The sequence below is a fragment of the uncultured Zoogloea sp. genome (assembly GCF_937894855.1).
Classification (GTDB): Bacteria; Pseudomonadota; Gammaproteobacteria; order Burkholderiales; family Rhodocyclaceae; genus Zoogloea; species Zoogloea oryzae.
The window spans coordinates 1-55,982 of the sequence record NZ_CALAYQ010000034.1 but is presented as its reverse complement, the minus strand read 5'-3'; the positions used below and the strand labels follow the sequence as shown (position 1 = coordinate 55,982).

The following is a 55,982-nucleotide window of genomic DNA, read 5'->3' as shown; positions in this document are numbered from 1 at the left end:
CGGTTGCGCTGGTGCTCGATGCCGGCGACGAGCTTGTTGCGGGCCGAGAGGCTGCTTACCAGCTTGAGCTCGACGCCGTACCAGCTGCCGTGGGCTTCGTCGTGGTTGCGTACCGACGGCGTGCCCAGAAGGGCGGGGGCCGAGTAGGTGTAGTCCGACAGGTAGGCGCGGCCGGAGAGTTCGGTGGCGGCGTCGAGGGCGCGGGTGTAGTCGACGGCGAGGTAGCTCTGGGTGTCGATGAAGGCGTGGCCGCGGTCGTTGAACTCGGCCCCGAAGGCGCCGGTGGGCACGCCCTTGGTCCGCCGGCTGGCGGCGGTGGTGAGGCGCAGGCCGTCGATGCCGACGCGGGCGAAGACGCTGCCCTGGCGGGTGTAGTCGGTGTGGGCAGTGTGGCCGTTGTGGGTGGCCGGAGTGTCGAACTCGGGGAAGTACAGCGCCGGGCCGGTGGCGTTCATCCCGGAGACCGAGGCGAGGAAGTCGGCGCCGTTGTCGAGGCGCTTGCCCACGCTGGCCCGGCCGTCGATGGTGTTGTGACTGGAGATGCGCGCGCCAAGTTCGCCCCCATCGAGCTGCGCGCCGCTGCGGGTGATGAGGTTGATCACGCCGAACACGGCGTTGCCGCCGTAGATCGACGAGCCCGGCCCGCGGATGACTTCGATGCGATCGACGATGTCCAGGTCGATGATGCCGTCGGTGCCGATGTAGGCCTGGTCGTAGATGGCGTCATTGACCCGCTGGCCATCGACCAGCAGCAGCACGCGGGTGTTGTAGTCCTGGGGGCGGGCGAAGCTGCGGGCCCCTACGTAGTCGTAGCCCCGGTCGCTATGGGTGTAGAAGCCGTGGAGGCTGCGCAGCACCTCGGCGACGGTGCGCCAGCCGTACTGGCGGATGTCGTCGCGGGTGACGACGCTGACGGCGGCGGTGGTCTCGGAGGCCTTCTGCTCGAAGCGCGAGGCGCTCACCACCGGCACGTCGATGAGCTGGTCGAGGGACAGCTCGGTCAGGTCGTCGGCGCCGTGGGCGCAGGCGGAGCAGCCCGCCAGGGCCAGCGCGATGCATTTGAGGCTGGCGTGGGGGGAGGAGGCGTTCTTCATCGGGGCTGGCGATGTGACGCAGCCCCGCTTGAGATATGGCTTCGGGGTTCAGGGCTGCGCGTGATTGGATGACGCAATCCTAACGGCCCGATGCCCGCGAACTTGAGCCGGCCGGAACGCCCGGCCGTGAGTGGTTTAACGCAGCGAGATCACCGGCCAGCCGTGATTGCCGGCGTGGGCCCGCAGGGTGTCGTCCGGGTCGACGGCCACCGGGTTGCCGACCTTGTTCATGAGCGGCAGATCGTTGTGGGAATCGCTGTAGAAGCTGCTTTTGGCGAAGCTCTCCCAGCACAGGCCGAGGCTTTCGAGCCAGGCTTCGACGCGCTCGATCTTGCCGGCCTTGAAGGCCGGGGTGCCGCGGGGCTTGCCGGTGAAGGCGCCGTCTTCCTGGGCCGGAATAGTGGCAACCAGGTGCGGGATGCCGAAGGCCCGGGCGATCGGGCCGGTGACGAAGCTGTTGGTGGCGGTGACGATGGCCACCACCGCGCCGGAATCCAGGTGCTGCTTAACCAGGGCCTGGGCCTTGGGCGTCATCATGGGGCGGACGCGGGTGTCCATGAACTCCTGGTGCCAGGCGTCGAGCTGGGCGCGGCTGTGGCGGGCCAGGGGTTTCAGCTGGAAGTCGAGGAACTCGAAGATGTCCAGCGTGCCGGCCTTGTACTGGTCGTAGAACTGCTGGTTGCGGGCTTCGTAGACTTCCTTGTCGAGCACGCCCTTGGAGATCAGGAATTGGGCCCACTCGAAATCCGAGTCGCCGGCGAGCAGGGTGTTGTCGAGATCGAAAAGTACGAGTTCCATGGTGTGCGCTTAAAGGGTCGGGTCGCGCTGCAGGACTTCCCGCAGCAGGGGCAGGGTGACGGCGCGTTTGCGTTCGAGCGAGGCGGCGTCGAGGGCGTCGAGGGTGCGCAGCAGGCTGGTGAGATCGCGCCGGCCGTGGCGCAGCAGGTATTGCACCAGCTCGGGTTCGAGGCGCAGCCCGCGGGTGGCGGCCTGGGCCTGGAGGATGGCGTTGCGGTCGTCGTCGGTGAGGCCCTTGACCTCGAAGATCAGGCTCTGGCCGATGCGGGTGCGCAGATCTTCGCGCAGCGCCAGCTGCAGCGGGGCCACCGCGCCGCTGGTGACGAGGGTCATCTTCTGGCCGCGGGCAGCGTTGAAGGCGCGGAACAGAGCGATCTGGGCGTCGGGGCCGAGGGCCTCCACGTCATCGACCGCCAGCAGCAGGCCGGGCGCTTCGGGCAGGGTGGCGCCGACATCGGCGGCCTGCAGGTAGCACGCGGGGCGGCCGGCCTGGGCGGCGGCGGTGACGACGCTCTTGAGCAGATGGCTGCGGCCGCTGCCGGCGTCGCCCCACAGGAAGAGGTGCTGGGGCACATCGGCCACGGGCACGGCTTCGTAGAGGGCGGCGAGCAGGTCGGCGTTGGCAGCGGCGACGAAATTTTCCAGCAGCGGCGGTGAGTCGGCGCGCAGGTCGAGGGTGAGTTGCTTCACGCGGATGGGGGCACGCGATTGTTGCGACGGCGCACCCGGCAGGGGCGGGCCGGCGACATTTCGGCTAAAATTCGGGTTTGTTTGCGTGGCAGGGGCCAAAACCCCGGCGCAAGGCCCGTTAATGTAGCCGGTTCCGGCGGGGTGCTCAATCCGATGAGCGTTCCCGGTGGCATCCGGACGCTTCTGAAGAGATCACAGAACCCATGAGTTCCCTTACTTATCGTGACGCCGGCGTGGACATCGATGCCGGCGATGCCCTGGTCGACCGCATCAAGCCCTTTGCCAAGCGCACCATGCGCCCGGAGGTGCTGGGCGGCATCGGCGGTTTCGGCGCCCTGTTCGAGATCTCCAAGAAGTTCAAGGAGCCGGTGCTGGTTTCCGGCACCGACGGCGTGGGCACCAAGCTCAAGCTGGCCTTCCAGCTCAACAAGCACGACACCGTCGGCCAGGATCTGGTGGCGATGAGCGTCAACGACATCCTGGTGCAGGGCGCCGAGCCGCTGTTCTTCCTCGACTACTTCGCCTGCGGCAAGCTCGATGTGGACACCGCCGCCACCGTCGTCCAGGGCATCGCCCAGGGCTGCGAGCTGTCCGGCTGTGCGCTGATCGGCGGCGAAACCGCCGAGATGCCGAGCATGTACCCCGATGGTGAATACGATCTCGCCGGCTTCGCGGTGGGCGCGGTCGACAAATGCAACCTCATCGACGGCTCCACCATCCGCCCGGGGGACGTGGTGCTGGGCCTCGCTTCCAGCGGCGCCCACTCCAACGGCTACTCCCTGATCCGCAAGGTCATCGAGATCGCCAAGCCGAACCTCGAAGGCGACTTCCACGGCCGCAAGCTGAAGGACGTCATCATGGAGCCGACCCGCATCTACGTGAAGTCGCTGCTCGCGCTGATGGAAAAGCGCGCCGGTCTCGTGAAGGGCATGGCCCACATCACCGGCGGCGGCCTGCTCGAAAACGTGCCCCGCGTGCTGGCCGACAACCTCACCGCCGTGCTGAAGAAGGACGCGTGGGAGATGCCCTACCTGTTCCAGTGGCTGCAGCACGCCGGCAACGTGGACGCCCAGGAGATGTACCGGGTGTTCAACTGCGGCGTCGGCATGGTGGTGATCGTTGCCGCTGAAGACGCCGAAATGGCCGCCGCCCAGCTGTGCTCCACCGGCGAGACGGTGTACAAGCTTGGCACCATCGAAGCCCGCGCCGAAGGCCAGGCCCAGACCGTGGTGGTGTAAGCGCCAGCGGGCTTGCCCGCACAAGGCAATGAAAAACGGGCCCGAGCGGCCCGTTTTTCATTGCTGCGCCTCCTCACTCATCTCTCCTCAATCCTCACGGCTTCACTGTTGCTTTTGAAACTTTCAGGGTTACAATTGCAACAACGCATCCCGGAGCCCATCATGAACGCCCCTCAAGCCGCCGTCACCGACGACATCGACCGCAAGGCCGTGGCAGGCATGCTGATGCAGCTCTTCGACCACTGGAAACTCAGCACCGAAGAGCAGCTCGACGCCCTCGGCTTTGCCACTTCCAATCGCGCCGTGCTGACGCGCTACCGCAAGGGCGAGGCCTTGTCGGGCAGCCGCGACACGCTGGAGCGGGCCGGCCACCTGCTGGGCATCCACAAGAACCTGCGGCTGCTCTTTCCCCATAACCGCGAGCTGGCCTATGCGTGGATGAAGACCCGCAACCGGGCCTTCGAGCACCGTTCGCCCATCGACGTGATCCGCGAGTTCGGCTTTGCCGGCCTGCTGATGGTGCTGGCCTACCTCGACCGGGCGCGTGGCCAGTGATCGACCCGATATTCGCCCAGGCGCGCCTCGCCGAAACCCACGGCGATCTGGTGCGCAACATCGTGTCGATCCGCGTCTCGCAGGATCTGTTCGACGACCTTTCCGACAACCCGGCCGACTGGCAGACGGCGATCAAGCTCGAGCTCGCCACCAAGCCGCGGATGTTCGTCTCGCCGGTGCCGGTGATCGACCGGCCCTTCGAGGACGCCCGCTGGAACGACGCCATCCACTATCCCTTCCGCCACTGGATGAAGAGCCGCTATTCCGACGGCAGCTTCGGCGTGTGGTACGGCGCCGATACGGTGGAGACCAGCGTCCACGAAACCGTGCATCACTGGCGCAGCGGGCTGCTGGACGACGCCGGCTTCACCCAGCCCGGTGTGCGCATCGACCGCAAGTGCTACCGGGTGCGCTGCGATGCGGCGCTGGTGGATCTGCGCCCCACGGCGCTGGCCTTTCCGGCGCTGGTCGATCCCGTCGATTACGGTCTGACCCACCAGGTGGGCGCGCGGCTGCACCGGGAAGGCCACCCCGGCCTCGTCACCGCCTCGGCTCGCTGCACTGGCGAGGTGTACGCGGTGCTGAACCCGGCGGTGCTGTCGGACCCGCGCCAGATGTGCTTCCTCACCTACACGACCACCGCCACCGGCATCGCGGTGGAGCGCGAGCCGGGCGGCGTGTGGATGCAGCTGTGAACCCCGGTGGGGTTTCACGGAATCTTCATTTCAATAGTTGTTGAAGCGTTGTATAGTTGCTGCATGGAAACCAGAACAGCAACCACGATCTTCGAATCCCTCTCGTCCGGCTGGCGGCTGGAAGCCTTCCGGCTGCTCGTCCGCCAGGGGCCGGAGGGCATGGTGGCGGGCGACATCGCCTCGGCGCTGGACATCTCGCCGTCCAGCCTGTCCTTCCACCTCAAGGCGCTGGCCCACGCCGGGCTAGTGTCGGTGGAGCAGGAGGGGCGCTTCCAGCGTTACCGGGCCAACATCCCGCTGATGCTCGATCTGATCGCCTATCTCACCGAAGAGTGCTGTTCCGGCCAGCCCGAAAAATGCGCCGACCTGCGGGCCGCCTCGTGCTGCCCCGAAGCCGTGCTGCCGCCCATCCCCGCCACCGACGGAAAACCCTGACCATGAACGTGCTGTTTCTGTGCACCGGCAATTCCTGCCGGTCGATCCTCGCCGAGGCCACCTTCAACCACCTGGCGCCGGCCGGCTGGCGAGCCCTGAGCGCCGGCAGCAAGCCCGCCGGCTACGTGCATCCCCGGTCGCTCGCGCTCTTGGCGCGGGAAGGCATCGCCACCGATGGCTACCACAGCAAATCGTGGGACGCGCTGCCCGTGACGCCGGACGTGGTGGTCACCGTGTGCGCCAGCGCCGCCGGCGAAACCTGCCCGGTTTATCTCGGCCCCGTGCTGCGCACCCACTGGGGCGTGGAAGATCCGGCCCACGCCACCGGTACCGACGCCGAGATCGACGCGGCCTTTGTCACCGCCTACCGCATCCTGCGCGCCCGCATCGAAGCCTTCCTGGCGCTGCCGCTGGAAACCCTCCAGCACGACCGCGCCGCGCTGAAGGCCGAGCTCGATCGCATCGGCCAGCTTTTGCCGTAATCCATATTTCAACATTATTAAGAACGTCAAAATGAAAACCCTCCAGATTTTCGATCCGGCCCTGTGTTGCAGCACCGGCGTGTGCGGTGTGGATGTGGATCAGGCCCTTGTGCAGTTCTCTGCCGATGTGGATTGGGCGCGCCAGCAGGGCGCCAGCGTCGAACGCTTCAATCTCGCCCAAGAGCCCCTGGCCTTTGCCGGCAACCCGGTGGTCAAGGGCTTCCTGGAGCGCTCCGGCGCCGAGGCGCTGCCGCTGGTGTTGCTGGATGGCGAAGTGGCGCTGGCCGGCCGCTACCCGGCCCGGGCCGAGATCGCCCGCTGGCTGGGCCTGGCCGACGTGGCGCCGGACGCGCCCAAGCCCTGCTGCAGCGGCAGCAAGTGCTGCTGAGCCCGGAGGCCGCCATGCAATTCCTCGAGGCGCTGCCGCGCTTTGTGTTCTTCACCGGCAAGGGCGGGGTGGGCAAGACCTCCATCGCCTGCGCCACCGCCATCGACCTCGCCGCCCGCGGCCGGCGCGTGCTGCTGGTGAGCACCGACCCGGCCTCCAACGTGGGGCAGGTTTTTGGCGTGGAGATCGGCAACCGGATCACGCCGATCCCCGCGGTGCCCAACCTCTCGGCCCTCGAGATCGACCCGCAGGCGGCCGCCCAGGCTTACCGCGACCGCATCGTCGGGCCGGTGCGCGGGCTCTTGCCCGACAGCGTGGTGAAGGGCATCGAGGAGCAGCTATCCGGCGCCTGCACCACCGAGATCGCCGCCTTTGACGAATTCACCGGGCTGCTGGTGGATTCCAGCCTGACCCACGACTACCAGCACATCGTCTTCGACACCGCGCCCACCGGCCACACCATCCGCCTGCTGCAGCTGCCCGGCGCGTGGAGCGGCTTTCTCGAGGCAGGGAAGGGCGACGCTTCCTGCCTCGGCCCGCTGGCCGGGCTGGAGAAGCAGCGCAGCCAGTACAAGGCGGCGGTGGATGCGCTGGCCGATGGCGCGCGCACCCGGCTGGTGCTGGTGGCCCGCGCCCAGCAGGCCACCCTGCGCGAAGTGGCGCGCACCCACGACGAGCTCGCCGCCATCGGCATCGACCGGCAGTTCCTGGTCATCAACGGCCTATTGCCGGCGGGCGAGGCGGAGGGCGACCCGCTCGCCGCCGCGATCTTCGCCCGGGAGCAGGCGGCTCTCGCCGCGATGCCCGCCGGGCTCGCCGGCCTGCCCACCGACTGGATCGCCCTCAAGCCCTTCAACCTGGTGGGGCTGGACGCGCTGCGCCAGCTCTTCGCGCCCGCGGATCGGGCTGATGACGAGGCGCCGGTGCCGCCGCCCGCCGCACCGGACATCGCCGGGCTGGTGGATGGCATCGCCGCCGACGGCCACGGGCTGGTGATGCTGATGGGCAAGGGTGGCGTCGGCAAGACGACCCTCGCCGCGGCGGTGGCGGTGGAGCTCGCCCGGCGCGGCCTGCCGGTGCATCTCACCACATCCGACCCGGCCGCCCACCTGGCCGAGACGCTGGAAGGCTCGCTGGATCAGCTCACCGTCAGCCGCATCGACCCGGCTGCCGAGACCGAACGCTACCGCCAGCATGTGCTCGACACCCAGGGCGCCAAGCTCGACGCCCAGGGCCGGGCGCTGCTGGAGGAAGACCTGCGCTCGCCCTGCACCGAGGAGATCGCCGTCTTCCAGGCCTTCTCCCGGATCATCCGCGAGGCGGGGCGCAAGTTTGTGGTGATGGACACCGCGCCCACCGGCCACACCCTGCTGCTCCTCGACGCCACCGGCGCCTATCACCGGGAGATCGTGCGCCAGATGGGCAGCGGCACCGCCCACTTCACCACGCCGATGATGCAGCTCCAGGACCCGAAGCGGACCAAGGTGCTGATCGTGACCCTGGCCGAGACCACGCCGGTGCTCGAGGCCGCCAACCTACAGGCCGACCTGCGCCGCGCCGGCATCGAGCCGTGGGCGTGGGTCATCAACAACAGCGTGGCCGCGGCCGGGCCGAGGTCGGCGCTGCTGCGTCGGCGCGCCCGCAACGAGCTGGCCGAGATCGAAAATGTGGCCACCCGCCACGCCAGCCGCTACGCCCTGGTGCCGCTGCTGCGCGACGAGCCGGTGGGCGTGGAACGTCTTTGCCAAATGGTCCGCCGGACCCAAGCCAACCAAGGAGCGTGACATGTCGGACAAGATCTACAACGTGCTTTTCCTGTGCACCGGCAATTCGGCCCGGAGCATTCTCGCCGAGGCCATCCTCAACAAGGTGGGCGAGGGGCGCTTCCGGGCCTTCAGCGCCGGCAGCCACCCGGCGGGACAGGTCAATCCGCTGGCCATCGAACTCCTGAAGCGCAACCACATGCCCACCGAGGGGCTGCGCAGCAAGAGCTGGGACGAGTTTGCCGGCCCTGATTCGCCGCATCTCGATTTCGTGTTCACCGTGTGCGACAACGCCGCCGGCGAGGTGTGCCCGGTGTGGCCCGGTCAGCCGATGACGGCCCATTGGGGGCTGGAAGACCCGGCGGCTGTCGAGGGCTCGGTCGAAGCCAGGCAGCACGCCTTCTCCCAGGCGTTGCTGATCCTCCATCGGCGCATCTCGCTGTTTGCCAGCCTGCCCATTGCCAAGCTGGACGGCATGGCGCTCAAGCACGAGCTCGACGAGATCGGCCGTGGTCATCGAGGTGAATCGTGAGTGAAGTAAGCCGCAAACTGTCTTTCCTCGACCGTTACCTGACGGTCTGGATATTTGCCGCCATGGCGCTGGGCGTGGCCTTGGGCAATCTGGTGCCGGGCATCGAAGGGGCGATCAACCACTTTCAGGTGGGCACCACCAACATCCCCATCGCCATCGGGCTGATCCTGATGATGTACCCGCCCTTTGCCAAGGTGCGCTACGAGGAGCTGCCCGACGTCTTCTGCGACCGCAAGGTGCTGGGCCTGTCGCTGGTGCAGAACTGGGTGATCGGGCCGGTGCTGATGTTTGCGCTGGCGGTGATCTTCCTGCCCGACAAGCCGGAGTACATGGTTGGGCTGATCCTCATCGGGCTGGCCCGCTGCATCGCGATGGTGATCGTGTGGAACGAGATCGCCAAGGGTTCGACCGAATACGCCGCCGGGCTGGTGGCCTTCAACTCGATCTTCCAGGTGCTGTTCTACAGCGTGTATGCGTGGTTCTTCGTGACGGTGCTGCCGCCGCTGTTCGGGCTGACCGGGGTGGTGGTGGATATCTCCATCGGCCAGATCGCCGAGAGCGTGCTGATCTACCTGGGCATCCCCTGCGTGGCCGGGGTGCTCACCCGGGTGGTGATGCTGCGCTACGTATCCAAGGAGTGGTACCACAGCCGCTTCGTGCCGAAGATCGGGCCGATCACCCTGGTGGCGCTGCTGTTCACCATCGTGGTGATGTTTGCCCTGAAGGGCCGGATGATCGTCACCATCCCGATGGATGTGGTGCGCATCGCAATCCCGCTCTTGATCTACTTCGTGGTGATGTTCTTCGCGTCGTTTGCGATGAGCCGCAAGGCCGGGGCGGGTTACGGCAAGTGCACGACGCTGTCCTTCACCGCGGCCAGCAACAACTTCGAGCTGGCGATTGCGGTGGCGGTGGCGGTGTATGGCATCGACTCGGGCGCGGCCTTCGCGGCGGTGATCGGGCCCCTGGTCGAGGTGCCGGTGATGATCGGGCTGGTCAATGTGTCGCTGTGGCTGCAGCGGCGCTGGTTCACGGCGGCAGCCTGATCGCCGCCAGGCGGCAGACGTGAAAAAGCCCCGGGGAGGTGACCCTCCCCGGGGCTTTTTGCTGCGCTGATTCAGCCGGCGATCAGGCGAAGTTCGCGGAGGCGAAATCCCAGTTGGCCAGGCTGGCCAGGAAGGTTTCGACGAACTTCGGACGCAGGTTGCGGTAGTCGATGTAGTAGGCGTGTTCCCACACGTCGATGGTCAGCAGCGGCTTGCCTTCGCCGGTCTTCAGCGGGTTGCCCGCGGCGCCGGTGTTGACGATGTCGACGCTGCCGTCAGCCTTCTTGACCAGCCAGGTCCAGCCGGAACCGAAGTTGCCCACGGCGGAAGCCTGGAAAGCCTTCTTGAACTCGTCGAAGGAGCCCCACTTGGCGTTGATGGCGTCGGCCAGCGCGCCGGTCGGAGCGCCGCCGCCGTTCGGCTTCATGCAGCTCCAGAAGAAGGTGTGGTTCCAGACCTGGGCGGCGTTGTTGTAGATGCCGCCAGCCGGGGCCTTCAGGAAGGTTTCTTCGATGGACAGGTTCTCGTACTCGGTGCCGGCGACGAGGTTGTTCAGATTGACCACGTAGGCGTTGTGGTGCTTGGCGTAGTGGTAATCGAAGGTCTCTTCGGACAGGTGCGGAACCAGCGCGTTCTTGGCGTAGGGCAGTTCGGGCAGGGTGTGAGCCATTGATGTTCTCCGGGTTTTGGTTGGGGTTTCAATTGCCCGACTATTCTAGTCGGGATTTGATTCACTGCACAATCGGACGCGGCCAGACCTCATCCGGCTGCCGCTGCACCATGCGTTATTTTGCACCGGGTTCAGCCTTTTTTGCTGTTCACCGTTGCATCGACCTCGCCGACGTGGAATTCGACCCGGATACGCGAACCGGGTTCAAGGCTCGCCGCGTCCCGCACGATCCCGCCGTCGGCGTCGCGGGTGATGCTGTAGCCGCGCGCCAGCACGCCCTTCGGATCGAGGTGGGAGAGGTGCTGGCCGAGGGCGTCGAGGCGATTCTGCTGGCGCTGGATGAGGCTGCGTCCGGCGCGCTCCAGCCGCGCAGCGAGGGTGTCGACGGTGCGCTTGCGGGCGGCCAGATCGGGCCGGCGGGCAGTGAGGTGCAACCCCAGCGCGGTGGTTCGGGCCTGGCTGGCGGCAAGCTGGCGCTGGATGCGGGCCTGCAGGCGCTGCTCCAGGTTGCCCAGGCGCAGGCGGGCCTGCTCGATGCGCTGGCGCGGGTGGGTGAGCCGCGCGGCAGCCCGGTCGAGACGCTGGGCGGCGGTCTCGAAGCGCCGCTGCATGGCGCGGCAGATGCGCATCGACAGGCGTTCCAGGTGATCCCGCAGATCCACGAAGCCCGCGCTGGTGATCTCGGCGGCGGCGGTGGGCGTGGCGGCGCGCAGGTCGGCGGCGAAGTCGGCGATGCTCACGTCGGTCTCGTGGCCGACGCCGACCACCACCGGCAGCGGGCAGGCGCGGATCGCCCGGGCCACGGCTTCGTCATTGAAGGCGGCGAGGTCTTCCAGGCTGCCGCCACCGCGCACCAGCAGCAGCACGTCGTTGCCGTCGGCTGCAGCCCGGGCGCCGGCCCGGCGGATCGCCGCGGCGATGCGGGCGGGGGCCCCGTCGCCCTGGACGAGGGTGGGATACAGGCACAGCGGCAGGTGCGGAGCGCGTCGGGCAAAGGCCGCGATCACGTCCTGCCAGGCGGCAGCCTGGGGTGAGGTGACCACCGCGACGCCGCGGGGAAAGCGGGGCAGGGGGCGCTTGATCGCCGGATCGAACAGCCCTTCGGCTTCCAGCCGCGCCTTGAGGCGGAGGAAGGCTTCATACAGGTTGCCCACGCCAGCGTGGCGCACTGACTCGACATTGAGCTGGTAGTCACCCCGGGGCTCGAAGAGGGTGACGAGGGCGCGCACTTCCACCCGCATCCCGTGCTCGAGTTTGAAAGGAAGCATCTGCGCGCGGTTGCGCCACATGGTGCAGCGCACCTGTGCGTCGGCATCCTTGAGGGTGAAGTAGAGATGGCCGGAGGCGGCGCGGGTGAGGGTGGAGATCTCACCGCCGACCCATAAAAGGGGGATGCTGCCCTCCAGCGCCTCGCGCGCGGCGCGGTTGAGCCATGAGACGGAAACGACTTCGCCGGGCTTGACTTCTGCAGAATTTCGGAGGGGGTTCATGGGCGCGGATTCTACCGGAATCCACATGTACCTCTGATCCACGTCAAAAAAAACCGGCCGCCGGGCTTGACTTGGGTTAAAAGTTGTAAGTTGTTGATTTTAAACGAAAGTGCTTGTCGCTTAATTTTTGACCCGAGTAGGAAAAAGCCTTACCCGCTGCGGGTTTAGGGTGTTCGCCGGGCAACAATCCACAAAGTTATCCACAGATTTTGTGGATTGTCCTGAGCGCGTTTCGTGTTGCTCTCCTCCCGAGGGCAGGTTACATTCTCGGGCTTCGTACGATTCGCAGGAGTCCTCGCGTGTTCGCCATTCTTCAGGCTGCCGGCTGGCCAATCTGGCCCTTGTTGTTTGCTTCCATCGTTGCCGTGGCGCTGATCATCGAGCGGCTCTTGACGCTGCGCCGCAGCAAGATTCTTCCCGATGGCCTGCTCGAAAAGGTCGTGGCTGAATTGCGTCAGACCGGCGCAACCCCCGAGATGATCAACCGCGTGGCCCTCAGTTCGCCGATGGGCCGGGTGTTCGCGGCCGGCCTGCGCAACATGCGCAGCTCCCGCGAGGTGATGAAGGAATCCATCGAAGAGGCCGGCCGCGCCGTGACTCACGATCTGGAGCGCTTCCTCACCACCCTCGGCACCATCGCCTCGATCAGCCCGCTGATGGGCCTGTTCGGCACCGTGGTCGGGATGATCGAGATCTTCGGTTCCCAGACGCCGGGCGGTTCCAACCCCCAGCAGCTGGCCCACGGCATCTCCATCGCGCTGTACAACACAGGCTTCGGTCTGGTCATCGCGATGCCGAGCATGATCTTCTGGCGCCACTTCCGTGCCACCGTCGATGGCTTCGTGATCGAGATGGAGCAGCAGGCGATCCGTCTCGTCGAAGTGGTTCACGGCGAACGTCGCTGAGGCAGATCCCATGAATTTCGGCCGTGGCCGCTCCCGCGAGGAGCCGGAGATCAACTTGATCCCCATGATCGACGTGCTGCTGGTGATCATCATCTTCCTGATGCTCACCACCACCTATTCGCGCTTTGCCGGGCTGGAGATCAACCTGCCCACGGCCGACGCCCAGGCCAGCAACGAGAAGGCCGTCGAGGTGAACGTGGCCGTCACCGCCACTGGCGAGGTTGTCATCAACAAGCGTGCCGTCAGTGGCACCGGCATACCGGCCATTGCTGCGGCGATGCAGGCGGTGGTGCCGGCCGGCGCCAAGGATCCGGTGGTCATCATCAATGCCGACGCCAAGGCGGCCCACCAGCGCGTGATCGACGTGATGCAGGCGGCCCAGCAGGCTGGCCTGGTGCACATCTCCTTCGCCACCCAGGCGGCCCAGCGCTAATCCTTTTCCGTCTCCTTTCTTCTCCATGCCACGCAGCGCCCCCGGCTTCTGGCAGCACCGCGGGGCGGCGGCATGGAGCCTGCTTCCCCTTTCACTTTTCTTTGGCCTGCTCGCCGGTGCGCGTCGCGGGCTGTTCGCCCTCGGGCTGAAAAAAGCCGAACGGCTGTCGGTGCCGGTCGTGGTGGTGGGCAACATCGCGGTAGGAGGCAGCGGCAAGACGCCGATCGCCCTGTGGCTGGCGGCCGAACTCCGCGCTCGTGGTCGGCGGCCGGGTATCGTCAGTCGCGGGTACGGCGGCACGGTCGAGGGCGTCGCAGAGGTGCCCGTGGGTGGCGACCCAACTCGCTTTGGCGACGAGCCGGTGCTGATGGCAGCGGCGTCCGGCTGCCCGGTTTTTGTCGGGCGCGATCGCCCGGCGGCGGGGCGGGCGCTGCTCGCAGTGCATCCCGATGTGGACGTGCTGATCGCCGACGACGGCCTGCAGCATTACCGGCTGGCCCGGGACGTGGAAATCGTGGTGGTGGACGAGGCAACCCTCGGCAACCGCCTGCGCCTGCCCGCCGGCCCGCTGCGCGAAGGCGTCGGGCGGCTGAGCGAGGCGACGGTCATCCTTGCCCACGGTGGGCTCTCGGCCGATCTGGCGGCAGCGGTGAAGCCGGTGCCGGTGTTTGATTTCCATCTCGTCGGCGGCGCTTTCGAGCGCGTAGGCAAACGGGCCGAGCACTGCCTGCCGGCCGATCTGAAGGGGCGGCGCGTCCACGCGATGGCCGGCATTGGGCGGCCCGAGCGCTTCTTTGCCCAGCTCGAGGCCATGGGCCTGGCCATCGAACGTCGGCCATTCGCCGATCACCACGCCTTCACTGCCGCCGATGTGGCGGTGCCGCATGGCGATGTGCTTCTGATGACCGAGAAGGATGCGGTAAAATGCGCGCCTTTCGCCCCGGCTGACAGCTGGGTGTGGCCGGTCCGGGCGCAGCTTGCGCCGGGCGCGGCAGAACTGATTGTGGAGAAGATCGATGGATCCCCGACTGCTTGAAATCCTGGTTTGCCCCATCACCAAGGGCCCGCTCGACTTCCACAAGGACAAGCAGGAGCTGTGGAGCGTCAGCGCCCGGCTGGCCTACCCCATCCGCGACGGCATCCCGGTGATGCTCGAAGAAGAAGCCCGCCCCCTGACCGAAGAAGAACTCGCCCAGGCCCGATGAGCGTCCCGTTCAAGATCGTCATCCCGGCCCGCCATTCGTCGAGCCGGCTGCCGGGCAAACCGCTGCTGGACATCGCCGGCAAGCCGATGGTCCTGCGCGTGCTCGACCGGGCCGTGCAGGCCGGTGCCGACGAAGTGTGGGTGGCCACCGATCACAGCGGCATCGCCGAGGTGGTCGAAGCGGCCGGCGGCAAGGTGATCCTCACCTCCGCCGATCATCCCTCCGGCACCGACCGCCTCGCCGAAGTTGCGACGCAACTGGGCTGGGCCGATCACACCCTTGTTGTGAATGTGCAGGGCGACGAGCCACTGATTCCGCCGCAACTCATCGCCGATGCCGCCGCCGCGCTCGCCGCCGATCCGGCCGCCGCCATCGCCACCGCCTGCCATCCCCTCGAATCCGTCGACGAGTTCTTCAACCCGAACGTCGTCAAGGTGGTGATGGGGGCCGATGGACGCGCGCTGTATTTCTCCCGGGCACCGATCCCCTGGGCGCGGGATGCCTTCGCCGCCGACCGCAGCACGCTGCCCGCCGGGTTGCCGGCTTTCCGGCACATCGGCCTGTACGCCTACCGGGCGGGTTTTCTCAAGCGCTATTCCACGCTCGCGGCTTCGCCGCTGGAGCAGTGGGAAGCCCTCGAACAGCTGCGGGCAATGGCCTACGGCTTCCCGATCCAGGTCATGGTGCTCGATCACGCGCCGCCCGCGGGCGTCGATACCGCCGACGATCTCGAGCGGGTCCGCCGCGTGTTTGACCTTACGTAAGTTTCAAGTTAAGTTCGTTGTTCCACATCGCTGCGACAATAACCAGAGGAGGGTAAGCATGCGTCTGATTCTGTTGGGACCGCCGGGAGCCGGCAAGGGCACTCAAGCCAATTACATCAAGGAAAAATTCGGTATTCCGCAGATTTCCACCGGCGACATGCTGCGTGCGGCCGTCAAGGCCGGCACCCCGCTGGGTATCGAAGCCAAGAAGGTCATGGATGCCGGCGGCCTCGTGTCCGACGACATCATCATTGGTCTGGTCAAGGATCGTCTGAAGGAGGCCGACTGCCAGTCCGGCTACATGTTCGACGGCTTCCCGCGCACCATTCCGCAGGCCGAGGCCATGAAAGCCGCTGGCGTGCCCATCGATTTCGTGCTCGAGATCGACGTGCCGGACGAGGAAATCATCGGCCGTATGTCCGGTCGCCGTGTTCACGTGGCTTCCGGCCGTACTTATCACGTCAAGTTCAACCCGCCCAAGGTTGAAGGCAAGGACGACGAAACTGGTGAGCCGCTGATCCAGCGCGACGACGACAAGGAAGAAACCGTCAAGAAGCGTCTGGACGTGTATCACTCCCAGACCAAGCCGCTGGTGGCCTACTATTCGGATTGGGCTGCGAACGGCGAGCCGAACGCTCCGCAGTATCGCAAGATCGCTGGTCTTGGCAAGGTCGAGGAAATCCGCGATCGCGCCTTTGACGCACTGAAGTAAGCGCTCCGCGCGCAGCATCAGGGCCGGCCTTCACAGCCGGCCCTTTTCATTTCTGGGCGGCGAACGTCGGTTCGCTGCACGGTGGATGCGATGACAGCAAACCCGCTTCACGGAAATCTCCTCTATGCCCAGTCGGGCGGCGTCACCGCCGTCATCAACGCGTCTGCGGCGGGCGTGATCGACGAGGCCCGATCCCACGCGGACCGCATCGGCCGCGTGCTGGCCGCGCGCAACGGCATTCTCGGCGTGCTGCGCGAGACGCTGGTGGATACCGCCGGGATCAGCGACGCGGATCTCGGGCGCCTGCGTGCCACGCCGGGCGGCGCGTTCGGTTCGTGCCGCTTCGATCTCGACCCGCTCGAGCGCAACCCGGCCCAGTACGACCGGCTGTTTGCGGTGCTGGCAGCCCACGACGTGCGCTACTTTTTGTACAACGGCGGCAACGGGTCGATGGAAACCTGCCGCCAGATCCAGACCGCCGCCGACGCCCGGGGTTATCCGCTCAGCGTGGTGGGTGTGCCCAAGACGGTGGATAACGACATCGTCGGCACCGATTGCTGCCCGGGTTTCGGCTCCGCTGCCAAGTATCTGGCCACCTCCGTCCGCGAAGTGGGGCTGGATCTCGCCGCGATGACCACCAACGACGGCCGCGCCTTCGTGCTGGAGGTGATGGGGCGCAACGCCGGCTGGCTCGCCGCGGCCTGCGCCCTGGCCGCCGAGGACGCCGACGCCGCGCCGCACCTCATCCTGCTGCCTGAGGTCGCCTTCAATGAGGCGGCCTTCCTGGCGCGGGTGAAGGCGGTGGTGGAGCGGGTCGGCGCCTGCGCGGTGGTGGTGGCGGAAGGCATCTGCGGGCCCGACGGCAAGGTGCTGGCGATGCAGGATCGCAACCAGAAGGGCTACATCCAGCTCGGCGGCGCCGGCGAGGTGGTGGCCGAGCGCATCCACGCCTGCCTTGGCTACAAAGTGCATTACGCGCTGGCGGACTACCTGCAGCGTTCGGCCCGGCATCTGGCCTCCAAGACCGACACGGCCCAGGCGGCGGCGGTGGGCAAGGCAGCGGTGCGGCGCGCGCTGGCGGGGCAGCAGGGCGTGGTGGGGATAGAACGGCTCGCCGATTCGCCCTACCGCTGGCGCACCAACCTGTCGCCCTTCGAGGCGGTGGGCAACCTGGAACGTCGGCTGCCGGCCGAGTTCATCGCGGCGGACGGCTTTGGCGTCACCGACGCCTTCCGGCGCTGGTGCCGACCGCTGATCGAAGGCGAGGACTGGCCCCGCTTTGCCGGCGGGCTGCCGGATTACCTGCGCCTCCAGTTGCCTCTGGTCCCGGCCTGCCTGCCCGCCTATGCGCCTTGATGGCGTGCTGCTGACGCTGGGCCTGGTCGCCTTGGGCGTCCGGGCCGAGCTTCCGCCGCCGCCGGAGATCGCGGCCGGTTTCGCGCTTTCACCGCCCGCCGCGGGCACGCGCTTCATGGCGGTCACCGCCAATCCCCACGCCACCGACGCCGCCGTCGCCGTCCTGCGGCAAGGCGGGTCGGCACTGGATGCGGCGATCGCCGCGCAGATGGTGCTGGGCGTGGTCGAGCCCCAGTCGTCGGGCATCGGCGGCGGTGGGCTGCTGATGCACTTCGATGCCCGCAGCCGCCGGATCGACGCTTGGGATGGACGGGAGACCGCGCCGCTGGCGGCATCCCGTTTCCCTTTCACCGATGGGTCGCGCACGCCGCTGGGCTTTCTCGATGCAGCGCGCGATCCGCGGGCCGTCGGCACGCCGGGCTTGGTGGCGATGCTCGCTGCGGCCCATGCCAAGTCTGGCCGCCTGCCCTGGGCGCGGCTGTTCGAGCCGGCGATCCGGCTGGCGGAAGTCGGCTTTGCGGTGTCGCCACGCCTGCATCGGCTGCTCGCCCACGAGGGCCGCTTTGCCGATCCGGCGCTTCAGGCCCATTTCTTTGATGCCGACGGGCAAGCGTGGCCGGTGGGTCATCGTCTGCGCAATCCGGCCCTCGCCGACAGCCTGCGGCGCATTGCGGCCGAAGGCCCGGAGGCGCTGCGTCGGGGAACTCTGGCCAAGGCGATCAGCGATGCGGTGCGGGGTGGTTTGCCGGCCGACGTGGCGGATGCGCGCGGGCTGCTCGGCCGGCGGGATCTGCTGGCGTACGCGCCGACCCGCCGGGAAGCCCTGTGCCGGCCGTTTCGTGGTTACCGCGTGTGCGGCTTTCCGCCACCGAGTTCCGGTGCGACAACGGTGCTGGCGATGCTCGGAATCTGGCGCGCATTGCCTGCGGGTGTGCCGCAGGATTCGACCGTCTTCGCCCACCACTTCGCCGAAACCGGCCGGCTGGCCTACGCCGACCGGGCGGGGTGCGTGGGCGATCCGGCGTTCCATCCGGTGCCGGTGGCGGCGCTGCTGGACGTGCGCTACCTCGCCCGGCGGGCGGCCTTGGTGGGCGAGATGGCCGGCCCGGCGCGGCGGTCGGCGGGCATCGACTGCGCAGCGCCCGGCGAGGAGGGCGAGCGGCCGTCCACGACGCATCTTTCCATCGTCGATGGGGCCGGCAACGGGGTGGCGCTCACGTCGTCCATCGAGGACGCCTTCGGCAACCGGCGGATGGCCGGTGGCTTTCTGCTCAACAACCAGCTCACGGATTTCTCGACGGACGGCGCCAACCGGCTGCAGGCGGGCAAGCGCCCGCGCAGCTCGATGGCGCCGACGCTGGTGTTCGACCGGCAGGGCCGGCTCTATGCGGTGCTTGGTTCACCGGGCGGCAGCCAGATTCCCAACTACGTGGCCCAGGCGCTGCTGGGTTTGCTGGAAGGTGGCTTGACTCCGGCACAGATCGTGAGCCAGCCGCGCCTGGGCAGCCGCAACGGCCCGACGGAAGTGGAGCGCGGCCGGATGGCGAAGGACGTGATCGACGGTTTGCGGACCCGCGGGCACATGCTGCGCGAGATGGACATGACCAGCGGCATTGCGCTGGTGGTGCGCAGTGGAAAGGGCTGGATCGGTGCGGCCGACCCGCGCCGGGAAGGGCGGGCCGGCGGAGAGTGATGCCCGTTACGCCGGGATGGCGGGGTTGAGGCTGTAGCTGACGGTGAGGCTGGCCTGGGCCAGGATGTGACCGGCGATGGCATCGCGCACCTGCTGGCCGGTGAAGATGCCCTCGACCGGCACGCGGGGGATGTCCAGGGCGAACACGGTGAACACGTAGCGGTGGCGGATGGAGTCATTCCACGGCGGGCAGGGGCCGTCGTAGCCGAAGTAGTTGCCTTTCATCTGCTCGTCGCCAGCAAACCAGCCGGTGTAGTCGTTGATGCCGTGCCGGCCGCCGCCGGGCGCGTCCGGGCCGGGCTTGCCGCGGGCGGTGACGCCGCTGGACTGGGCGCCGGCTTCGATGGACGTGGCGCCGGCGGGCAGGTCGATGAGCACCCAGTGGAAGAAGTCGACCCGGGGCAGGTCGGCCGGCACGCTGCGGCCTTCCTGGTTGACATCGTCGCCGCGGCTGGGTACGTCGGGGTCGTGGCAGATCACCGCGAAACTCTGGGTGCCGGCGGGGGCGCCGCTCCAGGCAAGCTGCGGGTTGCGGTTGGTGCTGAGGGCTACATGGCCCTCGGCTGCGGGCACGCAGAAGGCGAATTCGCCGGCGATGGGGGTGCCGTCGGTCAGGCTCTGGCTGGTCAGTTGCATGCTGATGTCTCCGGGTTGTTCTTGAAGCATTACCCGGATTTTATTTCAGCTCGCGCCGCGGCGGCGGAAGTCTTTGACCCGGAAACCGAGGGCAAACAGGGTGGCGAAATACACCAGGATGCCGCCGATCACCAGCGCCAGCAGCCGGATGGTCCGTTCGGTGCCGCGATAGCCCAGCCACACCGAATCGGCGCCCACCGCAAACCATACCGCCAGGCCCAGCACCACCAGCGCCACGCCCAGCTTGGCCGCAAACTTGCCCCAGCCGGGCTGCGGCTGGTAGATGCCGCGCTTGCGCAGCCCGTGATAGAGCATGCCGGCGTTGATGCACGAGGCGAGGCCGATGGACAGGGCCAGCCCGGCGTGCTGCAGCGGGCCGATGAACACGAGGTTCATGAGCTGGGTGACCGCCAGCGTGATGAGGCCGAACTTGACCGGCGTGCGCACGTCCTGGCGGGCGTAGAAGGCCGGCGCCAGCACCTTGACGAGGATCAGACCGGCCAGCCCGGCGCTGTAGGCGATCAGCGCGGTGCGGGTCTGGAACACATCCGACGCACCGAATGCGCCGTGGTAGAAGAGGGTGGTGATGAGCGGCACCGCCAGCAGGGCCAGGCCCAGGGCAGCCGGCAGGGTGAGCATCAGGGTGAGGCGCAGGCCCCAGTCGAGGAGCGCCGAGAACTCGGTGGGGTTCTTGTCGGCGTGCATCTTGGAGAGGCTGGGCAGCAGGATGGTGCCGAGCGCCACGCCCAGCATCCCGGCCGGGAATTCCATCAGGCGGTCGGCGTAATACAGCCACGACACGCTGCCGCTGGGCAGGAAGGACGCGAACACGGTGTTGATGAGCAGCGAGATCTGGCTCACCGACACGCCGAGGATCGCCGGCGCCATCAGCTTGAGGATGCGCCGCACGCCGGGATCGGAGAAGTCCAGCGAGAAGCGCGGCAGCATGCCGATCTGCGCCAGGGGTTTGAGCTGCAGCACCAGCTGCGCGAGCCCGCCGATGAACACCGCCCAGCCCAGCGCCATTACCGGCGGATCGAAGTAGGGTGCGGCAAACAGCGCCATGCCGATGAACGACAGGTTGAGCAGCACCGGCGTGAAGGCCGGGATCGCGAAGCGGCTCCAGGTGTTGAGCACGCCGCCGGCCAGCGCCACCAGCGACATGAAGAAGATGTACGGGAAGGTGATGCGGGTGAGCTGGACGGTGAGGTCGAACTTGGTGGCGTCGGCCGAGAAGCCCGGCGCGGTGGCGTAGATGATGAACGGGGCGAAGATCGCGCCGATGATCGAGACGATCAGCACCACCAGGCCCAGCGCGCTCGCCACGTGATTGACGAGGCGGTGGGTTTCCGTTTCGCCGCGCTTGTTCTTGTATTCGGCGAGGATGGGCACGAAGGCCTGCGAGAACGCGCCTTCGGCAAACATCCGCCGCAGCAGGTTGGGCAGGCGGAAGGCCACGAAGAAGGCGTCGGTCTCGACGCCGGCGCCAAAGGCCCGGGCGACCACGAAGTCGCGCACGAAGCCGAGGATGCGTGACAGCAGCGTCATGCCGCTGACGGTGGCGAGGGCGCGCAGGAGATTCATCGAAGCCATGAAGGGGGAGGGGCCGGGGAGCAGGTAAAAGGACGGGATGTTAGCGGCTTGTTGCGCTGTGCAGCAATGCGATTTGCCTGTCGGGCGTGGTGTCTGCCCGCCCGTTGGGTTTCTTTCGGGGCGATGGGGTAAAATGCGGGAAATTTTTTTGAGCCTGCCCCCAATGAAAACGACCTTCCTGGATTTCGAGCAGCCGATTGCCGAGCTCGAGGCGAAGATCGAAGAACTGCGCTTCGTGCAGGACGATTCGGCCGTGGATATCTCCGAAGAGATCGCCCGCCTGGAACAGAAGAACTTTGGTCTCACCAAGGACATCTACGCCAAGCTGTCGCCCTGGCAGTGCGCCCTCGTGGCCCGCCACCCGCAGCGGCCGTACACCCTGGACTACGTCGAGCACATCTTCACCGACTTCGAAGAGCTCCACGGCGACCGCAGCTTTGCCGACGACAAGGCCATCGTCGGCGGCCTGGCCCGCTTCAACGGCCAGCCGTGCATGGTCATCGGCCACCAGAAGGGCCGCGACACCAAGGAAAAGATCTTCCGCAACTTCGGCATGCCGCGCCCCGAGGGCTACCGCAAGGCCCTGCGCATGATGCGTCTGGCCGAGAAGTTCGGGCTGCCGATCTTCACCTTCGTCGACACCCCGGGCGCCTATCCCGGCATCGACGCCGAGGAGCGCGGCCAGTCCGAGGCCATCGGCCACAACCTCTACGAGATGACCAATCTCAAGGTGCCCATCATCTGCACGATCATCGGCGAAGGCGGATCCGGCGGCGCGCTGGCGATCGCCGTGGGCGATCAGCTGATGATGCTGCAGTACTCCACCTACTCGGTGATTTCGCCGGAAGGCTGCGCCTCCATTCTGTGGAAGAGCGCCGACCGTGCCCCCGATGCCGCCGAGACGATGGGCATCACCGCCGGCCGACTCAAGTCCCTGGGGCTGATCGACAAGGTGGTGAACGAACCCGTGGGCGGCGCCCACCGGGATCACCGGGCGATGGCCCAGAGCCTCAAGCGGGCGCTGCAGGATGCCCTGCGCCAGGTGTCCGACCTGTCGCCGTCCGAACTCCTCGAACGGCGTTTCGAGCGGCTGATGAGCTACGGCAAGTTCAAGGAAATTGCCGTCGACTGATCTGTCTGCCCGCGTCGCGGCGAGCTGGCAGCGCCTGCCAGCACCCGCGGGGCGCATCCGGGTCGGCCTCTCCGGCGGGCTCGATTCCACGGTTCTCCTTCATCTGCTCGCGGGTCTTCGCGGGCAGTTTCATTTCGACCTGAGCGCGACCCACGTCAGCCACGGCCTGGTGCCGGGGTCGGCGGCGTGGGGCGACCTCTGCCGTGGGCTGTGCGAGCGGCTGGACGTGCCCTTTGCCGTACACGACGTGACGGTCGATCACACCCATCCCGGTGGACTCGAAGCCGCCGCCCGCGATGCCCGCCGGGCCGTGCTGCTGGAAGGCGGCGCCGACTGGCTGGCGCTCGCCCATCATCGGGACGACCAGGCCGAGACGGTGCTCTTTCGCGCCATCCGCGGTGCCGGGGTGCGCGGCGTGGCGGGGATGCGGGCGATCCGGCCGGGTCGGGGGCAGCCCGGGCTGTGGCGACCGCTGCTGGATGTGCCCCGGTCGGTGCTCGAGGCACATGCCACGGCCCACGGTCTGGCCTGGATCGACGATCCGAGCAATGCCGACTGCCGCTTCTCGCGCAACTTCCTGCGCAACGACATCCTGCCAGCCATGAGCGCGCGCTTTCCCGGCGCGGCGGCGGGTCTGGCGCGCCTCGGCCGACTTGCCGCCGAGGCCTCGGACCTGCTGGACGAGCTGGCCGACGCTGATCTGGCTGCGCTGGCCCGGCCGGGTTCGCGGCGCTATCGGCGTGCCGGGGCCGTCGGGCTCACGTCGCCGCGGCTGCGCAATGTGCTGCGTCGGGTGCTGGCGGCGGCCGGCGCGGCGATGCCCGATGAGGACAGGCTGGTCGAGCTGGAGCGCCAGTTCCGCGCCGCTGCGGCGCCGGCCGGGCTGCGCCTGCCGCTGGGCAGCGTGGCGCTGTGCATCTACCGCGACGAATGGTGGCTGGAGGCCGTGGAGTGCCGGGATGCACCGGCAGCGCTGGTGTGGTCTGGCGAGGCGACGCTGGCCTGGGCCGGTGGCGAGGTGGCCTTCCGGCCGGCGACGGGACAAGGGCTGGCGGCGGCGCTGCTGGCCGGAGGGCCGTGCCTGCTGCGTCGGCGTGGGGGCGGCGAGCGTCTGCGTGTGCATCCTGACGGGCCGTCCCGGGCGCTGAAGAAGCTGCTGCAGGAAGCCGGCGTGCCGGGCTGGCTACGGGATGAGCTGCCGCTGCTGTGGGTAGGCGATCAACTGGCGTGGATCGCCGGGGTGGGAGTGGCTGCGCAGTTTGCATGCCCGGCGGGCGCGGCCGGGTGGGTGCCGGTGTGGTCGGGCTGGCCGGGCGAACCTGAAGTTGAACAAGTTCGAGTCTGACTTGCACGGGCTCAAGTCGAAGTTGAACGACTTCATCTCGAACTTGAACCGGTTCAACAAGAACTTGAACGGGTTCAACCCGAACTTGAACCGGCCCCAGATCGAACTTCGCCGGCCCCAGCCCGCGTAGGTCGGGTTCGCGCAGCGTAACCCAACACCACCTTCGCCACAGTACGGGCGCAGCAGCCGTAACCACCCGCCGTCAAACACGCGTCGTCCCTGGCCGAGGCGTCCTCCCGCGCGTCAAGATCCTCCTCGCGCCGGGCCAAGGCGTCCTCGTCCACCGCCGCATCGTCCATGGTGGTGCACGAGCACGATCCGGCCGTGACCAAGGACCACCAAGCCGCCGCCGATGGCGATGCGGCCGTGCACGCGCTTGATTCTGCCGCGGCCAAATACGCTTCAGTCTCGCCCGTCACGCCCTCACGCCTGAGCACGCCTATCCCGACCAATCCCGCCCCCATCCTCGTTGCTGTCGACGAGCGCTACCGCCGGGCGCTGGAAGCCGGGATCGTCGCCAACAACGCCGCCGCAGAAGCCCGCGGCGGCGCTATCGTCGCCGAAGAAGAATTCCACGCATCATGATTGAAACGAAGAACCAAGTGAAGGCCATCTACGGCGAAGACGCCAACCAGATCGCCTCCATGGGCCTGAAGAAGAAATTCGAGCGCAAGTCGCTCTCCCGAGTGAAAGCGGCGGAGGAGGGGACGGAATCAGAAGGGAAGGGTAAAGCACAAGCGCCGCCGCCGCGGGCGGCGGGGTAGCGGGCATCGCCTGCATCTCCCGCGTTCCATGCCCAGTGGATGCGGCTTGCGATGAAAGGGGATGTGGCGTTTAATTGAGCTTACATAAGCCGGCCCGGTGCTCGGACTGAAGTGCTCGACCCTGATCGGCCCCTGACCCTGATCCGGTAGATGGGGCGCCGAGGGGAGTCATCGATCCGGACGTGGGTAGAGCGCATGTCTTTGTGTGATTGAGCGCCAGTTTGGCTGCACCGCGGCGCCCTACAAGGAGGTCGCGAAGCCTACCGTGCAGGCGTTCTCACTGATAGGGCTGACCAATCTTGATCCGGCGAGACGAGCCGCGATGTGGTTACGGGGGCGATCCGCCTGCTGTGCCCGCAAAAGGGGGCTCGGCACGCGAACGCCCCCGAGAAGCGGTGGTGGAAGCAGACAAGACGGTTACCGAAGTCATCGACAAACGGATGGCGTGAAGGCGCATGCGTTGGAAACGCTATTGATCAGCGGTTTCCAACAAACTTGAAAAGATATTTCGAATCGTCAGCTTGGAGCGCGCATGGGAGGCAGATTCATTGACCGTGCCGTCGAAACATCGGCCAGTATCGGTTTGGCTTTCGGTTCCGACGACACCGCCGGAAGTGGCTGCGGGCCGTCATGGCTGCCGAGGACGCTGCGGTGATCTCCGGTTTGCTTGCGACGACTGCGGTCAAACTGGCTGATCGCCATGTGGACCTGCTGGCCTTTGGCTGGCGTCGTCGTGCCGACCGTCTGGTCAACCCGGCGCTGGATTTTGCCGACCTCGTGGCCTACGACGACCGCATCCGGGCTGCGTTGGCTGCGCTGGTCTACTTGGGCGCGCCTGCACGGCAGCACCTGGGCGGTCTTCTGAACGAGCCCATGCGCAGTGCGGAGCTGTTTGCGCTGACCTACTACGCCTTGGCCACGCAAGATGGCGAGTTGCTGGACGCCACCGCCGCGCTGACCGCAGCGATTCCCGATCTGATGCCGGCGCGGGTCGCCGCGCTGCAATGGGCGCCGGTCTCTCTGCTGCTGGAACTCGCCATCGACTCGCTGCCCCTGGCGAAACGGATCGGGTTGACCGGCCTGCGTCACCGCGACTGCCCAGGCTTGGATGAGCGCACGCTGGCTTGGCTGCGCACGCAGGCGTTCGATGCGGAGAGCCTGTGTGCCGTATTGCAGCTGGTCCGTGATCTCGGTCGAGCCGATCTGGCGCCCGCTGGCCTGCGTTATCTCGACCATGCGCAACCCGCCGTGCGTCTGGCGGCGGCGCAGACCTTGCTGACACTCGGACCACTCGAGCACCATGGCCCCGCCTGCGACGCCTTGCAAACCCTGGCCGTGGGCGAACAGGACACGATTGCGACGGGCGCACTGCGTACACTCGTCTTACATGCGCCGGCCCGGACCGGGCCGCTGTTGGTCCGTCTAGCCTCACGGCCGGAGTTCCGCCGACCTTACCTGCAGGCGCTTGGCTGGCAGGGGCAGGTAGACGCCGTTCCCGAACTGATCTTCGCCTTGGAGGATCGCCAGCATGGCGGGATCGCCGCTGCCGCGCTGGAGCTCATCACCGGCTCCGACCCCGGACGTGATGGCTGGCTCGGTGCCAAACCAGCGCGAACCGGGCGTCCTCCCGAGCCCGGTGATCAGCTTCCCGCGAACCCTGATGACGACGCATTGCCGTGGCCGGACGCCCCTGCTTTTGCCGCGTGGTGGCGCGCCCGGCGCGGACGATTCACCGCTGATCAGCGCTACTTTGCCGGACAGCCCCTTACGCCATCCTGGCTCTCCACCGTCCTGCGCAGCGGCCTGCTGCCTTGGCGTCCTTTGGCCGCCGAGCATCGCCAACGCCTGCTCCGCGGACCGTTGTTTCCCACGGAACTGCCCGCCGACGTACAACGCTCGCTGCTTCACGAGCTGAAATGAGAAGAGGAGTGTCTCCCATGGATCACGAACTGGAACTGTTTTTATCCGCCCCGGCGACCGAAACCGGCGCCCCGGTCGCGCCCACATGCGAGCCGCCCGCCCCGATGGCCGACGAGCTGGTGCTCGAAGCCAAGCGGCAGATCACCTTGCGTTGCGGCAAGTCGAGCATCACGCTCTACCCCAACGGCAAGATCACGCTGCGTGGCGACTACATTCTGAGCGACGCGGAAGGACTCAACCGTATCGTCGGCGGCCAGATTGAACTGAACTGAAGCATGTGGGCGCTCGACAACCGCACCCCCTTCGCAGCCGACAGCGGCTGGATTCGTGACGCTGAGGGCGCCGAAGTCTGGATCGTCGCGGTCAAAGCCACTTACGACATCCTGCCCGATGGCCGCACGCGTATCGCCGACGCGCAGGTGCCGGTGCACGGCGGCCCGGTACCCAATGAGGGCCTGCGCAGTTTGCGTTACGACACCGACCTCGGCCCTCCGAAACCCGTCACCGATGTGTTGCTGTGCGGCCATGCCCATGCGCAAGGGGCGCAGCCCGTGGAAGAACTGCTCGTCGGCTTTCGCGTTGGCCCCATGAGGCGTTTGGCCTTGGTGTCGGGGGATCGCTACTGGCAACGCGGCGTGCAGTTCGACTCACCGAGCAAGCCCATCCCTTTTCTGCGCATGCCGTTGGTGTTCGAGCGCGCCTTTGGCGGCGATGCGCCGGACGCCGAGCACCACAGCGGCAACCCGCTGGGCCTTGGCATTCAACCCGATGCGGATGGGCGGGTCTGGCTGCCGAACGTCGAAGCGCACGACCACCCGATCGGCAACCCCGGCGACAGACCCGCACCGCTGGGATTCGGCCCCATCCCCGGTCATTGGCCCCAACGGCGTCAATACGCCGGCACCTACGACGCGGCCTGGTTCGAGCAACGCTACCCCTTGCCACCGCAGGATCTCGACCCCCGCCACTGGCAGCTCGCCCCTGCCGCGCAGCAAGCGGCCGGGCACCTGCGCGGTGGCGAAGAAGTCATGCTGGTCAACCTCACCCCGCCCGGCTATGCGGCCGACGGCAAGCTGGCCTTCAAGCTGCCAAAGCTCACGCTGGCTTTCCAGACCTACTTCACCGATGGCAGCTCGGTTGCCAGCCGCTCGGTGATCCACAGCCTGATACTGGAGCCGGACTATCCGCGCATCAGCATCGTGCACCACATGGCCGTGCCCTGCCATGCCCAGGTCAACCGGCTGGACAAAACCCGCATCCTGCAAAAACAGCGTCCGCTGGATCGCCCGTCAGGGACGGTGAACGCCGAGCTGAACTGGCCGGTTGGTGACGAAGACGCAGGAGCGGGCGCATGAGCGGCGCTCCCTTGATCCTCGGTGCCGCCTGCGCCTTCCCCTCCGGGCCCAGTCTCGAGCTGGCCGACGCGGCGGTGCGCAGCCAGCTCTCACTGCTGCAATACCACCCGATCTACCGCGACTGCGCCGGTAGCGCGCCGCGCATCAGTTGCTTTCCCGACGCGTCTGCATTCGATGCCTCGCGCTGGCACGTGCTCGCCCGCCACGCACTGGCCCAGCTCACCCAAGCGCTGATACCCCAGTGGCACGCGCTGCACACCGCGCCTCGCCTGCTCTGGCTGGTGCTGCCCGACGCCGCCCGGCCCGGTATGCCACCCGGCTTGGTCGAGCAGGTGGGCGCAGCCGTTCAGCACGAACTGTGGCCATGGCAGCACATCCACCTGGTCTGCGGCGGCCACGCGGCCGGCATCGCCGCGCTGGTCGCGGCGCGGCAGGCACTCCACGCCCAGCCCGACGCCCTGGCCGTGGTGCTCGCCGTCGAAGCCGGCCTGGGCCACGAGGCGCTGCACTGGCTCGACCTGCAAGGACTGCTGCACGGCGCCAGCACGCCGCTCCATGGACAGTTGCGCCGCAATGCCTATGGCCGCGTGCCCGGCGAAGGCGCCGCCGCCATCGCGCTCGGCGCGTCGGTCCAGCTCGCCCCGGCGAGCTGGGCGCGGCTGCTGGGTTGCGCCACCGCGCTGGAGCCCGTTACGCATACTTCACCCCGGCCTTGTACGGGCCTGGGCCTCACCCAGGCGGCACGCCAGGCCATCGAGCAAGCGCGCACGCACAGCCCCGCCCCGGTCGGTCAGCTGATCGCCGATCTCAACGGCGAGCCCTACCGCGCCGACCAGTTCGGCTTTGCCGCATTGCGTCTGGGCCGCGCGTTCACCCCGGATTGGCAGCGCAGCGTGCCGGCGCTCGCCAGCGGCGACTTGCACAGCGCCAGCGCCCTGGCGCACGTTGCCCTGGCAGCCTACGGCCAATGGCGGCGGCCGCAGGGCACTCATATCCTGGTGCTTGCCAGCTCAGACGACACATTGCGTGGTGCCGCCGTCCTCGGTGCCAGCCAACCCACACGGAATCTGCCGGAGATTCGCGCATGGCGATCACCATCAACATCAACGGCCTGACCCTATGCCATCGCGGCAGCGGCGGCGTCAGCCACAACACCTTGCCCGACGTGTGCAAGACGCCAAGCACGGGCATCCCGCTGCCCTACCAGAACGAGGCCTACTCGCGCGACCTCATCAAAGGCACCGTCAGCGTTTTTGCCGATGGCGGCAACAGCATCGCCAACTTTGGCAGCCAGTTTGCCAAGAGCGTGTTCGACGAAGGCGGGTCGATGGGCGGGATCGTCTCTGGCACCCACCTGGCCGAAACCGACTGGATCACCCACTCCTTCGACGTGTTCTTCGAAGGCAAGCCCGCCTGCCGGCTCACCGACAAGCTGTTCATGAACCACCGCAACACGGTGAACATGGCGGGTTTGAAGCAACGCGACCTGCCCCAGGCCGATCAGGACTTCTTCGACGAGATTTGCGAAATGGCCTGCGCGTGCTGGAACACCCACAAGAAAGGCGGGCCGCAGCCGCTTCAACGGGGCCAGACGTTTCAAGAGTGCATGCGCAGGAAGATCGACGACAAGTATTACAACGGCCCGGCCAATGCCCGCACCGGCCGCTATCCCAAGCCCGACGCGCGGATGTGGCGCGAGGTGTCCTTCGACCGGGGCGGTGGCTGGGATATGATCGGCAGCACGTCCAACCCAGGCCTGCCCAGCTCGCAATATCCTTGGCCCGACTCCCGTCGCCTGGACATTGGCCGCATCGGCGCGGATGGCAAGTTGAGCAAAATCTTCGATGTGAAGTTTCCGGGGGATTCGCTGGATAACGAAGCGGCAAAAGAATACCGCGACATCGCCAAGCGGCAGACAGGTAGCAAAAAGAACTTCGAGGAGTTCAAGGTCGACCAACGCTGTAACTGCGACGACGACGAGGAGCCGCCGCAACATCCGGCGCCGGTGACGGCACCCGAGCCGAAGAAGAGCTTCATCGACAAGTACGGCGACGCGCTCCAGGCCGCCACCGGCGTCGCCCTGACGGGTTGGGCCTTATGGGGCGTGCTGATCATCTCGGAAGGTACGCGGGTCATTCCAGCCCGCAACGCCATCCCCATCCCTTGACCCCGTGCCGCTGTATCGACAAGGAGAATGACACCCCATGGACATCAATCAAGCCGTTGCCGAACTCGTCCAGCGCGAAGGCGGTGTCTGCATCTTCGACAAAATTGCCTTCCCGCTTCCCTACAACACCGATGCTGTCGCCTGCAAGTTCGGCCTGGGGGCGGAACTATATATGTCACCTTGCGATCAGCTTTTGCTACGCCAGCGCGCGCTGGAGTTCATGGTGGATTACTGGAAAATGTTTCCAGACAAAGTGGATCGTTTCCTGGCCCGAGGGACGAAACGCGCGGTCAAGTTCTCTGGCGACCCGCGTGCCCGTATCCAAGCCGACATCGATCTGCCACCGCACAATGGCTATGGTGCAGCGCTGATGGGCATGGTGGACATTGGCATGAAGATTGACAGCGTTGATCCGTACCGAGCCGATGTTATGGTCTGTCGTGCGGAAGAACACGAACTTTCCTGCGTCAACGCCCATTTCCAGATATGTAACAACCAAGGGGTGCCGAATTTTGACGTGCTACTAGCTGCCACTTTGCGCTGGTGCGCCATCTGCCAGCCAGTACATGGCAGCGCCGGGTTTGTCTTCATATTCGAGAGCAAACAGGAAAGCGAATACGCCCAGCAACTGTTCAAGCGCTTTCCTGGGTTTGATTTCCAAGGGTGCGTGGATTTCTCTATGGAGGCGCAGTCAGTTCACAACCGCATCAAATGCGTGAACTGGCTGACCGTGCTGAGCGACGCGCTGGTTGGGGAACTGGGCGGACGCGACAAGATGCGCGCGGCGCTGGAGCCGGTGTGCAAGCTGCACGCCTACCCGGGCGGGGTGGTAATCCAGGCTGGGGCCTGTCCGCAGATCGGCGACACCGGGCGTGACGACGTTCCCGAAGCCTATAGGTTGGTGGCGCGTTATACGAAATCAATTCGATTCGAGGGCTACGACCACGATGGGCTGTTCCGCGTGCCGCAGGGGCTGGACGATAGAGAAGAGGCATTAGCCTGGATTCGACGGTTTGACTGAGTCGAGTCTCATGGACATTAATCAAACCGTTGCCGAACTCGTCCAGCACGAAGGCGGTATCTGCATCTTCGACAAAATTGCCTTCCCGCTTCCCTGCAACACCAATGCTGTCGCCTGCATGATCAAGGGCGCCGTCAGCGTCTTCGCCGATGGTGGTAACCGCATCGCCAACTTTGGTAGCCAGTTTGCCGAGCGCGTGGTCGACGAAGGCAGGTCGATGGGTGGGATCGTCTCGGGCATCCACCTGGGCGGCACCGACTGGATCACCCACTCCGTCGACGTGTTCTTCGAAGGCAAGCCCGCCTGCCGGCTCACTGACAAGCTGTTCATGAACAGGCAGGGGCGCAAGTCATCGTCGCCCCGTCGGGGGTGCGCCCCAGCTTTGTCTTGCCCCGCCGAGCTCAGTCCCGCGGCGAGAGCAGTTGGGCCAGCTCGACCGCCGAGCGCACGCCCATTTTTTCGAACACCCGGGAGCGGTGCACTTCGACGGTACGCATCGAGATGTTCAGCTCGTCGGCGATCACTTTGTTGAACTTGCCGGCCAGCACCAGCTGCATCACTTCGTGTTCCCGCGGGGTGAGCTGGGCGAGGCGGGTGGCGACGGTGGCCTGGGTTTCCTGATTGGCCTGATGGCGGGCGTTGGTGGCCAGCGCGCGGATCACCACGTCCACCAGCGCGTTGTCGTCCACGGGCTTTTCGAGGAAGTCGAAGGCGCCTTTTTTGAGGGCGCCGACGGCCATCGGCACGTCGCCGTGGCCGGTGAGGAAGATCACCGGCAGGGTGTTGCCGCGCTCCAGGAGGGCGTCGAAGCATTCGAGGCCGCTCATCTCGCGCATCCGGATGTCGAGCACGATGCAGCCCTGCCAGTCGGGCTGCCAGGCGGCGAGAAAGTCTTCGGCCGAGGCCCACGCGCGGGCGGCCACGTTGCGGGTGCGGAACAGCCAGCCGAGGGCGTCGCGGATGGCTTCGTCGTCGTCGACGATGTGGGCGAGGGGCATGGCGGGATTGCTCATTGGGTATGCACCGGGAGCGAGAAGTTGAAAATCGTACCACCGCCCGGATGGGCCTCGAAGGTGAGGCGGCCGCGGTGCAGCTCGGCGATGGAACGGCAGATGTTGAGGCCCATGCCCATGCCCTCTTCCTTGGTGGTGAAGAATGGGGCGAAGAGCTTTTCGGCCACGTCGGGCGGGATGCCCTTGCCCCGGTCGGCCACGCTGAAGATCAGCATGCCGTCGGCCTCGTGGGTGGTGAGCTGCACGTGGCGGGCGTCGCGCGGGCTGTCGGCCATGGCGTCCATGCCGTTGCGGATCAGATTGACGGCCACCTGCTCGATCATCACCGGGTCGGCCAGCACGCCGGGGAGGTTTTCGTCGAGATCCACGTCGATGTCCACGCCGCGGCGGATGGCGTCGGGCTCCACCAGGCCGACGGCCTCGCGGATGATGGCGTTGAGGTCTGCGGGTTCGAGCTTGGGTTCGCTGCGCCGCACGAAGGCATGCACCCGGCGGATGATCTGGCCGGCGCGCTGGGCCTGCTTGCCGATCTTCTGGAGGATGCCGGTCAGCTCGCCGTCCGACAGCGCGCCGTGTTCGATCATGTTGAGGCAGCCGGTGTTGTAGCTGGAGATGGCGGCCAGGGGCTGATTGAGCTCGTGGGCGAGGGTCGAGGCCATCTCGCCCATCGTGACCAGCCGCGCGGTGGCCTGCAGGCGTTCCTGCTGCTGGCGGGCGAGTTCCTGGGTGCGCTTCTGCTCGGTGACATCCACCATCGAGCCCATCCAGCCGATCTGGCGGCCGTCGGCGTCGATCAGCGGGGCCTCAATGAGCAGCGCGTCGAAGCGCTCGCCGCTCCTGCGCATCAAGCGGATCTCGACGCCCTGGGGCGGGGCGTTGCCGCCGAGGATCATCTGGTGGACCTCGTAGGTGCGTTCGAGGCTCTCGGGCGCCCAGTAGGGCATCGGCGGCATCAGGCCGACGAGCTCATCGGCGCTCCAGCCGACCATCCGGCAGAAGGCCGGGTTCACGTAGGTGATGCGGCCCTGCAGGTCGCGGGCGCGCATGCCGGTGTTGAGGGAATCTTCCATCGCCTTGCGGAAGGCGTGTTCGCTGCGCAGGGCCTGTTCGGCGGCCTGCCGGCGCACCATGTGACGCCGCAGCTGCCACAGGCTCCACACGATGGCTGCGGCGAGCACGCCCAGCGAGCCCATCAGCAGCAGCGAGATCCAGCGCACCTCCGACTTGTAGGCGGTGATGTTCAGATCGAGCCCGTGGCCTGGCGGCTCGAAGGGAATCTCGTAGGCGAGGCCCGACAGGGGCGAGACCTTCGACTTGGCGGCGATCTCGGCGCCCAGGTTGTTCACCACCGCCACCCGGTAGCGCTCGGAGAACCACCAGGGCACCTGATGGGCGAGGATTTCATTGACCGAATACACGCCGACGACCGTGCCCAGGTGGTGTCCGCCTTCGAAGATGGGCACATGGACTTCGAAGTGGCTCTGGTTGCCGATCACCGCGTAGGCGTCGCTGTAGGTGGGCCGGCCGAGGGAGCGGGAGAGGCGGAAGGCGGCGTCCGACGGAAAGCTGCCGGCGGCTTCGCCCACCAGGTGGCTGTCGGTGTAGGGCGGCTCGGCGTCCTTCACCTTGCCGTCGGGGCCGAGCCACAGGATGCGGATCATCCCGCTTTCCGGGTCGAGGGCGCGCTTGATGCGGGCCTCGGTGGCCGCGCCGCGGCTGTTTGCGCCGAGCAGTTCCGGCCCGAGCTGGGTGAGCTGGGCGTTATTGCGCTCGAACTGGAAGGAGAGGTTCTGCTCCATCCACAGCACGTCGTTGATGAGCGTGGCGCGCTGCTCCTCGGCGTCCTGGCGGTGGGTGAGCCACAGCAGCGCGGCCATGGTGGCGATGAACAGCACCACGGCGGCGTAGGGGAGGCTCCAGTAGACGCGAGGCGGGGCGGCGGTGGGCGGGGTCGGCAAGGGATTGGCGATCATGGTGTTGGCGCAGGCTGCGTTATGACCTTTTGGAGTGGCTCCGGGCATTCGAATTTTCCACACTGCGGTTATCCACAATTGAGGGGGGGGCACGCCATGCCGAAACTCGCGACATGGTTTGCCATAACGGCAGCTTGTTCGAGATTAAATAAATTTTATTGGAGACAATCATGAAGCGTCGCACCGCAATTTTCAGTCTCGCCGCCCTGGGCCTTGCCACTTTCTCCGGCATGGCCGCCGCCCAGGCCCCGATCGTCATCAAGTTCAGCCACGTGGTGGCTGCCGACACCCCGAAGGGCAAGGCCTCGGAATTCTTCAAGAAGCGCGCCGAGGAGCTCACCAAGGGCAAGGTGAAGGTTGAGGTCTTCGCCAACAGCGCACTTTACAAGGACAAGGAAGAACTCGAAGCCCTGCAGCTGGGCGCCGTGCAGATGCTGGCGCCGTCGCTGGCCAAGTTTGGCCCGCTGGGCGTGAAGGAGTTCGAAGCCTTCGACCTGCCCTACATCTTCGACGATTACACCGAACTGCACCGGATCACCCAGGGCCCGGTGGGCGCCAGCATCCTGAAGAAGCTGGAGCCCAAGGGCATCGTCGGCCTGGCTTTCTGGGATAACGGCTTCAAGTCGTTCTCGGCCAACACCCCGATCCGCACCCCGGCCGACCTGAAGGGCAAGAAGCTGCGCATCCAGTCGTCCAAGGTGCTTGAAGAGGAAATCCGGGCCCTCGGCGGCCTGCCCCAGGTGATGGCCTTCTCCGAGGTGTACCAGGCCCTGCAGACGGGCGTCGTGGATGGTACCGAGAATCCCCACTCCAATATGTACACCCAGAAGATGCACGAGGTGCAGAAGCACCTGACCGTGACCGACCACGGTTATCTGGGTTACGCAGTGATCGCCAACAAGAAGTTCTGGGACGGCCTGCCCGCCGATGTCCGTGGCCAGCTCGAGCAGGCCATGAAGGAATCCACCGTCTACGCCAACAAGATCGCCCAGGAAGAGAACGACAAGTCCCTGGAGGCGATCAAGAAGAGCGGCAAGACCCAGGTCTATGTGCCGACCAAGGAAGAGAAGCTCGCCTTCAAGAAGGCGCTGGTGCCCGTCCACCAGAAGATGGAAGGCCGGATCGGCAAGGATCTGATCCAGTCGATCTACAAGGAAACCGGCTTCGATCCCGCGAAGCTGTAATGTTCGGTGCCCCGGGCCGGGCGTGTTCCGGCGCGGGGCTTTCCCCTTTCCCGCTGCGTTCTTCAGCGAGGTCAAATCATGAAGATTCTCGATCGCCTCGAGGAGTGGATCATCACGCTCCTCATGGGGGGAGCGACTGCGATCATCTTTTTCGCGGTTGTTCACCGATATCTGGCCGGTCTCAGCATTCCCGGCCTTCAGGACTGGCTCCTGTCCCTCAATGTGAGCTGGACCCAGGAGCTGTGCATCATCATGTTCGTGTGGATGGCCAAGTTCGGCGCCGCCTACGGCGTGCGGACCGGCATCCACGTGGGCGTCGATGTGCTCATCAACCGCCTGTCCGACAGCAACCGGAGCAAGTTCATCCTCTTCGGGCTGATGGCCGGCGCACTGTTTACCGCGGTGGTGGCTACGCTTGGCGCCCACTTCGTGTGGGAGAACGGCGCCCACTACGCCTTCCTCAGCCTGACCGGCGCCGAGTTTGGCGATGTGCCGGAAGGCCCCACCACGCCCGATCTGGAGTGGCCCACCTGGATCGTCTATAGCGCGATCCCCCTGGGCTCCAGCCTGATGTGCTTCCGTTTCCTTCAGGTGGCCTGGAACTTCGTGCGTACCGGCGAGCTGCCGCACCACGATCATGGCCATGTGGATGGTCTGGAAGACGAAGTGCTGCCGGTGGATGCGGACGTCTACGGCATGGGCGACAACCTGCACATGCACGATCTCAAGCATCGTCAGGTCGGTGACAAGAAGGGAGGCCAGCAATGAACGCCGCAATCATCTTTGGCATCCTGGCCGTCCTGATGCTGACCGGGATGCCAATCTCGATCTCCCTCGGCCTCACGGTGCTCACCTTCCTGTTCACGATGACCGAGGTGCCGCTCGAATCGGTGGCGCTCAAGTTGTTCACCGGCATCGAGAAGTTCGAGATCATGGCGATCCCGTTCTTCATCCTGGCGGGCAACTTCCTCACTCACGGGGGGGTGGCCAAGCGGATGATCAACTTCGCCACGGCGATGGTCGGTCACTGGTATGGCGGCCTGGGCCTCGCCGGCGTGGTGGCCTGTGCGCTGTTCGCGGCGGTGTCCGGTTCGTCGCCGGCGACGGTGGTGGCGATCGGTTCGATCCTGCTGCCGGCGATGGTGCGGGCGGGTTTTCCGAACCGCTTCGGCGCCGGGATCATCACCACGGCTGGGGCGCTGGGCATCCTGATCCCGCCGTCCATCGTGATGGTGATGTACTCGGTGGCCACCAACACCTCGGTCGGCGCGCTGTTCATGGCCGGCGTGGTGCCGGGCCTGGCCCTGGCGGCAACCCTCGGCGGCGTGACCTGGTATCGGGCCCGCAAGTTCGACTACCCGCGTCAGCCCAAGGCGAGCTTTGCCGAGCGGATGAAGGCCTTCCGGGATTCGGTGTGGGGCCTGCTGCTGATCGTGGTGGTGATGGGCGGGATCTACACCGGCATCTTCACGCCCACCGAGGCGGCGGCGATGAGCGCCATGTACGCCTTCATCGTGGCGGTGTTCGTCTATAAGGACATGCCCCTCTCCGACGTACCGAAGGTGCTGCTCAACTCGGCCAACATGTCGGCGATGCTGCTCTACATCATCACCAACGCGGTGCTGTTCTCCTTCATCATGACCAACGAGAACATCCCGCAGGCGCTGGCCGACTGGATGCTCGGCAACGGGCTGGGGGTGATCGCCTTCCTGCTGGCGGTGAACGTGCTGCTGCTCCTGGCCGGCAACTTCATGGAGCCGTCGTCCATCGTGCTGATCTTCGCCCCGATCCTGTTCCCGGTGGCGATGAAGCTGGGCATCGACCCGGTGCACTTCGGCATCATCATGGTGGTGAACATGGAAGTCGGCATGTGCCATCCGCCGGTGGGCCTCAATCTGTACGTGGCCTCGGGCATCACCAAGATGGGCATCACCGAGCTCACCGTGGCGGTGTGGCCGTGGCTGCTGTCGATGCTGATCTTCCTGGGTCTCGTCACCTACTGGCCGGGCCTGTCCCTGTGGTTCCCGCGGATGCTGGGCATGATGTGATGCACTGTAGGGCAAGCTGATCCGTAACCGAAACGCACCCTGCGGGGTGCGTTTCCTTTTGGCGGGGGAGGTCGCCGGGTTTGGTCGGGCCGGCCAGTTGTGATAAAAGGGCGTGTTTTCCGTGGCCTGCCCGGGCCACGTGTGTTCCGCTCTGCGAGGCCCTCGTTGTCCCAGCCTTCTTCCCCGTCGTCGCCGTCCCAAGTGCCCACCCGCGAGCACGACTGCTACCACTGCGGTCTGCCGATTCCCGATGATGTCGATCTCGCCGTCGATATCGAAGGCACCCCCCACCACATGTGCTGCACGGGCTGCCAGGCAGTGGCCCAGTCCATCGTCAGCAGCGGCCTGATCGACTACTACCGGCGCCGCGACGCGATGCCCGAGCAGGCCCGCGAGGCGATGCCCGACGAGCTGAAGGATCTCGGCCTCTTCGATCATCCGGATTTCCAGCAGGGCTTCGTCAAGCCCATCGGCGAACACGAGCGCGAAGCGGCGCTGATCCTCGAAGGCATCACCTGCTCTGCGTGCATCTGGCTCAACGAGCAGCACGTGGCCCACCAGCCCGGCGTCACGGCGGTGGACATCAACTACGCCACCCGCCGCGCCCGGGTGCGCTGGGACGAGCGCAAGATCAAGCTCTCCGACATCCTCGCCGCCATCCAGGCCATCGGCTACCGGGCCTATCCCTATGACTCGGCCCGCTCCGAGCAGATTTCCCAGCGCGAGCGCCGCGCGGCCCTGTGGCGACTGTTCGTCGCCGGCTTCGGGATGATGCAGGTGATGATGTACGCCTTCCCGGTGTACATCGCCGACGGCGACATGACCGCCGACATCGAGTCGATGATGCGTTGGGCGAGCCTGATCCTCACCGCGCCGGTGGTGCTGTATTCTGCCGCGCCCTTCTTCAGCCACGCCTGGCGCGACATCAAGCTGCGCCGGCTGGGCATGGACGTGCCGGTCGCGCTGGGCGTCGGCGCGGCCTTCGTGGCCAGCTGCTGGGCCACCTTAACCGGCAAGGGCGAGGTGTACTTCGATTCGGTGACGATGTTTGTGTTCTTCCTGCTGTGCGGCCGCTACGTGGAAATGCTGGCCCGCCAGAAAGCCGTGCGCGGCGTGGAGGAGCTGGGCAAGGCGCTGCCGGCCTTCGCCGAACGCCTCGCCAACTGGCCTGATCCGGAAGGCGAACGGGTGCCGGTGTCGCAATTGCAGGCCGGCGACATGATCCGCGTGAAACCGGGCGAGACCGTGCCGGCCGACGGCATCGTGGCCGAGGGCGAGAGCGAGGCCAACGAGGCACTCCTCACCGGCGAGAGCCGTCCGGTGCCCAAGAAGCCTGGCGCCCAGGTGACCGGCGGCAGCGTGAACATCGGCAGCCCGCTGTGCGTGCGGGTCACCCGTACCGGTGAGCACACCCGCCTCGCCGCGATCCGCCAGCTGATGGAGCGTGCTTCGGTCGAGAAGCCCCGCGTCGTCCAGCAGGCCGACCGGGTGGCGGCCTATTTCATCGTCGCGCTGCTGGTGCTCGCGGTGGTCACCGCCGGCTGGTGGTGGTGGCACGACCCGGATCGCGCCCTGTGGGTGTTCGTCTCGGTGCTGGTGGTGAGCTGCCCCTGCGCGCTCTCGCTGGCCACGCCGGTGGCGCTTACGGTGGCCACCGACGCGCTGGCGCGGATGGGGGTGCTGGTCACCCGCGGCCACGCAATCGAAGCCCTGGCCCGGGCCGATCATTTTGTTTTCGACAAGACCGGCACGCTCACCTACGGCGAGATGCGCGTCGAGCAGATCCGCCTGCTGGGGCAGAGTGACGAGATGGACGCGCTGCGCCTTGCCGCCGGCCTGGAGCAGGGCTCCGAGCACGCCATCGCCGAGGCCCTGCGCCGGCGCGGCGGCGGCCTGGTGGTGCCGGCTTTCGGCAACGTGGCGGCAACGACGGGGCAGGGCGTGGCCGGTGTGCTGGATGGCGTCGCCTACCGCATCGGCCGTCCTTCTTTCGTGGCCGAACTGGTGGGCTTGCCCGAGCCGGAAGCGCTGCTGGCCGACGAAGGCTCCGGCCGTACCGTCATCGCGCTGGGTTCGGCCGCCGGCTGGATCGCCGGCTTTGCCCTGTCCGACGGGCTGCGGGAGGATTGTCCGGCGGCGCTGGCCTCGCTGCGCGACAAGGGCATCGACATGTCGATCCTGAGCGGCGACACCCCGGCCACCGTCGAGACACTGGCCCGGGAGCTGGGCGTCGCCAATGCCCGGGGCGGCATGACTCCGGAAGGCAAGCACGCCGCGCTGCGTGCGCTGCAGACCGAGAACGCGATCGTCGCGATGGTCGGCGACGGCGTGAACGACGCGCCGGTGCTGGCCCAGGCCCAGGTTTCCATCGCCATGGGCGGCGGCACAGATCTCGCCCGCAATCAGGCCGACATCGTGCTGCTGTCCGGCCGGCTGTCGTCCCTGGCGGAAGGGCTGGATCTCTCCCGTCGGGCGCTCAAGATCATCCGCCAGAATCTCTGGTGGTCGTTCGCCTACAATTTCACCGCCGTTCCCCTCGCCATGTCCGGGCTCGTCACGCCCTGGATGGCCGGGATCGGCATGTCGGCGAGTTCGCTGTTCGTCGTCCTCAATGCCCTGCGCCTCCAGCGCGGGCGCCAACGCTGAGATCGGATCATGGAAAGTCTTTATCTGCTCATCCCGCTGTCCATCGTCCTGGTCTTCCTGATCGGTGTCATTTTCTGGTGGTCGGTGCGGAGCGGGCAGTTCGACGACCTGGAAGGGCCGGGCTACCGCGTCGTCAGCGACGACGACGATCCGCCGACGCAGGCCCGGGAGAAGGGCGTTCCGAAGGCGGGCGACTGAGCCGGAAATCTCCACGCTATCTGAAGGGTTTTTGACCCAAATCAATTCTGCCCCCAGGGGCGTCGTGCATACTCGATCCCAAGTTGAAGACGCAAGTGCGAGCAAGAACGAGTGTCTTCCAGGCATCACTGCCTGTGGCTTAAGTCTCTCTGTTGGGGTTGGGGGTGCGCGATGCGCACCCTTTTTTTTTGCCTCTTCGCCCCCATATCCCCTTGGTTGCGCATCCGGCGCCCGTCCCCTGTCGGCCGTCGCGCGCCGTCCATCGTCGTGGCAATGCCGAAAAACGCCGATCTGACGCACCAACCTGCTAAAATTCCAAGCTTTCGGTTTTTCGACCATCCTTTGTCTCACGGAGTCCTGACTCATGGCTATTGAACGCACCCTTTCCATCATCAAGCCCGATGCCGTCGCCAAGAACGTGATCGGCCAGATCTACGCCCGTTTCGAAGGCGCTGGCCTGAAGGTCATCGCCGCCAAGATGGCGCACCTGTCCGAGCGCGAAGCCGGTGAGTTCTACGCCGTGCACAAAGAGCGCCCCTTCTTCAAGGATCTGGTTTCCTTCATGACCTCCGGCCCGGTGATGATCCAGTGCCTGGAAGGCGAGAACGCCATCGCCAAGAACCGCGAGCTGATGGGCGCCACCGACCCGAAAAAGGCCGACAAGGGCACCATCCGCGCCGACTTCGCCGAGTCCATCGACGCCAACGCCGTTCACGGCTCCGACGCGCCGGAAACCGCTGCTGTGGAAGTTGCCTTCTTCTTCCCGGGCATGAACGTTTACAGCCGTTGATGATCTATACCGGCGGGATGAAATTTCTTCCTCCCGCTGGTCTGGACGGAAATACACGTGGTCAATCTTCTCGATTTCGATGCGGCAGCACTCACCGACTGGTTCCTCCAGCAAGGTGAGAAACCCTTTCGTGCCAAGCAGGTGCTCCGCTGGGTGCATCGCTTCGGCGTGACCGATTTCGAGCAGATGACCGACGTGGCCAAGTCGCTGCGGGCCAAGCTCGCGGCGACGGCCTGCATCACGCCGCCGGTCCCGGTGCGCGACAGCATTTCGACAGACGGCACCCGCAAGTGGCTGCTCGACGTGGGCAACGCCAACGCGGTCGAGACGGTGTTCATCCCCGAAACCAACCGCGGCACCCTGTGCATCTCGTCCCAGGCGGGCTGTGCGCTTGATTGCGCGTTCTGTTCCACCGGCAAGCAAGGTTTCAACCGCAACCTCAGTGCCGCCGAGATCATCGGCCAGCTGTGGCTCGCCAACCGCCTGCTCGGCGCCAACGGCGACGGCGAGCGCGTCATCAGCAACGTGGTGATGATGGGTATGGGCGAGCCCCTCGCCAACTTCGACAACGTGGTGTCGGCGCTCAACCTGATGCTCGACGACAACGCCTATGGCCTGTCGCGGCGGCGGGTGACGGTCTCCACGTCCGGCATCGTCCCGGCGATGGATCGCCTGCGCGAGGCCTGCCCGACGGCGCTGGCGGTATCGCTGCACGCATCCAACGATGCCCTGCGCGACCAGCTCGTGCCGATCAACCAGAAATACCCCCTGCGTGAACTCATGGCCGCCTGTCAGCGCTATCTCGAGCGTGCGCCCCGGGATTTCATCACCTTCGAGTACGTCATGCTCGACGGGGTGAATGATTCCGACGCCCACGCCCGCGAGCTCATCGCGCTCACCCGGGATGTGCCCTGCAAGTTCAACCTGATTCCGTTCAACCCCTTCCCGAATTCCGGTTTCGAGCGCTCTCCTGCGCCGCGCATCAAGCGCTTCGCCGAGATCCTCATCGCGGCCGGCATCGTCACCACCACCCGCAAGACCCGCGGGGATGACGTCGACGCCGCCTGCGGCCAGCTTGCCGGGCAGGTGAAGGACAAAACCCGTCGCACGACCCGAATCGTGCCGATCACCGGAGCCTGAATGTGATGAGACGCATCCCGTCCGCCGTCGCTGTTGTGCTTGCCGTCGTCGGCCTTGCGGGTTGTGCCGGAGGCAATTTCGGTGCGCCGGTGGCGTCGATCGAACGGCCCGTCTCCGACAGGCCCACGGTCACGGATGCCCAGCGCAAGGCCAAGGTACACGTCGACCTGGGGCTGGCCTACCTGCAGGCAGGTCGTTACGGCGTGGCGCTGGATGAAGCCAAGTCCGCCGCCCACTACGATCCCCGCTACGCGCCGGCCTATCAGCTGATGGGGCTGGTGCACATGTACCTCGAAGAGAATGCGGTCGCTGCCGCCAATTTCGAGCGCGCGCTGCAACTCGCGCCGGGCGATCCGGAGATCATGAACAGCTACGGCTGGTTCCTGTGCTCGATGGGCAAGGAGCCGGCCGGGCTGGAGCAACTCACCGCTGCGGCCCGCAACCCCTATTACCAGACGCCGACCCGCGCGCTCGCCAACGCCGGCATGTGCCAGCTGCGCCTGAAGAACGACGCGGCTGCTGAAGACTTCTTCCTGCGGGCGGTCGAGGCCGACAACGGCAATCAGGCGGCGATCTATCACCTGGCCGCCATCGCCTACCGGCGTGGTGCCAACGAGGCGGCCAAGCGCTATCTCGCCGCCCTGCATCAGGGCGGTGACTCGTCGGCCGAAAGCCTCTGGCTGGCGATCCGCGTCGAACGCAAGCTCGGCGACCGGGCGGCCGAGGCCTCCCTCGTGCAGCAGTTACGGCGCCGTTTTCCCGGCTCTCCCGAATATCAGGCTTTCTTGCAAGGGCAGTATCAGTGACCGATCCTCAAGTTTTGCCTCAGGCCCCGGCGGGGACGCCTGCGGATTCTTCCGCTGGCGAAACCCTGCGACGCCAGCGTGAGGTGCTCGGCCTCAGCGTTTCCGAGGTGGCGAATTCCCTCAAGCTCAATCCCCGGCAGGTCGAAGCGCTGGAGTCCGGTCGTTTCGACCAGCTTCCCGGCGCCGCCTTCACGCGGGGCTTCCTGCGCAACTATGCGCGCCTGCTCAAGATCGATCCGGCGCCGCTGCTCGCTGGCCTGCAGGCATCGGTCACGTCCGAGACTGTCGAGCTTTCACCGGCCTCTAACGCTCAGGGCGACATGCCCCAGGTTGGTCGCGGGCGTTTCCGCCGCTCGGTGATTCCCGGCGTGCTGGCTGCGCTGGCCCTGTTCGGGATCGTCGTCGCCGGTTGGTATTACGACACCCAGCGCAAGAAGGTGGCTGATGAACTGATCGCCAGCGCCCCGGCACCGGTCGGCGAGGCTGCAGGCATGCCGCCCGCTGCGGGCGTTCCGACCCAGGAAGGTGACGCCGGCAAGGCGCCCGATGTCGCGCCGGCAGCCGCTGATCCGGCCGCGGCCCAGGGCACGCCGACCGCGGTGCCGCTGCCCGTTCCGGTCAAGATCGACGAGCCCGCGCCTGCGCCGGCTGCCGCTGTCGGCGGCAAGGATCGGCTGGTGTTCGAGTTCGCGCAGGATGCGTGGATCGAAGTGAAGGACAAGAACGGCAAGGCCGTCATCACCAAGCTGGGCAAGGCCGGTTCGCGGGAAGAGTTCGAAGTCTCGCCGCCCGTCGCCGTCGTGATCGGCAACGCCCGCTCGGTCAAGCTCGAGCGCAACGGCCAGCCGGTGGATTTCGGTCTCACCGGCAAGATGACGATCGCCCGCCTCAAGTTCGAGTGACAGGACGCAAGATGGATCTACTTCTCTCCGGGCGCGCAGCCACCCGCCGGATCACCCGTCAGGTTCGTGTCGGCCATGTGCTGATCGGCTCCGACGCGCCGGTCGTCGTCCAGTCGATGACCAACACCGACACTGCCGACGATTTCGCGACCACCATGCAGGTGGCCCAGCTGGCCCGCGCTGGCTCCGAGATGGTGCGTGTCACCGTCAATACCGACGAAGCCGCCAAGGCCGTGCCGAAGATCCGCGAGAAGCTGCTCGCGATGAACCTCGACGTGCCGCTGGTGGGCGATTTCCACTACAACGGCCACAAGCTGCTCGCCGACAACCCGGCCTGCGCCGAAGCCCTCGACAAGCTGCGCATCAACCCGGGCAACGTGGGGCAGGGCGTCAAGCGCGACACCCAGTTCGCGTCGATTGTCGAGATGGCCTGCAAGTACGACAAGCCGGTGCGCATCGGCGTCAATTGGGGCAGCCTCGATCAGTCCGTGATGGCGCGGATCATGGATGAGAACGCCAAGCGCGCCGTGCCCCGCGACGCCGGCGCGGTGATGCGCGAGGCGCTGGTCACCTCAGCGCTCGAATCCGCCGCCAAGGCCGAGGAATATGGCCTCGCCGGCAACAAGATCATCCTCTCGGCCAAGGTCAGCAGTGTGCAGGATCTGATCGCCGTCTATCGCGATCTGGCCGCCCGCTGCGACTACCCGCTGCACCTGGGCCTCACCGAGGCCGGCATGGGCTCGAAGGGCATCGTCGGCTCGACCGCGGCGCTGGCCGTGCTGCTCCAGGAAGGCATCGGCGACACGATCCGCGTTTCGCTGACGCCGGAGCCCAACGGCAGCCGTACCCAGGAAGTCATCGTTGCCCAGGAAATCCTCCAGACCATGGGTCTGCGGGCCTTCACGCCGATGGTCACGGCGTGCCCGGGTTGCGGCCGCACCACCAGCACGCTGTTCCAGGAAATGGCGTCCGACGTCCAGAACTACGTGCGCGACAACATGCCGCTGTGGCGCGATCAGTTCGACGGCGTCGAGAACATGACCCTTGCCGTGATGGGCTGCATCGTCAATGGCCCCGGCGAGAGCAAGCACGCCAACATCGGCATCTCGCTGCCGGGCACGGGTGAATCCCCCGCGGCGCCGGTGTTCGAGGATGGCGTCAAGACCCAGACCCTGCGTGGCGACAACATCACCAACGAATTCAAGGCCATCATCGAACGCTATGTGGCCCGCACCTATCCCCGCAAGGGCGCGGCCGTCTGACAGGCCGCAGTCAACAGAAGAACAAAAGGAATCATGAGCAAGACCCTCCAGGCCGTCCGCGGGATGAACGATATCCTGCCCGAAGAGGCCGAAACCTGGGAGCACTTCGAGGACATCGTCCGCGACTGGCTGCACAGCTACGGTTACCGTCCCATCCGCATGCCCATCGTCGAGCCGACGCCGCTGTTCAAGCGCGCCATCGGCGAAGTGACCGACATCGTCGAGAAGGAGATGTACTCCTTCGAGGATGCCCTCAACGGCGAACACCTCACCCTGCGCCCTGAAGGCACCGCCTCCTGCGTGCGCGCCGCGATCCAGCACAACCTGCTGTTCGGCCAGCCGCGCCGGCTGTACTACCAGGGCCCGATGTTCCGTCACGAGCGGCCCCAGAAAGGGCGTTACCGCCAGTTCCATCAGATCGGCGTCGAGGCCCTCGGCTTCGACGGTCCGGACATCGACGCCGAGCACATCCTGATGTGCGCCCGCCTGTGGGACGACCTGGGCCTCGAAGATGTCAAGCTGGAGATCAACTCCCTCGGCAGCAGCGACGAGCGCGCCGCGCATCGGGCTGCGCTGATCGCCTACCTCGAACAGCACAAGGACAGCCTCGACGAGGACGGCCAGCGGCGGCTCTACACCAACCCGCTGCGCATCCTCGACACCAAGAACCCCGACCTGCAGGGCATTGTCGAAGCTGCGCCCAAGCTCTTCGAGTTCCTGGGCGAGGAATCCCTCAAGCATTTCGACGGCGTGCAGACCATCCTCAAGGATGCCGGGCTGCCGTATCGCATCAACCACCGCCTGGTGCGCGGGCTGGATTACTACAACCGCACGGTGTTCGAGTGGGTCACCACCCGCCTCGGCGCCCAGGGCACCATCTGTGCCGGCGGCCGCTACGATGGCCTGGTGGCTCAGCTCGGTGGCAAGCCGGCGCCGGCAGCCGGTTTCGCGATGGGTGTCGAGCGTCTGCTCGCCCTGTGGCAGGAGTGTGGTGGTGATGCCCAGCGCCTCGTGCCGGATGTCTACCTCGTCCACGCCGGCGAGGCAGCCCAGCGGGCTGCCTTCCGGGTTGCCGAAGCGCTCCGTGGCACGGGCTTCGCGGTCACCCTGCACTGCGGTGGCGGCAGCTTCAAGTCTCAGATGAAACGCGCCGATGCCTCCGGCGCGCCGTTTGCCGTGGTGATCGGCGACGACGAAGCCGCAGCCGGCGAGGTGAGCCTCAAGCCCCTGCGTGACGGTGGCGAACAGATTCGCGTGCCCATGGACACGCTCCCCGAAACCCTGGCTGACCGCCTACTAGATTCGGAAGAAGACGATGGCTGCATTTGACCTCGAAGAGCAGGAACAGATTTCCCAGATCAAGGGCTGGTGGGAACAGTACGGCAAGCTGGTGACGACCCTCGCGGTCGCCGCCGCGCTGGCTTCGGTCGGCTGGCAGGGCTGGAACTGGTACAAGGGCAAGCAGGCCGCCGAGGCGTCCGCGCTCTACGATCAGCTTCAGACTGCGGCGGCCGAGCACAACGCGCCGAAGGTCCGCGAGGTTGCAGGAGCGTTGCTCGAAAAGTTCAGCGGCACGGCCTACGCCGATCTGGCGGCCCTGCTGTCGGCCAAGGTCCAGGCCGAGGCCGGTGATCTGAAGAACGCTCGCGCGCCGCTGGCCTGGGCCGCAGAAAAGGCCAGCGATCCCGCCCTGCGCGATCTCGCCCGCCTGCGTCTGGCGAGCGTGATGCTCGACGACAAGGCCTACGACGAAGCCCTGGCCCAACTCCAGACCGCTCCGGACGAAAGCCTGGCCGCCCGCTTCGCCGATCTGAAGGGCGACATCCTGGTTGCCCAGGGCAAGAAGGAAGAAGCCCGCGCTGCGTACAAGACCGTCGTTTCCAGCCTCGAATCCGCCACCAAGGCCGAATCGGTCACGCTCCGCGAGATCGCCCAGGCCAAGCTCGATGCGGTTGGGGGTGCCCAATGAAAGCCCCGCAACGGGCGTTGATCGTCGCCGCTGCGCTGGCGCTGGGTGCGTGCAGTTCGCTCAACCCGTTCTCCAGCAGCGGCAAGCTGCCCGCCCTCACGCCCATCACCAGTCCGGTGGCGACAAGTGAGGCATGGCGCGTGCGCGTCGGCAATACCGGCGTGTACGTGCTTCAGCCGGCGATCGTCGGTGACGCCGTCTTCGCCGCTGGAGATGGCGATGTGGTGCGCCTCGACAACGGCCGCGTGCGCTGGAAGACGCCCCTCAAGGTGACGATTTCCGGCGGTGTGGGCAGTGACGGCAACCTGGTGGTCGTCGGTACGCCGAAGGGCGAAGTGATCGCCCTCGACGCCGACAGCGGGCAGGTCAAGTGGCGCGTTCCGGTGAATGCCGAGGTGCTCGCCGCCCCGGCCGTCTCGAACGGTCTGGTCGTCGTGCGTAGTGCCGACAGCCGCCTGTTCGGGCTCGATTCTGCGGATGGGCGTCAGCGCTGGGTTTATCAGCGTGCCACGCCGCCGCTGTCGCTGCGTAACTCTGCCGGCGTGTTGCTCGAGAGCAACGTGATCCTGGCGGGCTTTCCTGGCGGCAAGCTGGCGGCGGTCAGCCCCGCAAACGGCAGCCTGATGTGGGAAGGTACGGTGGCGATCCCCCGCGGTGCGACCGAACTCGAGCGCATGTCCGACATCACCAGCCTGCCCGTGATGGGCTCCCGCGCCACTTGTGCGGTGGCCTACCAGGGGCGCATCGCCTGCTTCGACATGAGCAATGGTTCCACCCTGTGGACCCGCGATCTGTCCAGCTCGAAGGGGCTGGATCTGGACGACAGCCAGGTCTTCGTCACCGATGAGAAGGGCGCCGTGCTGGCGCTCGACATCGGCAGCGGCGCCAGCGCCTGGAAGCAGGATCAGCTCGCCGGACGCGGCACCGGGCGTCCCCGGGTCATCAACGATTACGTGGTCGTCGGCGATGCCGAAGGCTATGTCCATCTGCTGCGCAAGGACGACGGCAGGCTGGTGGGGCGCGTGCGTCCGGCGTCCAGCCCGATCATCGCCGACCCGCAACGTGCAGGCGGCAGCGTCGTCATCCAGACGCGTGACGGCAACGTCGCTGCCGTCGGCGTTCAATAACGGAGTCGCCCGCGCGTGAAACCGACCCTAGTCCTCGTCGGACGCCCCAATGTGGGCAAGTCCACCCTGTTCAACCGCCTCACCAAGACCCGGGATGCCCTCGTGGCCGATTTTCCCGGGCTCACCCGCGATCGTCGCTACGGTCTCGGCCGTGCCGCGGAGCGCGAATTCCTCGTGGTGGATACCGCCGGTTTCGACCCGGTGGCCAAGGAAGGCATCGTCCATGAGATGGCCAAGCAGGCCGAGCAGGCCATCGCCGAAGCCGATGCGCTGCTGTTCATGGTGGATGCCCGCAGCGGCCTGACGCCCCACGACGAGCAGATCGCCGTCCGCCTGCGCCGTGCCGGCCGGCCGACCTTCCTGGTCGTGAACAAGGCCGAAGGCATGAACCGGGCGATGGTCTCCGCCGAGTTCCATCAGCTTGGCCTGGGTGATCCGCTGTGCATCTCGTCGGCCCACGGTGACAACGTCACGTCCCTGATGGAGCTGATCCTCGAGAGCTTCCCGGAAGATCCCGAAGACGACGAAGCTTCGTCGTCCGGTCCGCGCGTGGCCATTGTCGGCCGCCCCAATGTGGGCAAGTCCACGCTGGTGAATACGCTGATCGGCGAAGAGCGGGTGATCGCCTTCGACATGCCTGGCACGACCCGCGATGCCATCGAGGTGCCCTTCGAACGCAACGGCCAGCACTACACGCTGATCGACACCGCAGGTCTGCGCAAGCGCGGCAAGGTCTTCGAGGCCGTCGAGAAGTTCTCGGTCATCAAGACCCTGCAGGCCGTCGAGCAGGCCAATGTGGTGGTGCTGGTCCTTGATGCCAGCCAGGAGATCTCCGACCAGGACGCCCACATCGGCGGCTTTGTCGTCGAGGCGGGCAGGGCACTTGTAGTGGCGGTCAATAAATGGGATTCGGTGGATGATTACCGCCGTCAGCGTATCAAGGAAGACATCGAACGCAAGCTGCCTTTCCTGAGCTTTGCGCGTTTCCTTTATGTTTCCGCGTTGAAGGGGCAGGGGATCGTCCCGATGCTGAAGGCTGTCGATGGTGCCTATGCAGCCGCGATGACCAAGCTCGCCACACCGAAGCTCACCCGCCTGCTGCTCGACGCGGTGCTCAAGCAGCAACCGCCGCGCCACGGCGGTTTCCGGCCCAAGATGCGTTACGCCCACCAGGGCGGGATGAATCCGCCGGTGATCGTGGTGCACGGCAGTGCGCTCGACAACGTGTCTGCGTCATATACTCGTTACCTTGAACGCACCTTCCTGGAGGCGTTCAAGCTGCAAGGAACGCCCCTGAGGATACAATTCAGGTCGTCCCACAACCCCTACGCCAACAGGGATTGACGAACCGATTTCCACACCAACAGCGATCCTCGGTGCTAATGTGGCACTGCAGCAAGTCGCTCTATAATTATTCAAAACTACAACCATAGAGGTTCTACCATGAGCAACAAGGGGCAACTCCTTCAAGACCCATTCCTCAACGCCCTGCGGCGCGAACACGTGCCGGTTTCGATCTACCTCGTGAATGGCATCAAGCTGCAGGGGCAGGTCGAGTCCTTCGATCAGTACGTTGTCCTCCTGAAGAACACCGTCACCCAGATGGTCTACAAGCACGCCATCTCCACCGTGGTGCCGGCTCGCCCCGTCAATATCCAGCAGGAACAGAACGAGGCCGCAAGCTGATCGGGCTGATGATCTGGCCCGTTCGCGGCCAACACGAATCCGGGGCCCGGCATGCTTGAACGGCCGGCCTCGGGTACGCGGGCACTCCTTGTTCAGGTCGATTTTGGTCAGGGCGGGATAGAAGAACGTCTTTCTGAAGTGTCGCTGCTCGCCGAAAGTGCCGGAGCGACCGTCGTCGGTGTCGTCCAGGGACGGCGTCAGGCGCCCGATCCGGCCCATTACGTGGGCAAGGGCAAGGCCGAGGAGATCGGTCTGGTGGCCCGGATGAACGAGGCCGACATCGTCATCTTCAACCACGACATCACCGCGGCGCAGCAGCGCAATCTCGAGCGCAAGCTCAACTGCCGGGTTGTCGACCGCTCGGCGCTGATCCTCGACATCTTCGCCCTGCGTGCCAAGAGCCACGAGGGCAAGCTTCAGGTTGAACTCGCCCAGCTGCAGCATCTGTCCACCCGCCTCGTGCGCGGCTGGACTCACCTTGAACGCCAGAAGGGGGGTATCGGCCTGCGTGGTCCGGGTGAGAAGCAGCTCGAAACCGACCGCCGCCTGCTGGGTGAGCGCGTCAAGCTGCTCAAGGACCGTCTCGCCAAGCTCGAGCGCCAGCGTTCGGTCCGCCGACGCGCTAGGGAGCGCCGGGATGTCCTGTCGGTTTCCCTCGTCGGTTATACCAACGCGGGCAAATCCACGTTGTTCAATGCCCTGACGAAGGCCGGCGCCTATGCCGCCGATCAGCTGTTCGCCACGCTGGATACCACGTCCCGGCGGCTTTATTTGGGTGAGGCCGGGAACATCGTGCTGTCCGATACGGTCGGATTCATCCGTGATCTGCCGCATTCGCTGGTGGCTGCCTTCCACGCAACACTCGAGGAAACGGCAGCTGCCGACCTCCTGCTGCATGTGGTGGATTCGGCCAGTGAAGATCGGGAAGGGCAAATCGCCGCGGTCAATTCGGTGCTGGAAGAGATCGGCGCCGGCACCCTTCCTCAGATCCAGGTCTGGAACAAGATCGACGCCACGCTGGCGAGTCCGGAGGTCCAGCAGGATGCTTGTGGTAAGATCACGCGCGTTTTGCTCAGCGCCCGCACCGGCGAAGGGCTCGAGTTGCTGCGTCAGGTTCTGACCGACGTGGCGCTGGAACACAAGGCAGCCTTGGCTGCCGCATCGGAAAGTCCGGAACCCTTTTGAGGGGGCTGGGCTTCAACCATTCCCGGAGCGGATTATTACTGTGATCTCAGGCATCCTCATGTCTCTCAACGATCCCAAATGGGGCAATCGCGGCGGCGGCGACAATCGCGGCGGCGGCGACAATCAGGGTCCGCCCGATCTCGAAGAGCTCTGGCGCGACTTCAACCGGCGGCTGTCCGGCATGTTCGGGCGCAGTGGCGGCCCGGGCAACGGTGGGTCCGGCGGTGACGGCGGCAATCGCCTGCCCGAGATGAACTTCCGTCAGTTCGGGGGCGGCATCGGCCTGATCGCGGCGTTCGCGGCAGTGATCTGGCTGGCGAGCGGTTTCTATATCGTCGATGCAAGCCAGCGGGGCATCGTCCTGCAGTTCGGCCGCTTCATTGAGGCGACCGAGCCGGGCCTGCGCTGGCGTATGCCGTATCCGATCCAGACCCACGAGCTGGTGAATCTCACCGGCGTGCGTACCGTCGAGATCGGCTACCGCGGCTCCGAGCGCAACAAGGTGCTCAAGGAAGCCCTGATGCTGACGGACGATGAGAACATCGTGAACATCCAGTTCGCGGTGCAGTACATCCTGAAGGATCCGCAGCAGTACCTCTTCAACAACCGCAATGCGGATGACTCCGTGATCCAGGCGGCCGAAACCGCGGTGCGCGAGATTGTCGGCAAGAGCAAGATGGACTTCGTGCTCTACGAAGGTCGCGAGCAGGTTGCCGCCAACGCCCAGAAGCTCACCCAGGACATCCTCGACCGGTACGCCACCGGGATCCAGGTCAGCAAGGTGACGATGCAGAACGCCCAGCCGCCCGAGCAGGTGCAGTCGGCTTTCGACGATGCCGTGAAGGCGGGCCAGGATCGTGAGCGTCAGAAAAACGAAGGCCAGGCCTACGCCAACGACGTGATCCCCCGCGCCCGTGGTGCGGCCTCGCGCCTGATGGAAGAGGCTGATGCCCACAAGAACCGCGTGGTGGCCCAGGCCGAGGGCGATGCGTCGCGCTTCAAGCAGATCTACGCCGAATACGCCAAGGCGCCCGAAGTGACCCGTCAGCGGATGTACCTCGAAACCATGCAGCAGGTGTTTACCAATTCGTCCAAGGTGCTGGTGGATACCAGGAGTAGCAGCAACTTGCTGAGCCTGCCGCTCGACAAGCTGATCCAGGCCACCGCCGCGCAGGCGCCGGCCGCCGTGGTTGGCGATCCGGCTGCTGCTGCGGCGCGTCCGGCCCAGATGCCGGCAGTGGTCGAGGGCGCCGCTCCGCCTCGGCCGGATGCCCTCTCGGGTGAAGCGCGTACCCGGGAATCCACCCGCAACCGTGAGCGGGGAGATCGCTGATGCGTGACCGTCTTCCATTCTTCGCAGGCGTCGGCCTGTTCGTCTTCGCGATCCTCTCGATGAGTCTGTTCACGGTGGATCAGCGTCAGCACGCGCTGGTCTTCCAGCTGGGTGAAGTGAAGGGTCAGATCAGTGAGCCTGGCCTGCACCTGAAGATTCCGCTCATCCAGAACGTGCGGTATTTCGACAAGCGCATCCTCACGCTGGATACGTCCGAGCCCGAGCGTTTCATCACTTCCGAAAAGAAGAACGTGCTGGTCGACCTGTTCGTGAAGTGGCGGATCGTCGATCCCAAGCTTTACTACATCTCGGTTGGCGGTGATGAAACCCGTGCCAAGACCCGCCTCGAGCAGACCGTCAATGCCGGCCTGCGGGAGGAGTTCGGCAAGCGCACCGTGCATGAAGTGGTGTCCGGCGAGCGGGACAAGATCATGGACGAGATGCGCAGCAAGGCGGATCTCGACGCCCGCAAGATCGGCGTCCAGATCGTCGATGTACGCCTCAAGCGCGTCGATCTGCCTGCCGAAGTTTCCGAATCCGTCTATCGCCGGATGGAGGCCGAGCGCAAGCGGGTTGCCAACGAGCTGCGTTCCCAGGGCGGTGCCGAGGCTGAGAAGATCAAGGCTGATGCCGACAAGCAGCGCGAGGTGATCCTGGCCGAGGCTTATCGGGATGCCCAGAAGATCAAGGGCGAGGGCGACGCCAAGGCGTCAACGATCTATGCCCAGGCTTTTGGCCAGAGCCCCGAGTTCTATGCCTTCTACCGTAGCCTCGAAGCCTACCGTAGCACCTTCAAGAGCAAGTCCGACGTGATGGTGATCGAGCCGAACTCTGATTTCTTCAAGTATCTCAAGTCGGCGGGTGGTCGCGCGCAGGCTGCGCCGGAGTCGTCAAAGAGCGGCAAGAACGGGAAATAATGGGGCGTTCCCTGATCCTGGCGTTTGCCTTGATGCTGGTGCTCGAGGGCATCATCCCCTTCGTTGCACCAGCCACCTGGCGGGAGACTTTTACCCGCCTGCTCCGGCTGGCCGACGGGCAGATCCGCTTCGTCGGCCTTGGTTCGATGCTTCTCGGCCTCGTCATTTTGTTAGTCTTTACCTGAGGCGCTTTACCCATGTTGCGTTGGGTTCTACCCGAATACATCCAGGATGCCCTGCCCGCAGAGGCGGCAAAACTGGAAGATCTGCGCCGTCGTCTCCTCGATGCGTTCCGCCTGAACGGCTACCAGCTCGTTGCTCCGCCGCTGCTCGAATACCTCGAGTCGCTGCTCACGGGCGCTGGCCAGGATCTGAATCTCAAGACGCTCAAGCTTGTCGACCAGCTTTCCGGCCGAACGATGGGCGTGCGCGCCGACATCACGCCGCAGGTGGCGCGGATTGATGCGCATCTGCTCAACCGCAAGGGCGTGGCGCGTCTGTGCTACTGCGGCAGCGTTGCCCACGCGATGCCCTCGTGCCTGACCGCCACCCGCGAGCCGCTCCAGCTGGGTGCCGAGCTTTATGGCCACGCGGGTATCGAGGCGGACGCTGAAGTGATCCGCCTGCTCGCTGAGACCCTGCAGATCGCTGGTGTGGGCACGTCCCGCATCGATCTGGGGCACGTCGGGCTGTTCAAGGCGTTGGCTGGCAAGGCAGGGCTGCTGCCCCAACAGGAAGAAGCGCTCTTCGATTGCCTGCAGGCAAAGGATCTGCCCGGCCTGCAGGATCTGCTCGGCGATATTCCGGGAGAACTGCGCGCGGCGCTGTTTGCGTTGCCGACCCTTTATGGTGGCGCCGAGGTGCTCGCCAAGGCACGCCAGATCATGCCGGCGGACCCCGAGATTCAGATGGCGCTGAGCGACCTCGAAGAGCTTGCGACCCGTCTGCAAGGCTTGCCGATCAGTTTCGATCTGGCCGACTTGCGTGGTTATCACTACCACAGCGGGGTGGTTTTTGCGGCCTACGGCGGCAATTCCCCCGTGGCACTGGCGCTGGGTGGTCGTTACGACAGCGTCGGGCGCGCCTTTGGTCGCGGCCGCCCTGCAACGGGTTTCAGCCTTGATCTGCGGGAGCTTGCCACTCAGGTGGCTGATCCGCTTCCGGCGGGGTCGATCCTCGCGCGGGATGGCGGAGAGCAGGGTTTTGCCGAGGCGGTCGCGGGTCTGCGCGCCGCCGGCGAGAGTGTGACGATTGAATTGCCCGGCCATGAAGGCACGTGGCGTGAGGCCGGCTGTGACCGGCGTCTTGTTCTGCGGGGCGGTGCCTGGCAGGTTGAACCGCTTCAGGGAGAGTAATCAAATGGCAAAGAACGTAGTGGTTGTCGGTACCCAGTGGGGCGACGAAGGCAAGGGCAAGATCGTCGACTGGCTCACCGATCAGGCGCAGGGCGTGGTCCGTTTCCAGGGTGGCCACAACGCGGGCCACACGCTGGTCGTCGGCACGACCGAGTACAAGCTCAACCTGGTGCCGTCCGGCATCGTGCGCGAGGGCGTCGAGTGCTTCATCGGCAACGGTGTGGTGCTGGATGTCCATCACCTGCTGGCTGAGGTCCGCGGTCTCGAGGCCGGTGGCATCAAGGTGCGTGATCGCCTGAAGATCAGCCCGGGCTGTCCGCTGATCCTCGGCTATCACTCCGCCGTTGATCGTGCCCGCGAGGCCAAGAAGAGCGCAGGCAGCAAGATCGGCACCACCGGCAAGGGCATCGGTCCCACCTACGAAGACAAGGTGGCCCGCCGTGCGCTGCGCGTCTACGATCTGCTCGATCCGAAGCGCTTCGCCGAAAAGCTGGCTGAGAACCTCGAATATCACAATTTTGTGCTGACCCAATACCTGGGCGCCGAGCCGGTCGATTTCCAGACCGAGTTCGACCAAGCCATGGCTGATGCGCAGGAAATCCTGCCGATGGTCACCGACGTGTCGGCCGACCTGTATGCCATCAACAAGAACGGTGGCAACTTGCTGTTCGAAGGCGCCCAGGGCACGCTGCTCGACATCGACCACGGTACCTATCCGTTCGTCACCTCCAGCAATTGTGTGGCGGGCCAGGCAGCGGCGGGTTCCGGCGTTGGCCCGGGCCGTCTGCACTACGTGCTGGGCATCACCAAGGCCTACTGCACCCGCGTGGGCGGCGGTCCTTTCCCGACCGAGCTGGATTTCGAAACCGAAGGCACGCCGGGCTATCAGATGTCCACCGTCGGCCGCGAGTTCGGCACCGTGACGGGGCGCAAGCGCCGCTGTGGCTGGCTCGATCTGGCAGCCCTCAAGCGCTCGATCATCATCAACGGTGTTTCCGGCCTGTGCATCACCAAGCTGGACGTGCTCGATGGCCTGAAGGAACTCAAGCTGTGCGTCGGTTACATGCTCGACGGTAAGCGCATCGATCTGCTGCCGATGGGCTCCGAGGAAGTTGCCCGTTGCGAGCCGATCCTTGAAACCATGCCCGGCTGGAGCGGCACCACGTTCGGCGCCCAGACCTGGGATGCGCTGCCGCCGGAGGCCCGCGCCTACCTGCACCGCATCGAGGAAATCTGCGAAGTGTCGATCGACGTGATCTCGACCGGCCCGGAGCGTGACGAGACCATCCTCAAGCGTCACCCCTTCGGCGCCTGATCGCGCGCGTCGTCAAACCTGTCTTGCCTTGTGGCCCGATCGGGCTGCTGGGCAGGGTAGGGCACAAGATCCTGAATATCCTCCCGCAAGAATTCCCACTTCCCGGCAAGCGCGTTTCACCGCAGGTGATGCGATGTCATGGCGTTGCGTGGCAGAAAAACAAAAAGCCGATCGACAAATCGATCGGCTTTTCTGTGTATTTTGGTGCCCAGAAGAGGACTCGAACCTCCACGCCTCGCGGCACTAGTACCTGAAA

57 protein-coding genes and 2 pseudogenes (1 of these 59 running past the window's edge) are annotated in these 55,982 nt (G+C 66.0%); 50 read left to right on the top strand and 9 right to left on the bottom strand.

Going from position 1 to position 55,982, the window contains the following annotated elements; translation table 11 throughout:
- The 3 genes from Q0672_RS03485 to hda form a co-directional block, all read right to left on the bottom strand.
- Positions 1-1,094, bottom strand: the 5' portion of a protein-coding gene (locus Q0672_RS03485) for a TonB-dependent receptor (RefSeq protein WP_298619728.1). Its footprint begins 895 nt before the window's first position; the window shows 1,094 of its 1,989 coding nt (coding positions 1-1,094); the start codon lies at positions 1,092-1,094; the stop codon falls past the left edge of the window.
- A 135-nt stretch (positions 1,095-1,229) separates the two neighbouring features.
- Positions 1,230-1,892 (bottom strand): HAD family phosphatase, encoded by a 663-nt coding sequence (locus Q0672_RS03480; RefSeq protein WP_153160927.1) that lies wholly within the window; start codon positions 1,890-1,892, stop codon positions 1,230-1,232.
- 9 nt (positions 1,893-1,901) lie between these two features.
- A complete protein-coding gene (gene hda, locus Q0672_RS03475) occupies positions 1,902-2,582 on the bottom strand; it encodes a DnaA regulatory inactivator Hda (RefSeq protein WP_153160928.1) in 681 nt (226 codons plus the stop codon).
- 203 nt (positions 2,583-2,785) lie between these two features.
- Here hda and purM point away from each other — a divergent pair, with 203 nt between their 5' ends.
- From purM to arsB, 9 genes are all read left to right on the top strand, one after another.
- The gene (gene purM, locus Q0672_RS03470; RefSeq protein ID WP_298619724.1) at positions 2,786-3,820 is read left to right on the top strand and encodes a phosphoribosylformylglycinamidine cyclo-ligase; all 1,035 of its coding nucleotides are present in this window, start codon (positions 2,786-2,788) and stop codon (positions 3,818-3,820) included.
- Positions 3,821-3,982: 162 nt separating this feature from the next.
- Complete coding sequence (locus Q0672_RS03465; protein ID WP_298619722.1) at positions 3,983-4,375, top strand: MbcA/ParS/Xre antitoxin family protein; 393 nt, start codon at positions 3,983-3,985, stop codon at positions 4,373-4,375.
- Positions 4,372-5,070, top strand: a complete 699-nt coding sequence (locus Q0672_RS03460) for an RES family NAD+ phosphorylase (RefSeq protein WP_298619719.1) — start codon at positions 4,372-4,374, stop codon at positions 5,068-5,070. The genes Q0672_RS03465 and Q0672_RS03460 overlap by 4 nt, the downstream gene beginning before the upstream one ends.
- 63 nt (positions 5,071-5,133) lie before the next feature.
- Positions 5,134-5,505 (top strand): helix-turn-helix transcriptional regulator, encoded by a 372-nt coding sequence (locus Q0672_RS03455; protein WP_298619717.1) that lies wholly within the window; start codon positions 5,134-5,136, stop codon positions 5,503-5,505.
- A gap of 2 nt (positions 5,506-5,507) precedes the next feature.
- Positions 5,508-5,987 carry an arsenate reductase ArsC gene (locus tag Q0672_RS03450; protein ID WP_298619715.1) on the top strand — a complete coding sequence of 160 codons (480 nt, stop codon included), beginning with the start codon at positions 5,508-5,510 and terminating at the stop codon, positions 5,985-5,987.
- Between the two features lie 31 nt (positions 5,988-6,018).
- Positions 6,019-6,375 (top strand): arsenite efflux transporter metallochaperone ArsD, encoded by a 357-nt coding sequence (gene arsD, locus Q0672_RS03445; protein WP_153160934.1) that lies wholly within the window; start codon positions 6,019-6,021, stop codon positions 6,373-6,375.
- Between the two features lie 14 nt (positions 6,376-6,389).
- Positions 6,390-8,159 (top strand): arsenical pump-driving ATPase, encoded by a 1,770-nt coding sequence (arsA, locus tag Q0672_RS03440; protein WP_298619711.1) that lies wholly within the window; start codon positions 6,390-6,392, stop codon positions 8,157-8,159.
- 1 nt (position 8,160) lies between these two features.
- Complete coding sequence (locus tag Q0672_RS03435) at positions 8,161-8,670, top strand: arsenate reductase ArsC (protein WP_298619710.1); 510 nt, start codon at positions 8,161-8,163, stop codon at positions 8,668-8,670.
- Positions 8,667-9,716: an ACR3 family arsenite efflux transporter gene (gene arsB, locus Q0672_RS03430; RefSeq protein ID WP_298619706.1), complete on the top strand. Its 1,050-nt coding sequence runs from the start codon at positions 8,667-8,669 to the stop codon at positions 9,714-9,716. Before Q0672_RS03435 ends, arsB begins: the two co-directional genes overlap by 4 nt.
- Before the next feature lie 82 nt (positions 9,717-9,798).
- Here the strand turns inward: arsB and Q0672_RS03425 are convergent, their stop codons facing one another.
- Both Q0672_RS03425 and xseA read right to left on the bottom strand, forming a co-directional pair.
- Complete coding sequence (locus Q0672_RS03425) at positions 9,799-10,386, bottom strand: Fe-Mn family superoxide dismutase (RefSeq protein ID WP_153160938.1); 588 nt, start codon at positions 10,384-10,386, stop codon at positions 9,799-9,801.
- A gap of 131 nt (positions 10,387-10,517) precedes the next feature.
- Positions 10,518-11,876: an exodeoxyribonuclease VII large subunit gene (gene xseA, locus Q0672_RS03420; RefSeq protein WP_298619701.1), complete on the bottom strand. Its 1,359-nt coding sequence runs from the start codon at positions 11,874-11,876 to the stop codon at positions 10,518-10,520.
- A gap of 299 nt (positions 11,877-12,175) precedes the next feature.
- Between xseA and Q0672_RS03415 the strand changes: the two genes are divergently transcribed.
- From Q0672_RS03415 to Q0672_RS03380, 8 genes are all read left to right on the top strand, one after another.
- Positions 12,176-12,781 carry a MotA/TolQ/ExbB proton channel family protein gene (locus Q0672_RS03415; RefSeq protein WP_153160940.1) on the top strand — a complete coding sequence of 202 codons (606 nt, stop codon included), beginning with the start codon at positions 12,176-12,178 and terminating at the stop codon, positions 12,779-12,781.
- A 10-nt stretch (positions 12,782-12,791) separates the two neighbouring features.
- Entirely contained in the window at positions 12,792-13,214 is a 423-nt protein-coding gene (locus Q0672_RS03410; RefSeq protein ID WP_153160941.1) for a biopolymer transporter ExbD, read from the top strand.
- A gap of 25 nt (positions 13,215-13,239) precedes the next feature.
- Complete coding sequence (lpxK, locus tag Q0672_RS03405; protein ID WP_298619696.1) at positions 13,240-14,250, top strand: tetraacyldisaccharide 4'-kinase; 1,011 nt, start codon at positions 13,240-13,242, stop codon at positions 14,248-14,250.
- Complete coding sequence (locus Q0672_RS03400; RefSeq protein ID WP_141348759.1) at positions 14,231-14,419, top strand: Trm112 family protein; 189 nt, start codon at positions 14,231-14,233, stop codon at positions 14,417-14,419. The genes lpxK and Q0672_RS03400 overlap by 20 nt, the downstream gene beginning before the upstream one ends.
- Entirely contained in the window at positions 14,416-15,183 is a 768-nt protein-coding gene (gene kdsB / locus Q0672_RS03395; protein WP_298619689.1) for a 3-deoxy-manno-octulosonate cytidylyltransferase, read from the top strand. Before Q0672_RS03400 ends, kdsB begins: the two co-directional genes overlap by 4 nt.
- Positions 15,184-15,241: 58 nt before the next feature.
- Complete coding sequence (gene adk / locus Q0672_RS03390; RefSeq protein ID WP_153160944.1) at positions 15,242-15,895, top strand: adenylate kinase; 654 nt, start codon at positions 15,242-15,244, stop codon at positions 15,893-15,895.
- A gap of 90 nt (positions 15,896-15,985) precedes the next feature.
- Complete coding sequence (locus Q0672_RS03385) at positions 15,986-17,251, top strand: 6-phosphofructokinase (RefSeq protein ID WP_298619686.1); 1,266 nt, start codon at positions 15,986-15,988, stop codon at positions 17,249-17,251.
- Positions 17,241-18,944 carry a gamma-glutamyltransferase family protein gene (locus tag Q0672_RS03380; RefSeq protein ID WP_298619683.1) on the top strand — a complete coding sequence of 568 codons (1,704 nt, stop codon included), beginning with the start codon at positions 17,241-17,243 and terminating at the stop codon, positions 18,942-18,944. Before Q0672_RS03385 ends, Q0672_RS03380 begins: the two co-directional genes overlap by 11 nt.
- A gap of 6 nt (positions 18,945-18,950) precedes the next feature.
- On the opposite strand, the gene Q0672_RS03375 is transcribed toward Q0672_RS03380, so the two are convergent.
- Positions 18,951-19,580 (bottom strand): YbhB/YbcL family Raf kinase inhibitor-like protein, encoded by a 630-nt coding sequence (locus tag Q0672_RS03375; protein ID WP_298619681.1) that lies wholly within the window; start codon positions 19,578-19,580, stop codon positions 18,951-18,953.
- A gap of 45 nt (positions 19,581-19,625) precedes the next feature.
- Positions 19,626-21,164: a murein biosynthesis integral membrane protein MurJ gene (gene murJ / locus Q0672_RS03370; protein ID WP_298619678.1), complete on the bottom strand. Its 1,539-nt coding sequence runs from the start codon at positions 21,162-21,164 to the stop codon at positions 19,626-19,628.
- A 172-nt stretch (positions 21,165-21,336) separates the two neighbouring features.
- Here murJ and Q0672_RS03365 point away from each other — a divergent pair, with 172 nt between their 5' ends.
- The 12 genes and pseudogenes from Q0672_RS03365 to Q0672_RS23495 all read left to right on the top strand — a co-directional run.
- Positions 21,337-22,305, top strand: a complete 969-nt coding sequence (locus Q0672_RS03365; RefSeq protein WP_153160949.1) for an acetyl-CoA carboxylase carboxyltransferase subunit alpha — start codon at positions 21,337-21,339, stop codon at positions 22,303-22,305.
- A complete protein-coding gene (tilS, locus tag Q0672_RS03360; protein ID WP_298619676.1) occupies positions 22,292-23,650 on the top strand; it encodes a tRNA lysidine(34) synthetase TilS in 1,359 nt (452 codons plus the stop codon). The genes Q0672_RS03365 and tilS overlap by 14 nt, the downstream gene beginning before the upstream one ends.
- Before the next feature lie 297 nt (positions 23,651-23,947).
- Entirely contained in the window at positions 23,948-24,235 is a 288-nt protein-coding gene (locus Q0672_RS03355) for a hypothetical protein (protein ID WP_153160950.1), read from the top strand.
- A complete protein-coding gene (locus Q0672_RS03350; RefSeq protein ID WP_153160951.1) occupies positions 24,232-24,414 on the top strand; it encodes a hypothetical protein in 183 nt (60 codons plus the stop codon). The genes Q0672_RS03355 and Q0672_RS03350 overlap by 4 nt, the downstream gene beginning before the upstream one ends.
- Positions 24,415-24,619: 205 nt before the next feature.
- Positions 24,620-24,739: pseudogene (locus Q0672_RS03345) on the top strand (IS5/IS1182 family transposase); the annotation flags it as partial.
- Positions 24,740-25,044: 305 nt separating this feature from the next.
- Entirely contained in the window at positions 25,045-26,334 is a 1,290-nt protein-coding gene (locus Q0672_RS03340; protein WP_228111826.1) for a hypothetical protein, read from the top strand.
- Positions 26,335-26,351: 17 nt separating this feature from the next.
- The gene (locus Q0672_RS03335; RefSeq protein WP_153160952.1) at positions 26,352-26,606 is read left to right on the top strand and encodes a hypothetical protein; all 255 of its coding nucleotides are present in this window, start codon (positions 26,352-26,354) and stop codon (positions 26,604-26,606) included.
- 3 nt (positions 26,607-26,609) lie between these two features.
- Positions 26,610-27,689, top strand: coding sequence for a DUF2169 domain-containing protein (locus Q0672_RS03330; RefSeq protein WP_153160953.1), 1,080 nt, complete (start codon positions 26,610-26,612; stop codon positions 27,687-27,689).
- Complete coding sequence (locus Q0672_RS03325; protein ID WP_298619670.1) at positions 27,686-28,804, top strand: hypothetical protein; 1,119 nt, start codon at positions 27,686-27,688, stop codon at positions 28,802-28,804. The genes Q0672_RS03330 and Q0672_RS03325 overlap by 4 nt, the downstream gene beginning before the upstream one ends.
- The gene (locus Q0672_RS03320; protein ID WP_153160954.1) at positions 28,774-29,856 is read left to right on the top strand and encodes a DUF4150 domain-containing protein; all 1,083 of its coding nucleotides are present in this window, start codon (positions 28,774-28,776) and stop codon (positions 29,854-29,856) included. The genes Q0672_RS03325 and Q0672_RS03320 overlap by 31 nt, the downstream gene beginning before the upstream one ends.
- 37 nt (positions 29,857-29,893) lie before the next feature.
- A complete protein-coding gene (locus tag Q0672_RS03315) occupies positions 29,894-30,877 on the top strand; it encodes a type VI immunity family protein (protein WP_298619668.1) in 984 nt (327 codons plus the stop codon).
- Positions 30,878-30,887: 10 nt separating this feature from the next.
- Positions 30,888-31,202, top strand: a pseudogene (locus Q0672_RS23495) (PAAR-like domain-containing protein); the annotation flags it as partial.
- Positions 31,203-31,278: 76 nt separating this feature from the next.
- Here the strand turns inward: Q0672_RS23495 and Q0672_RS03310 are convergent.
- Both Q0672_RS03310 and Q0672_RS03305 read right to left on the bottom strand, forming a co-directional pair.
- Entirely contained in the window at positions 31,279-31,890 is a 612-nt protein-coding gene (locus Q0672_RS03310) for a response regulator (protein WP_298619666.1), read from the bottom strand.
- A complete protein-coding gene (locus Q0672_RS03305; protein ID WP_367179921.1) occupies positions 31,887-33,911 on the bottom strand; it encodes a sensor histidine kinase in 2,025 nt (674 codons plus the stop codon). Before Q0672_RS03305 ends, Q0672_RS03310 begins: the two co-directional genes overlap by 4 nt.
- 122 nt (positions 33,912-34,033) lie before the next feature.
- Here Q0672_RS03305 and Q0672_RS03300 point away from each other — a divergent pair, with 122 nt between their 5' ends.
- From Q0672_RS03300 to Q0672_RS03200, 21 genes are all read left to right on the top strand, one after another.
- Positions 34,034-35,047, top strand: a complete 1,014-nt coding sequence (locus Q0672_RS03300; RefSeq protein WP_298619663.1) for a TRAP transporter substrate-binding protein — start codon at positions 34,034-34,036, stop codon at positions 35,045-35,047.
- Between the two features lie 75 nt (positions 35,048-35,122).
- Positions 35,123-35,815, top strand: a complete 693-nt coding sequence (locus tag Q0672_RS03295) for a TRAP transporter small permease (RefSeq protein ID WP_298619775.1) — start codon at positions 35,123-35,125, stop codon at positions 35,813-35,815.
- A complete protein-coding gene (locus Q0672_RS03290) occupies positions 35,812-37,095 on the top strand; it encodes a TRAP transporter large permease (RefSeq protein ID WP_153160958.1) in 1,284 nt (427 codons plus the stop codon). Before Q0672_RS03295 ends, Q0672_RS03290 begins: the two co-directional genes overlap by 4 nt.
- A gap of 165 nt (positions 37,096-37,260) precedes the next feature.
- A complete protein-coding gene (locus Q0672_RS03285; RefSeq protein ID WP_298619660.1) occupies positions 37,261-39,741 on the top strand; it encodes a heavy metal translocating P-type ATPase in 2,481 nt (826 codons plus the stop codon).
- 9 nt (positions 39,742-39,750) lie between these two features.
- Positions 39,751-39,939 carry a cbb3-type cytochrome oxidase assembly protein CcoS gene (ccoS, locus tag Q0672_RS03280; protein WP_298619658.1) on the top strand — a complete coding sequence of 63 codons (189 nt, stop codon included), beginning with the start codon at positions 39,751-39,753 and terminating at the stop codon, positions 39,937-39,939.
- 364 nt (positions 39,940-40,303) lie between these two features.
- The gene (ndk, locus tag Q0672_RS03275; protein WP_153160961.1) at positions 40,304-40,729 is read left to right on the top strand and encodes a nucleoside-diphosphate kinase; all 426 of its coding nucleotides are present in this window, start codon (positions 40,304-40,306) and stop codon (positions 40,727-40,729) included.
- Between the two features lie 57 nt (positions 40,730-40,786).
- The gene (gene rlmN / locus Q0672_RS03270; protein ID WP_298619655.1) at positions 40,787-41,869 is read left to right on the top strand and encodes a 23S rRNA (adenine(2503)-C(2))-methyltransferase RlmN; all 1,083 of its coding nucleotides are present in this window, start codon (positions 40,787-40,789) and stop codon (positions 41,867-41,869) included.
- Between the two features lie 5 nt (positions 41,870-41,874).
- Positions 41,875-42,675, top strand: a complete 801-nt coding sequence (pilW, locus tag Q0672_RS03265) for a type IV pilus biogenesis/stability protein PilW (protein WP_298619653.1) — start codon at positions 41,875-41,877, stop codon at positions 42,673-42,675.
- Positions 42,672-43,577: a helix-turn-helix domain-containing protein gene (locus Q0672_RS03260; RefSeq protein WP_298619651.1), complete on the top strand. Its 906-nt coding sequence runs from the start codon at positions 42,672-42,674 to the stop codon at positions 43,575-43,577. Before pilW ends, Q0672_RS03260 begins: the two co-directional genes overlap by 4 nt.
- Before the next feature lie 11 nt (positions 43,578-43,588).
- Positions 43,589-44,839: a flavodoxin-dependent (E)-4-hydroxy-3-methylbut-2-enyl-diphosphate synthase gene (gene ispG, locus Q0672_RS03255; protein ID WP_153160964.1), complete on the top strand. Its 1,251-nt coding sequence runs from the start codon at positions 43,589-43,591 to the stop codon at positions 44,837-44,839.
- 33 nt (positions 44,840-44,872) lie between these two features.
- Positions 44,873-46,168 (top strand): histidine--tRNA ligase, encoded by a 1,296-nt coding sequence (gene hisS, locus Q0672_RS03250; protein WP_298619648.1) that lies wholly within the window; start codon positions 44,873-44,875, stop codon positions 46,166-46,168.
- The gene (locus Q0672_RS03245) at positions 46,155-46,808 is read left to right on the top strand and encodes a tetratricopeptide repeat protein (RefSeq protein WP_298619646.1); all 654 of its coding nucleotides are present in this window, start codon (positions 46,155-46,157) and stop codon (positions 46,806-46,808) included. The genes hisS and Q0672_RS03245 overlap by 14 nt, the downstream gene beginning before the upstream one ends.
- A complete protein-coding gene (bamB, locus tag Q0672_RS03240) occupies positions 46,805-47,935 on the top strand; it encodes an outer membrane protein assembly factor BamB (RefSeq protein ID WP_298619644.1) in 1,131 nt (376 codons plus the stop codon). Before Q0672_RS03245 ends, bamB begins: the two co-directional genes overlap by 4 nt.
- Positions 47,936-47,950: 15 nt before the next feature.
- A complete protein-coding gene (gene der / locus Q0672_RS03235) occupies positions 47,951-49,279 on the top strand; it encodes a ribosome biogenesis GTPase Der (RefSeq protein WP_298619641.1) in 1,329 nt (442 codons plus the stop codon).
- 99 nt (positions 49,280-49,378) lie between these two features.
- A complete protein-coding gene (gene hfq, locus Q0672_RS03230) occupies positions 49,379-49,621 on the top strand; it encodes an RNA chaperone Hfq (protein ID WP_079434940.1) in 243 nt (80 codons plus the stop codon).
- Positions 49,622-49,672: 51 nt separating this feature from the next.
- Entirely contained in the window at positions 49,673-50,806 is a 1,134-nt protein-coding gene (gene hflX / locus Q0672_RS03225; RefSeq protein WP_153160969.1) for a GTPase HflX, read from the top strand.
- Between the two features lie 58 nt (positions 50,807-50,864).
- Positions 50,865-52,139: an FtsH protease activity modulator HflK gene (gene hflK / locus Q0672_RS03220; protein WP_298619638.1), complete on the top strand. Its 1,275-nt coding sequence runs from the start codon at positions 50,865-50,867 to the stop codon at positions 52,137-52,139.
- Positions 52,139-53,056 (top strand): protease modulator HflC, encoded by a 918-nt coding sequence (gene hflC / locus Q0672_RS03215; RefSeq protein WP_153160971.1) that lies wholly within the window; start codon positions 52,139-52,141, stop codon positions 53,054-53,056. The genes hflK and hflC overlap by 1 nt, the downstream gene beginning before the upstream one ends.
- Positions 53,056-53,241, top strand: coding sequence for a DUF2065 domain-containing protein (locus Q0672_RS03210; RefSeq protein WP_153160972.1), 186 nt, complete (start codon positions 53,056-53,058; stop codon positions 53,239-53,241). Before hflC ends, Q0672_RS03210 begins: the two co-directional genes overlap by 1 nt.
- A gap of 12 nt (positions 53,242-53,253) precedes the next feature.
- On the top strand, positions 53,254-54,411 hold the full coding sequence (locus Q0672_RS03205) for an ATP phosphoribosyltransferase regulatory subunit (RefSeq protein WP_367179920.1): 1,158 nt from the start codon (positions 53,254-53,256) through the stop codon (positions 54,409-54,411).
- Between the two features lie 4 nt (positions 54,412-54,415).
- Positions 54,416-55,726 carry an adenylosuccinate synthase gene (locus Q0672_RS03200; protein WP_153160973.1) on the top strand — a complete coding sequence of 437 codons (1,311 nt, stop codon included), beginning with the start codon at positions 54,416-54,418 and terminating at the stop codon, positions 55,724-55,726.
- Positions 55,727-55,982: the final 256 nt, after the last annotated feature.

Coding starts and splice junctions, on each gene's coding strand:
- Q0672_RS03325 (WP_298619670.1), top strand. CDS start 27,686: ATGAGCGGCGCTCCCTTGATCCTCGGTGCCGCCTGCGCCTTCCCCTCC.
- ndk (WP_153160961.1), top strand. CDS start 40,304: ATGGCTATTGAACGCACCCTTTCCATCATCAAGCCCGATGCCGTCGCC.
- Q0672_RS03210 (WP_153160972.1), top strand. CDS start 53,056: ATGGGGCGTTCCCTGATCCTGGCGTTTGCCTTGATGCTGGTGCTCGAG.
- Q0672_RS03385 (WP_298619686.1), top strand. CDS start 15,986: ATGACAGCAAACCCGCTTCACGGAAATCTCCTCTATGCCCAGTCGGGC.
- Q0672_RS03380 (WP_298619683.1), top strand. CDS start 17,241: ATGCGCCTTGATGGCGTGCTGCTGACGCTGGGCCTGGTCGCCTTGGGC.
- Q0672_RS03355 (WP_153160950.1), top strand. CDS start 23,948: ATGGTGGTGCACGAGCACGATCCGGCCGTGACCAAGGACCACCAAGCC.
- Q0672_RS03480 (WP_153160927.1), bottom strand. CDS start 1,892: ATGGAACTCGTACTTTTCGATCTCGACAACACCCTGCTCGCCGGCGAC.
- Q0672_RS03290 (WP_153160958.1), top strand. CDS start 35,812: ATGAACGCCGCAATCATCTTTGGCATCCTGGCCGTCCTGATGCTGACC.
- pilW (WP_298619653.1), top strand. CDS start 41,875: ATGAGACGCATCCCGTCCGCCGTCGCTGTTGTGCTTGCCGTCGTCGGC.
- arsA (WP_298619711.1), top strand. CDS start 6,390: ATGCAATTCCTCGAGGCGCTGCCGCGCTTTGTGTTCTTCACCGGCAAG.
- lpxK (WP_298619696.1), top strand. CDS start 13,240: ATGCCACGCAGCGCCCCCGGCTTCTGGCAGCACCGCGGGGCGGCGGCA.
- hflK (WP_298619638.1), top strand. CDS start 50,865: ATGTCTCTCAACGATCCCAAATGGGGCAATCGCGGCGGCGGCGACAAT.
- Q0672_RS03365 (WP_153160949.1), top strand. CDS start 21,337: ATGAAAACGACCTTCCTGGATTTCGAGCAGCCGATTGCCGAGCTCGAG.
- ispG (WP_153160964.1), top strand. CDS start 43,589: ATGGATCTACTTCTCTCCGGGCGCGCAGCCACCCGCCGGATCACCCGT.
- Q0672_RS03435 (WP_298619710.1), top strand. CDS start 8,161: ATGTCGGACAAGATCTACAACGTGCTTTTCCTGTGCACCGGCAATTCG.
- Q0672_RS03310 (WP_298619666.1), bottom strand. CDS start 31,890: ATGAGCAATCCCGCCATGCCCCTCGCCCACATCGTCGACGACGACGAA.
- Q0672_RS03375 (WP_298619681.1), bottom strand. CDS start 19,580: ATGCAACTGACCAGCCAGAGCCTGACCGACGGCACCCCCATCGCCGGC.
- hfq (WP_079434940.1), top strand. CDS start 49,379: ATGAGCAACAAGGGGCAACTCCTTCAAGACCCATTCCTCAACGCCCTG.
- Q0672_RS03320 (WP_153160954.1), top strand. CDS start 28,774: ATGGCGATCACCATCAACATCAACGGCCTGACCCTATGCCATCGCGGC.
- Q0672_RS03335 (WP_153160952.1), top strand. CDS start 26,352: ATGGATCACGAACTGGAACTGTTTTTATCCGCCCCGGCGACCGAAACC.
- arsD (WP_153160934.1), top strand. CDS start 6,019: ATGAAAACCCTCCAGATTTTCGATCCGGCCCTGTGTTGCAGCACCGGC.
- Q0672_RS03330 (WP_153160953.1), top strand. CDS start 26,610: ATGTGGGCGCTCGACAACCGCACCCCCTTCGCAGCCGACAGCGGCTGG.
- bamB (WP_298619644.1), top strand. CDS start 46,805: ATGAAAGCCCCGCAACGGGCGTTGATCGTCGCCGCTGCGCTGGCGCTG.
- xseA (WP_298619701.1), bottom strand. CDS start 11,876: ATGAACCCCCTCCGAAATTCTGCAGAAGTCAAGCCCGGCGAAGTCGTT.
- Q0672_RS03410 (WP_153160941.1), top strand. CDS start 12,792: ATGAATTTCGGCCGTGGCCGCTCCCGCGAGGAGCCGGAGATCAACTTG.
- murJ (WP_298619678.1), bottom strand. CDS start 21,164: ATGAATCTCCTGCGCGCCCTCGCCACCGTCAGCGGCATGACGCTGCTG.
- kdsB (WP_298619689.1), top strand. CDS start 14,416: ATGAGCGTCCCGTTCAAGATCGTCATCCCGGCCCGCCATTCGTCGAGC.
- Q0672_RS03305 (WP_367179921.1), bottom strand. CDS start 33,911: ATGCCCGGAGCCACTCCAAAAGGTCATAACGCAGCCTGCGCCAACACC.
- Q0672_RS03455 (WP_298619717.1), top strand. CDS start 5,134: ATGGAAACCAGAACAGCAACCACGATCTTCGAATCCCTCTCGTCCGGC.
- Q0672_RS03300 (WP_298619663.1), top strand. CDS start 34,034: ATGAAGCGTCGCACCGCAATTTTCAGTCTCGCCGCCCTGGGCCTTGCC.
- Q0672_RS03450 (WP_298619715.1), top strand. CDS start 5,508: ATGAACGTGCTGTTTCTGTGCACCGGCAATTCCTGCCGGTCGATCCTC.
- hflC (WP_153160971.1), top strand. CDS start 52,139: ATGCGTGACCGTCTTCCATTCTTCGCAGGCGTCGGCCTGTTCGTCTTC.
- ccoS (WP_298619658.1), top strand. CDS start 39,751: ATGGAAAGTCTTTATCTGCTCATCCCGCTGTCCATCGTCCTGGTCTTC.
- hflX (WP_153160969.1), top strand. CDS start 49,673: ATGCTTGAACGGCCGGCCTCGGGTACGCGGGCACTCCTTGTTCAGGTC.
- Q0672_RS03315 (WP_298619668.1), top strand. CDS start 29,894: ATGGACATCAATCAAGCCGTTGCCGAACTCGTCCAGCGCGAAGGCGGT.
- hisS (WP_298619648.1), top strand. CDS start 44,873: ATGAGCAAGACCCTCCAGGCCGTCCGCGGGATGAACGATATCCTGCCC.
- Q0672_RS03340 (WP_228111826.1), top strand. CDS start 25,045: ATGGCTGCCGAGGACGCTGCGGTGATCTCCGGTTTGCTTGCGACGACT.
- Q0672_RS03205 (WP_367179920.1), top strand. CDS start 53,254: ATGTTGCGTTGGGTTCTACCCGAATACATCCAGGATGCCCTGCCCGCA.
- purM (WP_298619724.1), top strand. CDS start 2,786: ATGAGTTCCCTTACTTATCGTGACGCCGGCGTGGACATCGATGCCGGC.
- Q0672_RS03245 (WP_298619646.1), top strand. CDS start 46,155: ATGGCTGCATTTGACCTCGAAGAGCAGGAACAGATTTCCCAGATCAAG.
- Q0672_RS03200 (WP_153160973.1), top strand. CDS start 54,416: ATGGCAAAGAACGTAGTGGTTGTCGGTACCCAGTGGGGCGACGAAGGC.
- Q0672_RS03425 (WP_153160938.1), bottom strand. CDS start 10,386: ATGGCTCACACCCTGCCCGAACTGCCCTACGCCAAGAACGCGCTGGTT.
- Q0672_RS03400 (WP_141348759.1), top strand. CDS start 14,231: ATGGATCCCCGACTGCTTGAAATCCTGGTTTGCCCCATCACCAAGGGC.
- Q0672_RS03350 (WP_153160951.1), top strand. CDS start 24,232: ATGATTGAAACGAAGAACCAAGTGAAGGCCATCTACGGCGAAGACGCC.
- Q0672_RS03465 (WP_298619722.1), top strand. CDS start 3,983: ATGAACGCCCCTCAAGCCGCCGTCACCGACGACATCGACCGCAAGGCC.
- adk (WP_153160944.1), top strand. CDS start 15,242: ATGCGTCTGATTCTGTTGGGACCGCCGGGAGCCGGCAAGGGCACTCAA.